The organism is Terriglobia bacterium (assembly GCA_020073085.1).
In the GTDB taxonomy this organism is placed as follows: domain Bacteria; phylum Acidobacteriota; class Terriglobia; order JAIQFV01; family JAIQFV01; genus JAIQFV01.
In genome coordinates this window covers 1-57003 of sequence record JAIQFV010000004.1, presented here as the reverse complement: position 1 = coordinate 57003, position 57003 = coordinate 1, and the positions used below count along the sequence as shown (strand labels likewise).

The 57003-nt window shown below is 55.0% G+C and carries 54 protein-coding genes; 13 read left to right on the top strand and 41 right to left on the bottom strand.

The window, feature by feature from the left end; all coding sequences use genetic code 11:
• Positions 1 to 212: 212 nt before the first annotated feature.
• From LAO21_06070 to polX, 3 genes are all read right to left on the bottom strand, one after another.
• The gene (locus LAO21_06070) at positions 213 to 632 is read right to left on the bottom strand and encodes a DNA-binding protein (protein ID MBZ5552267.1); all 420 of its coding nucleotides are present in this window, start codon (positions 630 to 632) and stop codon (positions 213 to 215) included.
• 250 nt (positions 633 to 882) lie between these two features.
• Entirely contained in the window at positions 883 to 1311 is a 429-nt protein-coding gene (locus tag LAO21_06065; GenBank protein ID MBZ5552266.1) for a tetratricopeptide repeat protein, read from the bottom strand.
• A 15-nt stretch (positions 1312 to 1326) separates the two neighbouring features.
• Positions 1327 to 3105 (bottom strand): DNA polymerase/3'-5' exonuclease PolX, encoded by a 1779-nt coding sequence (polX, locus tag LAO21_06060; protein ID MBZ5552265.1) that lies wholly within the window; start codon positions 3103 to 3105, stop codon positions 1327 to 1329.
• A gap of 73 nt (positions 3106 to 3178) precedes the next feature.
• Here polX and LAO21_06055 point away from each other — a divergent pair, with 73 nt between their 5' ends.
• Together LAO21_06055 and LAO21_06050 are read left to right on the top strand one after the other, a co-directional pair.
• Positions 3179 to 3961, top strand: a complete 783-nt coding sequence (locus tag LAO21_06055; protein ID MBZ5552264.1) for a 1-acyl-sn-glycerol-3-phosphate acyltransferase — start codon at positions 3179 to 3181, stop codon at positions 3959 to 3961.
• 125 nt (positions 3962 to 4086) lie between these two features.
• A complete protein-coding gene (locus tag LAO21_06050) occupies positions 4087 to 4851 on the top strand; it encodes a gamma-glutamyl-gamma-aminobutyrate hydrolase family protein (protein MBZ5552263.1) in 765 nt (254 codons plus the stop codon).
• A gap of 139 nt (positions 4852 to 4990) precedes the next feature.
• On the opposite strand, the gene dusB is transcribed toward LAO21_06050, so the two are convergent.
• From dusB to LAO21_05955, 19 genes are all read right to left on the bottom strand, one after another.
• Positions 4991 to 6022 carry a tRNA dihydrouridine synthase DusB gene (gene dusB / locus LAO21_06045; GenBank protein MBZ5552262.1) on the bottom strand — a complete coding sequence of 344 codons (1032 nt, stop codon included), beginning with the start codon at positions 6020 to 6022 and terminating at the stop codon, positions 4991 to 4993.
• 267 nt (positions 6023 to 6289) lie between these two features.
• Entirely contained in the window at positions 6290 to 6910 is a 621-nt protein-coding gene (locus LAO21_06040; GenBank protein ID MBZ5552261.1) for a hypothetical protein, read from the bottom strand.
• Positions 6907 to 7362 (bottom strand): beta-hydroxyacyl-ACP dehydratase, encoded by a 456-nt coding sequence (locus LAO21_06035; protein MBZ5552260.1) that lies wholly within the window; start codon positions 7360 to 7362, stop codon positions 6907 to 6909. Before LAO21_06035 ends, LAO21_06040 begins: the two co-directional genes overlap by 4 nt.
• Before the next feature lie 7 nt (positions 7363 to 7369).
• Entirely contained in the window at positions 7370 to 8740 is a 1371-nt protein-coding gene (locus LAO21_06030) for an aminotransferase class III-fold pyridoxal phosphate-dependent enzyme (protein MBZ5552259.1), read from the bottom strand.
• A gap of 36 nt (positions 8741 to 8776) precedes the next feature.
• Positions 8777 to 9508 carry an MtnX-like HAD-IB family phosphatase gene (locus LAO21_06025; protein ID MBZ5552258.1) on the bottom strand — a complete coding sequence of 244 codons (732 nt, stop codon included), beginning with the start codon at positions 9506 to 9508 and terminating at the stop codon, positions 8777 to 8779.
• 8 nt (positions 9509 to 9516) lie between these two features.
• Positions 9517 to 10743, bottom strand: a complete 1227-nt coding sequence (locus LAO21_06020; GenBank protein ID MBZ5552257.1) for a glycosyltransferase — start codon at positions 10741 to 10743, stop codon at positions 9517 to 9519.
• 73 nt (positions 10744 to 10816) lie between these two features.
• The gene (locus LAO21_06015; protein ID MBZ5552256.1) at positions 10817 to 11836 is read right to left on the bottom strand and encodes a DUF3808 domain-containing protein; all 1020 of its coding nucleotides are present in this window, start codon (positions 11834 to 11836) and stop codon (positions 10817 to 10819) included.
• Between the two features lie 61 nt (positions 11837 to 11897).
• Positions 11898 to 13238 carry a hypothetical protein gene (locus tag LAO21_06010; GenBank protein ID MBZ5552255.1) on the bottom strand — a complete coding sequence of 447 codons (1341 nt, stop codon included), beginning with the start codon at positions 13236 to 13238 and terminating at the stop codon, positions 11898 to 11900.
• An 82-nt stretch (positions 13239 to 13320) separates the two neighbouring features.
• A complete protein-coding gene (locus tag LAO21_06005) occupies positions 13321 to 14076 on the bottom strand; it encodes an MBL fold metallo-hydrolase (GenBank protein ID MBZ5552254.1) in 756 nt (251 codons plus the stop codon).
• 160 nt (positions 14077 to 14236) lie between these two features.
• The gene (gene fabF / locus LAO21_06000; GenBank protein MBZ5552253.1) at positions 14237 to 15484 is read right to left on the bottom strand and encodes a beta-ketoacyl-ACP synthase II; all 1248 of its coding nucleotides are present in this window, start codon (positions 15482 to 15484) and stop codon (positions 14237 to 14239) included.
• On the bottom strand, positions 15481 to 15795 hold the full coding sequence (locus LAO21_05995) for an acyl carrier protein (protein ID MBZ5552252.1): 315 nt from the start codon (positions 15793 to 15795) through the stop codon (positions 15481 to 15483). The genes fabF and LAO21_05995 overlap by 4 nt, the downstream gene beginning before the upstream one ends.
• A gap of 85 nt (positions 15796 to 15880) precedes the next feature.
• Positions 15881 to 16303 carry a response regulator gene (locus LAO21_05990; protein ID MBZ5552251.1) on the bottom strand — a complete coding sequence of 141 codons (423 nt, stop codon included), beginning with the start codon at positions 16301 to 16303 and terminating at the stop codon, positions 15881 to 15883.
• 468 nt (positions 16304 to 16771) lie between these two features.
• Positions 16772 to 17083: an ATP synthase F0 subunit C gene (locus LAO21_05985; GenBank protein MBZ5552250.1), complete on the bottom strand. Its 312-nt coding sequence runs from the start codon at positions 17081 to 17083 to the stop codon at positions 16772 to 16774.
• A gap of 269 nt (positions 17084 to 17352) precedes the next feature.
• Positions 17353 to 18096, bottom strand: coding sequence for a F0F1 ATP synthase subunit A (atpB, locus tag LAO21_05980; protein MBZ5552249.1), 744 nt, complete (start codon positions 18094 to 18096; stop codon positions 17353 to 17355).
• A 30-nt stretch (positions 18097 to 18126) separates the two neighbouring features.
• The gene (locus LAO21_05975; protein MBZ5552248.1) at positions 18127 to 18564 is read right to left on the bottom strand and encodes an ATP synthase subunit I; all 438 of its coding nucleotides are present in this window, start codon (positions 18562 to 18564) and stop codon (positions 18127 to 18129) included.
• On the bottom strand, positions 18527 to 18823 hold the full coding sequence (locus LAO21_05970) for an AtpZ/AtpI family protein (protein MBZ5552247.1): 297 nt from the start codon (positions 18821 to 18823) through the stop codon (positions 18527 to 18529). Before LAO21_05970 ends, LAO21_05975 begins: the two co-directional genes overlap by 38 nt.
• A gap of 148 nt (positions 18824 to 18971) precedes the next feature.
• The gene (locus LAO21_05965) at positions 18972 to 19367 is read right to left on the bottom strand and encodes a DUF3467 domain-containing protein (GenBank protein MBZ5552246.1); all 396 of its coding nucleotides are present in this window, start codon (positions 19365 to 19367) and stop codon (positions 18972 to 18974) included.
• Positions 19368 to 19407: 40 nt separating this feature from the next.
• A complete protein-coding gene (locus tag LAO21_05960) occupies positions 19408 to 20034 on the bottom strand; it encodes a putative addiction module antidote protein (GenBank protein MBZ5552245.1) in 627 nt (208 codons plus the stop codon).
• Positions 20027 to 20356: a type II toxin-antitoxin system RelE/ParE family toxin gene (locus LAO21_05955; protein MBZ5552244.1), complete on the bottom strand. Its 330-nt coding sequence runs from the start codon at positions 20354 to 20356 to the stop codon at positions 20027 to 20029. Before LAO21_05955 ends, LAO21_05960 begins: the two co-directional genes overlap by 8 nt.
• An 886-nt stretch (positions 20357 to 21242) precedes the next feature.
• Between LAO21_05955 and LAO21_05950 the strand changes: the two genes are divergently transcribed.
• The 4 genes from LAO21_05950 (at position 21243) to LAO21_05935 (ending at position 24180) form a co-directional block, all read left to right on the top strand.
• Complete coding sequence (locus LAO21_05950) at positions 21243 to 21551, top strand: Rieske 2Fe-2S domain-containing protein (GenBank protein ID MBZ5552243.1); 309 nt, start codon at positions 21243 to 21245, stop codon at positions 21549 to 21551.
• A 38-nt stretch (positions 21552 to 21589) separates the two neighbouring features.
• On the top strand, positions 21590 to 22528 hold the full coding sequence (gene trxB / locus LAO21_05945; GenBank protein ID MBZ5552242.1) for a thioredoxin-disulfide reductase: 939 nt from the start codon (positions 21590 to 21592) through the stop codon (positions 22526 to 22528).
• Between the two features lie 485 nt (positions 22529 to 23013).
• Positions 23014 to 23508, top strand: a complete 495-nt coding sequence (locus LAO21_05940; protein ID MBZ5552241.1) for a TlpA family protein disulfide reductase — start codon at positions 23014 to 23016, stop codon at positions 23506 to 23508.
• A 222-nt stretch (positions 23509 to 23730) separates the two neighbouring features.
• Entirely contained in the window at positions 23731 to 24180 is a 450-nt protein-coding gene (locus LAO21_05935) for a GAF domain-containing protein (GenBank protein ID MBZ5552240.1), read from the top strand.
• A 519-nt stretch (positions 24181 to 24699) separates the two neighbouring features.
• On the opposite strand, the gene LAO21_05930 is transcribed toward LAO21_05935, so the two are convergent.
• The 12 genes from LAO21_05930 to LAO21_05875 form a co-directional block, all read right to left on the bottom strand.
• On the bottom strand, positions 24700 to 24909 hold the full coding sequence (locus LAO21_05930) for a hypothetical protein (protein MBZ5552239.1): 210 nt from the start codon (positions 24907 to 24909) through the stop codon (positions 24700 to 24702).
• Complete coding sequence (locus LAO21_05925) at positions 24894 to 26786, bottom strand: hypothetical protein (GenBank protein MBZ5552238.1); 1893 nt, start codon at positions 26784 to 26786, stop codon at positions 24894 to 24896. Before LAO21_05925 ends, LAO21_05930 begins: the two co-directional genes overlap by 16 nt.
• Before the next feature lie 366 nt (positions 26787 to 27152).
• A complete protein-coding gene (locus LAO21_05920; GenBank protein ID MBZ5552237.1) occupies positions 27153 to 28610 on the bottom strand; it encodes an NADH-quinone oxidoreductase subunit N in 1458 nt (485 codons plus the stop codon).
• Between the two features lie 193 nt (positions 28611 to 28803).
• Positions 28804 to 30459 (bottom strand): NADH-quinone oxidoreductase subunit M, encoded by a 1656-nt coding sequence (locus tag LAO21_05915; GenBank protein ID MBZ5552236.1) that lies wholly within the window; start codon positions 30457 to 30459, stop codon positions 28804 to 28806.
• Positions 30460 to 30580: 121 nt separating this feature from the next.
• Entirely contained in the window at positions 30581 to 32647 is a 2067-nt protein-coding gene (gene nuoL / locus LAO21_05910; protein ID MBZ5552235.1) for an NADH-quinone oxidoreductase subunit L, read from the bottom strand.
• A 149-nt stretch (positions 32648 to 32796) separates the two neighbouring features.
• Positions 32797 to 33099 (bottom strand): NADH-quinone oxidoreductase subunit NuoK, encoded by a 303-nt coding sequence (gene nuoK / locus LAO21_05905; GenBank protein ID MBZ5552234.1) that lies wholly within the window; start codon positions 33097 to 33099, stop codon positions 32797 to 32799.
• A gap of 56 nt (positions 33100 to 33155) precedes the next feature.
• Complete coding sequence (locus tag LAO21_05900; protein MBZ5552233.1) at positions 33156 to 33680, bottom strand: NADH-quinone oxidoreductase subunit J; 525 nt, start codon at positions 33678 to 33680, stop codon at positions 33156 to 33158.
• A gap of 251 nt (positions 33681 to 33931) precedes the next feature.
• On the bottom strand, positions 33932 to 34414 hold the full coding sequence (locus tag LAO21_05895; GenBank protein ID MBZ5552232.1) for an NADH-quinone oxidoreductase subunit I: 483 nt from the start codon (positions 34412 to 34414) through the stop codon (positions 33932 to 33934).
• Positions 34415 to 34489: 75 nt separating this feature from the next.
• Positions 34490 to 35518 (bottom strand): NADH-quinone oxidoreductase subunit NuoH, encoded by a 1029-nt coding sequence (gene nuoH, locus LAO21_05890; GenBank protein MBZ5552231.1) that lies wholly within the window; start codon positions 35516 to 35518, stop codon positions 34490 to 34492.
• 106 nt (positions 35519 to 35624) lie between these two features.
• A complete protein-coding gene (locus LAO21_05885; protein MBZ5552230.1) occupies positions 35625 to 36773 on the bottom strand; it encodes an NADH-quinone oxidoreductase subunit D in 1149 nt (382 codons plus the stop codon).
• Between the two features lie 36 nt (positions 36774 to 36809).
• Positions 36810 to 37241 carry an NADH-quinone oxidoreductase subunit C gene (locus LAO21_05880; protein MBZ5552229.1) on the bottom strand — a complete coding sequence of 144 codons (432 nt, stop codon included), beginning with the start codon at positions 37239 to 37241 and terminating at the stop codon, positions 36810 to 36812.
• A 588-nt stretch (positions 37242 to 37829) separates the two neighbouring features.
• Entirely contained in the window at positions 37830 to 38939 is a 1110-nt protein-coding gene (locus tag LAO21_05875; protein ID MBZ5552228.1) for a Fic family protein, read from the bottom strand.
• A 546-nt stretch (positions 38940 to 39485) separates the two neighbouring features.
• On the opposite strand from LAO21_05875, the gene LAO21_05870 reads away from it, so the two are divergent.
• From LAO21_05870 to LAO21_05860, 3 genes are all read left to right on the top strand, one after another.
• Positions 39486 to 40145 carry a (2Fe-2S)-binding protein gene (locus LAO21_05870; GenBank protein ID MBZ5552227.1) on the top strand — a complete coding sequence of 220 codons (660 nt, stop codon included), beginning with the start codon at positions 39486 to 39488 and terminating at the stop codon, positions 40143 to 40145.
• 127 nt (positions 40146 to 40272) lie between these two features.
• Positions 40273 to 42654 (top strand): xanthine dehydrogenase family protein molybdopterin-binding subunit, encoded by a 2382-nt coding sequence (locus LAO21_05865; protein ID MBZ5552226.1) that lies wholly within the window; start codon positions 40273 to 40275, stop codon positions 42652 to 42654.
• A gap of 104 nt (positions 42655 to 42758) precedes the next feature.
• Positions 42759 to 43733: a xanthine dehydrogenase family protein subunit M gene (locus LAO21_05860; GenBank protein MBZ5552225.1), complete on the top strand. Its 975-nt coding sequence runs from the start codon at positions 42759 to 42761 to the stop codon at positions 43731 to 43733.
• A 576-nt stretch (positions 43734 to 44309) separates the two neighbouring features.
• Here LAO21_05860 and LAO21_05855 read toward each other — a convergent pair.
• Complete coding sequence (locus LAO21_05855) at positions 44310 to 44588, bottom strand: hypothetical protein (protein MBZ5552224.1); 279 nt, start codon at positions 44586 to 44588, stop codon at positions 44310 to 44312.
• 216 nt (positions 44589 to 44804) lie between these two features.
• Between LAO21_05855 and LAO21_05850 the strand changes: the two genes are divergently transcribed.
• The gene (locus tag LAO21_05850; GenBank protein MBZ5552223.1) at positions 44805 to 45509 is read left to right on the top strand and encodes an aquaporin; all 705 of its coding nucleotides are present in this window, start codon (positions 44805 to 44807) and stop codon (positions 45507 to 45509) included.
• A gap of 74 nt (positions 45510 to 45583) precedes the next feature.
• Positions 45584 to 45826, top strand: coding sequence for a GlsB/YeaQ/YmgE family stress response membrane protein (locus tag LAO21_05845; GenBank protein ID MBZ5552222.1), 243 nt, complete (start codon positions 45584 to 45586; stop codon positions 45824 to 45826).
• Between the two features lie 136 nt (positions 45827 to 45962).
• On the opposite strand, the gene LAO21_05840 is transcribed toward LAO21_05845, so the two are convergent.
• Together LAO21_05840 and LAO21_05835 are read right to left on the bottom strand one after the other, a co-directional pair.
• A complete protein-coding gene (locus LAO21_05840) occupies positions 45963 to 47153 on the bottom strand; it encodes an SAM-dependent methyltransferase (GenBank protein ID MBZ5552221.1) in 1191 nt (396 codons plus the stop codon).
• Between the two features lie 227 nt (positions 47154 to 47380).
• Entirely contained in the window at positions 47381 to 48628 is a 1248-nt protein-coding gene (locus tag LAO21_05835; GenBank protein ID MBZ5552220.1) for a VWA domain-containing protein, read from the bottom strand.
• Positions 48629 to 49674: 1046 nt separating this feature from the next.
• Between LAO21_05835 and queF the strand changes: the two genes are divergently transcribed.
• Complete coding sequence (gene queF, locus LAO21_05830; protein MBZ5552219.1) at positions 49675 to 50055, top strand: preQ(1) synthase; 381 nt, start codon at positions 49675 to 49677, stop codon at positions 50053 to 50055.
• Between the two features lie 330 nt (positions 50056 to 50385).
• Positions 50386 to 51174 carry a helix-turn-helix domain-containing protein gene (locus LAO21_05825; protein ID MBZ5552218.1) on the top strand — a complete coding sequence of 263 codons (789 nt, stop codon included), beginning with the start codon at positions 50386 to 50388 and terminating at the stop codon, positions 51172 to 51174.
• Between the two features lie 141 nt (positions 51175 to 51315).
• Here LAO21_05825 and LAO21_05820 read toward each other — a convergent pair whose 3' ends face one another.
• The 4 genes from LAO21_05820 to LAO21_05805 all read right to left on the bottom strand — a co-directional run bounded on the left by LAO21_05820 (position 51316) and on the right by LAO21_05805 (position 56258).
• A complete protein-coding gene (locus LAO21_05820) occupies positions 51316 to 51672 on the bottom strand; it encodes a histidine triad nucleotide-binding protein (GenBank protein MBZ5552217.1) in 357 nt (118 codons plus the stop codon).
• A 118-nt stretch (positions 51673 to 51790) separates the two neighbouring features.
• Positions 51791 to 52606, bottom strand: a complete 816-nt coding sequence (locus LAO21_05815; GenBank protein ID MBZ5552216.1) for a hypothetical protein — start codon at positions 52604 to 52606, stop codon at positions 51791 to 51793.
• Between the two features lie 118 nt (positions 52607 to 52724).
• Positions 52725 to 53942, bottom strand: a complete 1218-nt coding sequence (locus tag LAO21_05810) for an ABC transporter permease (protein MBZ5552215.1) — start codon at positions 53940 to 53942, stop codon at positions 52725 to 52727.
• Between the two features lie 549 nt (positions 53943 to 54491).
• Entirely contained in the window at positions 54492 to 56258 is a 1767-nt protein-coding gene (locus LAO21_05805) for a hypothetical protein (GenBank protein MBZ5552214.1), read from the bottom strand.
• Between the last annotated feature and the right edge of the window lie 745 nt (positions 56259 to 57003).

The window sequence follows — 57003 nt, the reverse complement described above, 5'->3', positions numbered from 1 at the left end:
ACCAAGTTCTTCTATATTGTTTATTCATGGTTCTCAGGTAATGGCGCCAGAAAGGCTGGTGAATGTTCAGGTTCATACTCCTGCCCGGAAGTTCGAGGAGGAGGATGCTCGGCACCACGATGGCTTGGATTCATGGTTTCAGAATTCGGAAGGCCGGGCCAGATCACTTCCGGCGACTGCAGGATCAGCCTCCGAGAATTCAACAATCCCCATCACAACTTTATCAAATTGAGGCCCGTGTATGCATCAGGCCCACGCAAAATCTCATTCGAAGTCACCGTAATGTAAATCTCCCCTGTCGCCGAGATGGTGGCCTTCATGAGATGGCCTGAGTAAGCCACAAAGTCACGCCCCGAGATCACGACGTGGCAATGCGCAAAAGGCTTGCCGTTCAGGTACGCATAGTTTCCCTGGAGGGAGACAAGTTCCAGACGATCAGGAAATTCCTTCGGAAGGTATTTCTTTAGGTCCAGATCATAGTAGGCAAGCGTGGTGTTCTCTACCGCTCCAATGCCCATGATCGAACCGGAACGAATGTTCTGTTGTTCAGCGAATCGCGTAAGCGAGGTGATCAACTCTTCGCCGGGAACGAGAACGACGATGTATCCGGACTGAGTGGGTTGAAATTTCATGTGTCATGCCTTACTGGAAAGGTGTCGGGTGTCGGGAAAAAAGTTGTCAGTCGCCAGTTGTCAGTTCTCCGTGAAGTGATCAGGCATGCAACCCCCGGAGATCGCAATTTCAACGTTCCAGTTCAATGATCAAAGCACTCTTAATTATGGATCTTCGAAATCATATCTCGGTATCTTACCCCCTGAATGTGCTGCTCTTCACTGGCAACTGAGAACTGGCAACTGACAACTTCCTTCCTGACGCCTCGCCTCAGCTTCCCTTTTCCTGCTTCAACTTCTCAATCTGCTTCTTCGCGAACGGAGCCTCGCTCCCCTTGGGGAGAATCTCGAGATATTTCTCATACGCCTCAATCGCTCCTTTTGGCTCGTGCTTCTTTTCGTACGCCTTGGCGATTCTCAAATACGGGATCGCAAAGCCTGGTCTGTGCCGGGCCGCATCCCTGTATCGAGCAATGGCGGCGTCGTAGCGCCCCTTCTTGAAATAGAAATCCCCGATCTTCATATCATTGTACGCCTGGACCGGGTCAGCCGTGTCGTCCTGTGCCTGTGTTTCCTGAGAGGCAGGCTCCTGGGCCTGTAAAAGCTTATCGCCACTAAAAACCAGAACACCGGCAACGACCAGGAGCGCGAGGAGTCGATAATGTTGGAAGTGCCAGTCTGTCACACCATGAGAACGCATACTTCTTTGATGCAATTACCGTGAGATCGTCTTGAGGAATTGTTTCACGGGCAGGGTGTTGGCGACATGGCGCGGTTCCAGCCAGCCGCGCCGGGCGGTCAACACGCCATATTTCATATGATCCAGTTGGGACGTGTCGTGTGAATCGGTGGAAATGACGATGGGCACCCCCTGGTCCCGGGCCATCCGCAAGTGGACATCGTTGAGATCCAGCCGCTCCGGTTGGGAGTTCAACTCCAGGCACACTTTATGTTTCTTGGCGAGGGCAAACAACTTTTCTATATCCACCGCATAGGGGGGCCTGTGAAACAACATGCGCCCGGTCGGATGGGCAAAAATCTTCACGTGCGGATTGGAAAAAGCGCGTTCCAACCGGTCCATGATTTCCTGGGGCGATTGATTAAAATGGGAGTGGATGGACACGACCACAAGATCAAGTTGTTCGAGAACGGTATCGGAAAGGTCAAGCGTTCCGTCGGCCAGGATGTCACACTCCGTCCCCTTGAGAAGGGTGATCCCGGTGGTTTTGCGTTTCAGCTTTTCAATCGTCTGGATCTGATTTTCCAGCCTTTTCTCATCCATTCCGTTGGCGACGCGGGTCGATTTCGTATGGTCGGTGATGGCGACATACTCCAGCCCGCGGGCCCGGGCCGCCTCCACCATCTCCGGAAGCGTGGCCTTGCCGTCGGTCTCGGTGGTGTGCATGTGCAGATCGCCCCGGATGTTTTTCTGTTCGACCAACGAAGGGATCGCGTGTTTCTCGGCTACTTCGATCTCCCCCCGGTTTTCCCGGAGTTCCGGAGGAATGAATTGTAACTTCAGCCGCTCGTAAATCTCTTCCTCAGTGCGCCCTGCCACCCATTTTTCCTTCTCCCCCTGCTTGTCGACCTTAAACAAGCCGTACTCATTGATGGTATAGCCCATCTTCAGGGCCCGCGACCGGAGCGCGACACTGTGCTCCTTGGAACCGGTGAAGTATTGCAGCGCCGCGCCGAATGACTTCTCCTCGACAACGCGCAAGTCGATCTGCAACCCACTCTTCAGCTGAATCGACCCCTTGGTGTCCCCATGCGCCAACACCGATTCCACCTCGGGGAATTGGGTAAACCGGTCGATGATAGCCTCGCAGTTCTTTCCGGCCACCAGGATGTCGACATCGCCGATCGTCTCGCGTCCACGGCGGAGAGAGCCCGCCGGGATCGCGACAAAGGAGGATGCCTTCTGGCGAGCTGTTTTCGCTCGTTTCGCCTTCTCAGGCGACCCGGCATGCAGATAATCAAGAATCTGATGGGCCGCTTGTTCTGCGTCTCCCAGCAGATGCCTCCCGGAAACTTTCTTTCGGTTTTGGATCGACTGCAGAATCTTTTGTTCACTCTTTTCACCCAGGCCCGCCAGATCTCGCAGCCTTCCCGCGGCAGCCAACTGCTCGACCCCCTCAACCGTCGTCACTCCCATCTTCTTCCACAGCATGGCAGTGGTCTTGGGACCAACTCCTTGCAGTTGCATGATCTCAAGCAGGGTCGGAGGAATCTCCTTCAATAAATCGCGGTGGGCCTTACAGTCACCCGTTTCGACGATTTCCTTGATTTTCCCGCTGATCGCCTCGCCGATGCCGGAGATGGACTGCAAATCCACAGTTCCTTCCCGGACCAGCTTTTCGAAGCTCTCGCCGAAAGTCTCGATGACGGTGGCAGCATTCCGGTAGGAACGGATACGGAACGGGTTATCCCCCTTGATTTCGAGGAGGTCGGCAATCTCGTTAAAAATCCGCCCAATGGACTTGTTGTCGATCATGGTATTTTTAGACTCTACCAAAACTCACATTCGACTGCAAATTGCCTTTCTCGCCGACCTCCGATAGAATCCAGTGGCTCCATCGGCCCCGCGCGCCACTTCGTCCTTGCCCATGTTCAAGAAGACCTACAATGCGCTCAGTTACGTCCGCTCCCTGCTCATCACCATTCCGCTCATTTATCTGAACACCATTCTCATGGGGACGCTGTCGCTCGTGGCGTCCTTGCTCGATCACACCGGCCGACTGCAGCACGGGTGTGCGCGGATATGGGCCCAACTCCTCCTGTGGTCCGTGCTGGCGCGTGTCCGGGTCCGAGGGCTTGAAAAGATCAACCGGTCGAGAACCTACCTCTACGTGGCCAATCACCAGAGCTATATTGATATTCCGACGCTGTTTGCACACCTGCCAGTGAATTTTCGCATCATGGCCAAGAAGTCGCTGTTTTCAGTTCCCTTTCTGGGCTGGCATTTGAAACGGTCGGGCCACATTCCGATTGATCGCTCCAGCTCGAAATCGGGGCTCAAGAGTCTCTACGAGGCGGCCGAGCGAGTCAAGTCGGGAACATCGTTGATTGTTTTTCCCGAAGGAACGCGTTCCATCGATGGGGCTATCCATGAGTTCAAGGGCGGGAGCTTTCTCCTGGCCACCCGTGCCGGCGTTCCCATCGTTCCCATCACCCTCAATGGCACGAGGGCCGTGCTGAAGAAAAACTCCTGGCATTTGCACCCCGGCCACGTGGAAATGATCATTCATGATCCCATCGACGTGTCACCTTACACGGCCAAGAATATTGAAGAGCTTGCCCAGCTCACGCGTGACATCATTGTACGAGACTTCGTAAAGCGTGAGGGATGATTTAGAATTCTCCATAGTTCTAAGAATTCCGGAAGCCCTTCCCGAGAGAGTGCTTGATAGAGGCAGGTCCGGGGGATTACTCTCAAGGGGGAGTATAGATGTATAGATTGGGTGGAATCGGACCAATGAATGAACTGAAGAAACTTCCGAAAATGCGTCCTCTCATCGGAATCTCCATGCGCCTGGACCCGGCACAGCAAAAATACTATCTGCAGACGAATTACAGCGAGGCGATTGAAGCGGCGGGCGGCGCCCCGTCGCTGGTTCCCCTGATTCCGGATAAAGGCTTCATTCAAAATTTGGTGAATACCTTCGACGCCGTCGTCTTATCGGGCAGCGGGAGCGACGTCGATCCCCGCCGCTACGGGGCGCGCAAACACCCGCAATGCGACGAGATCCACTCCGCCCGGGATGAAACCGATTTTCTCCTCCTTGAAGAGGCCTTCCGGCGACACATCCCGGTCCTCGCGATCTGCTTTGGAATCCAGTCTCTCAATGTCTTTCTCGGCGGGACCCTCGTTCAGGACATTCCCAGCGAGTGGCCCCATGCCATGGATCATTCGCTCTCGAAGGCGAAACCGACGAAAAAGAATCCTGAAAACTTCTGTGCTCACCTCATCTCCGTGGAACCCAATTCCCTCCTGTTCGAACTGAATGGAAAGAAGAAAAGCGTCCGCGTTAACAGTTCCCACCATCAAGCCATTGATAAGCTGGCGCGTGGCCTGACGATTACCGCGCGGGCCCCGGATGGAATTATTGAAGGGGTGGAACTCCAATCGGATCGGCACTTCGTGCTCGGCACGCAATGGCATCCTGAAAAGAACTTTGAGCGGGATCCCCTCTCCCAGGCAATCTTCAAGCGGTTTGTGGGCGAAGCCAAAAGAAGTTAAGGCGGGAAGGTCAGGACTCCCAGCCCGGAGGCCTTTGCCTGATTTGCGTCCAGCCAATTGGATCAGGGTAGCCCCGTACCCTGAGGCTGGATGGGTCGGGTGTCATCCACGGCATCCGCGTCTAAAATTTGCTGGAAGCTTACACCGGCCAGATTACGGAAGAGTCGGCCCCGAAATGGACCGTCTCGCGTTTCACGATTTCGGTATCCTTCTCAAAAAACCGGTCCACGCGCTCCAGGATTTCCTGCGTGGTCTGGGAATGATGAATGGTCTCGCGCAGTTCTTTCCCGTGGGGGATCGAGGTCGTAATGTGGCAGGCGAACTGTTTCATCTTGCCAATCGCGCCGTGGGGACGCTCTTCGACCAGCAATTGAAAATAGTCTTTGATCAACCGATGCCGGTCGCCCATGGTCACTTCCGGCACGGGCCGCCCCGCATCGAACTCGGCGATCTGGCGAAACAGCCACGGGTTCGACATGATCCCGCGTCCAATCATGACGGCATCACAACCGGTATGCTGCTTGAGCCGCATGGCATCTTCAACGGTGCGGACATCCCCATTGCCGATGACCGGAATCTTGACGGCCTGTTTCACGTCCCGAATGATGTCCCAATTGGCATTGCCACTGTAACCCTGCAAACGGGTCCGAGGATGAACGACCATCGCCTCGACGCCATTGGCCTCTGCCATCCGCGCCACGTCGCACGCCACGATTTCCTTTTCGTCCCACCCCGCACGAATCTTGATCGTGAAGGGTTTCTTCGTGGCCGCCCGCATGCGGCGGAGGATGGTATGCAGCAGAGGAAGGTCACGGAGCAAACCGGAGCCGCCGCACTTGATGACCTTCTTGGCTGGACAACCCAGGTTGAGGTCGACCACATCGTAGCCCAACTCGTCGACGATCTCGGTGGCTTCCGCCAGGCGGTCAGGATTCGCTCCGAAGATCTGGCCGACAATCGGATGTTCCTCGTGACTAAATTCCAGCTGTGCCAGGGACCTTTGGGCCTGGCGTGAAAGTCCCTCGCTGGAAGTGAATTCCGAGACGACCATCCCGCAGCCCCCCACTCTTCGGATGAGCCGGCGGAACACCGTGTCGGTCACGCCGGACATCGGCGCCAGGTAGAGGGCAGGCCGGATCACGAGATCACGGATGGTGACGGATTCGAACATAAGTGGAGATGCATTTTAGCACAGGTGCCGCAGCCCAGCGGAGAGGGAGTAGGGAATAGGTGGTAGGTGATAGGTAATAGCTGGTAGTGGTCAGGGGACAGTAGCCTTGAAGTGAGTTGCGGGACGAAACTTCTTTGCCTTCGTTCAAGTGACCGAGACGATACACGTGGTCATCGAACCTTAGCATCCCTGGCACCTCGGCTGTGGTTTCTAACTTCTGGCCCCTAGTCACCTATTACCTATCACCTACCACCTATTCCCTACCACCTACTTCTCCGGCTTGGGTCGAACCCGCGGCGGGGGAGGCACCCAAAACGAATCCAGCGCCCGTTCAAACAGTTTCAAGTTCTTCATCTTGATCTGCTCATACCAGGCGAGGATGTCGAATTCCGGACCGACAGCGATCTCGCGCCAATACCGGCCATTCAATTTCTTGCCGGTCACTTCCCTGAATTCGTTGGTGGTCTTGACATAGGTTCGCTCGCCCAGGACGGTGGAGTCGGTTTGCTTGGCGAGGTGCGGTTCTGCAATCCCTTTGGCAATGATGACGCGAATGTAAGGGATGTCGAATTGCTCCCCGCGTTTGCGCTTTGAAAACACCCACCAGGCATAGTTTACCCCATAGCCGCGGATGACGTGCCATCGCCTCGGGTAACAGATCTTGAAGAAGGGGGAGTCATAGAGCTTCAGGCCGGAGCCGCAGGAGGCAGGGGTAGGCGGATCCATTTGAGGAACGGTGCCCGCAGGTAACGATTGTGCCCCGCTGATGGGCGAGAGACCCCCTGCCAGGAGGACGGAGGCAAGCACCACGCAACAGGCGCCCCGAGAGAAGGCTCGGGCCGGCTTGTTTGATGGGTCCGCCTCAAAAAACATCGAAATGGGTTTCATATCGGGGAGCGGTCTGCTGCAGCTGAGGAACGATCGGCGAGCGCAACCCGCATGGTCCCCTCGGCCACATGCTCCTCACCGACCCATGCCTGCCCGCTCAAAATACCAAATGCACCTCGGATCCTTTCAATTGTTCCGACGACGCGAACGGTTTCACCCACCCGGATGCGGCGATGAAACGTCATCCCTTCGACCGACATGAAGTAAGGAATCTTGTCGCTGTAAGCCGGATCTTTCAAGATCAACAGCGCTCCGACTTGAGCGGCAGTTTCAATCAAGAGGGTCTCCGGAACAAATTCGAGGCCGGACTGCAGGAAAAAGTCATCCGCTGAAAATCTCTTCCGTCCAATAATCCGAATTCCCAACTCGTAGTCCTCAATTTCATCGACGAAAAGGAAAGGAGACCGATGCGGGAGTAACTGCTGAATTTCGGCGAGGGTCAGACGGGGCATAATGAATTTACATCTTCTTGCAGCGGTCGATCAACTGGTCGAAGAGCGCCAGGGCGAGATTGATCTCCTCATCCGTCATAGTAAAGCTCGGCGCGATCGTGAAAACATTTTTGTAATAGCCGCCCACGTCGAGCACAAGACCGTATTTCCTGCCGTTAAGCTCCAGGCGCCCCTGTATCCCTTCCGCAAAAATCTTATCGCACATGGCACGGTCGGGAGTAATTCCATCCGCCCGTGTGATTTCCATGCGGAGCGCCATACCCATGCCGTTGACCTCGCCGATGACCTCCTTATGCTTCCGCTGAAGGTCACGAAGCCCTTCCAGAAGGCGCGCGCCCTTCTCCAAGGTCAGCGCCTCATAGTCCGTTTCCTCCATCATCTTCAGGGCCTCGAGCGCCACCGCCGTGCCCAGGGTATTGGAGGAGAAGGTGGAGTGTGTTGACCCCGGAGGAAACAGCTCCGGAGTGATCAGCTCTTCCCGCGCCCAGATCCCCGAGAGCGGGTTTAACCCGTTCGTCAGCGCCTTTCCAAAAACAATGATGTCAGGCTTAATTCCCAGGTTCTCAATTGCCCAGAACTTCCCGGTCCGGTAGAAGCCCATCTGGATTTCGTCGTCCACAATGAGCAGCTTCCGCTCGCGGCAAACCCGTTCGAGCTGCTGGAAATATTCCTTCGGAGGAACGGCATAACCGCCGGTCCCCTGCATGGCCTCGATGTAGAAGGCCCCGTATTCGCATTCCTTCGCCTTGGCATCCCACACGCCGTAGTATTCGCTTTCAAACAGTTTTTCGAACTGGTTGAAGCAATACAGCTCGCAGCTCTCTCGTTTCAACCCGTAGAAACACCGATAGCAGTATGGAAAGGGGATGAACTGAGCCCGTTCGGAGAAATGACCATATCGACGCCGGTACCGGTAGCTGGAGGTGATGGCGGTTGCCCCCAGCGTTCGTCCGTGGTAGCCGCCCATGAAGGCGAACATCAAATTCTTCTTCGTGTAATTGCGAACGATCTTGAGAGAATCCTCGATCGCCTGGGCCCCCCCCACGTTGAAGTGAACACGGCCCTTGATCCCGAACGCCTGCTCGCACCGCTCCGCGATCTTCGCGGCCAGTTCCACCTTTTCCTCATGCAGGTATTGACAGGCCAATTGCGGGAGTTGATCCAGTTGCCGTTTGAGGGCAGCGTTCAGACGCGGGTTTCCGTATCCGAAACTCGCCGCTGAATACCACATCTGCAAATCCATATACGGGGTGGCTTCGGCATCGTATAGAAAACAACCCTCGCTCCGAACAAACACCTTGGGGGGCTCCAAATAATGAACGGTATCCCCGAAGGAGCAGTATTCGCGTTCGCGTTCCAGGAGTTCCTGCTCGTCGATACGGCGATTCTGAGAGGGAGATTCGATGGTCACAGATCACGACTCCGTTTCGTAAGAGAGAATGAGGGGGTTGGCCGCGCTGGTGTCTCCGGCGGCCAGGGCAGTCAATTGCTGCCACAGTTCCCGCTGCACTTCCCCGAAATCCTGAAAGGGGATATGAGGAATTTTCCGTTCCGTGCAGAATTGTGAGAGGGATTTGGATTTTCGCGCAAAGACCAAGTCGGCGCACGCTACCGCCCGCTGGTCGGAGACCCCATCGCCGATGAAGATGAGGGGTGAACAACCTTGGCCCTCGCTCTGCATGAGTTGCGGTTTGCAGGTCGCGCAGCCGTGGGTACATTGGACGGAGCCGTGGGGAAAGGTGGTCTTCATGCCTTGTTCACGAATCTCGAGTTGACTAGCAAAGATTCGAAACCTCTCGACGATTCCCTTCCCGTTCAATTCCGGCCGCGAGAGGGTGCGCCGGATGACCCAGTCGAACCCATCGCTGAGGATATAGAACGGGAACCCGCGGGCCACCCACTCCCCGGCGAATTCAAGGAAATGGGGATCCACCGGAACGGAGTCCACGAGTTCTCCAAGCTCCTTTTCACCGGCCCGGACCAGTGACATCTGCTCCTGCAAACACTCGCGCGATCCGATCTTCCCGGCCAGCCACCGCTCCTCCACCGCTCGCCAGGCGGGATCTGCAAACGATTCCAAGATCAAGTCGGTGGTATCTTCGAGCGTAATGGTACCGTCGAAATCGCAAAATACAATGGGCTTCATTGAGACCATTACTCCGTTTCCAATGGCTGGAGCAGCACGGGCGCTTTTTTGCCGGGAACAGCACCTGGGCCCGCAGGCGGCGCGTAGTAGACATTCCCTTCTTGAGTGCGGGGGGGCCAAACACCTTCGAGTGCGCTCCCTGCAATCTGCTTTGCCGCGTCGCGCTTCAACCATCCCGGAGAGGGCCGGCTCGCCCAGGGCTTGCCGCCATCGATGATCTCTTCCACCTTGGCACACACTTCATTGACGCTGCGGGCCACCACACCCAGATGTTCCTCTTCAATCAAGCGGCAATGAGTCTGCTCCGGCCCCGGAATAGGATTGACGCAGACCATGGGCACCCCCACCGAGCAAGCCTCCGTCAGCGTGATTCCGCCGGGCTTGGTCACCAGCACATCCGCCGCGCGCATCAATTCATCCACATTCTCGACCCATCCGTGGATTGTGAGGGATTTGTCCGGCGGCATTTGCGACTTCAACTGCCCCAGCCGCTTTTGCATTTTGGCGTTCAGTCCCGTGACCGCCACAAAAGAGAGGGCCCGGGGCAAAGTCGAAAGCTCACGGACGATCTGATCCATTCTGAGCGGCCCCATCCCGCCCCCCATGATGAGGACCAGGGGTCGATCGTTCGGAAATTTCAATTTATCCCGGATCTCGCCGTCGGCCGTCCCCCTGAAAAACTTGCTGTGAACCGGGATACCACTCACCGAAATTTTTTGTCGATCCACGCCCCACCGGTTCAGTTGCTCGGCAACTCCCGGCGTCGGCACAAAATACTGATCGACTTCCTCTTTCAACCACACAGGCTCGGATTCGTGGTCGGTGGCCACGGCTAAGAGCGGTATGGTTAACCCCTGATGACGCTTGGCGAGCGAAGCGATCTCACAAGCCCCCACTTCGGTCGCCACAAGGACATCAGGTTTCCATGCTCGTATTTGCTGGAACACACGGCGGCACCCCAGGCGGAAGATCCAGCCGGGCGCCGTCTGCTGATGCATCCGGGTTTGCCTTGCCCTGAACAAACGGATCCAAAGAGAGGGTGCAAACCGGATCATCATCCAGTATGTCCAGACGTAAGCCGCGCGAAACCACCAGGTGGCAAGCTGAATGCAGTCGATCGTGCGGACCTCGGCGGCCCGATCGAGCAGGCGGATGGCTTGAGCAATGGCCTCAGAGGCCACGACATGGCCGGTGCCGAACGAAAGTGTCAGGATCAGAATTCGCTTGCGTGCCATTTCACCTTCACCCTATTCTCTCAACCAAACTCGGAGCAGGAATTCCCTGTCTTCGCACCTTTATCCCGGCGCTTTACCGGGAACCGCCCGACTCCTCGCTCATGGCTGTGCCCAGACTGGAGCCTTTCGTGTTGAGCGACTCCAACTCCTTTTTCACCTGGATCGCCAGATCTCCCAACCCCGGTGTCTCGCGATGTGCAGCCACTTTCTTGAAATTCTCGCGCGCCGAGTCATACTGGTGTTGCATCATCTGCGCATGTCCGAGCGCAAACCGGAAGATCGGGTTGTTGGGATATTTCTCTGTCAGATCATGCAGCATCCGCTCCGCGTCTGCATACCGTTTCTGGGAATCCCGGAGGTAGATGGACACCAGGAAGAACTTGGCTTCGGTGGAGATGAACCCATCCTGCTGCGACGCCTCCTCGAGCTGCTGAATTCCCCGCTGCCGGTCACCCGCCGGAAGGCGAATCAGAAAGCGCAAGGGTTTGTAAAAGCCGCCATACTCTTCAACGTAATAGTTATATGCTCCCAGTCCCAGCAAGGCATCCTTGAAGTTCGGATCCAGCAACACGCAGCGGTCGAGATACTCGCGGGATTTTTTCACGTACTTGACCACCGCGAGGGTGTGGTCCCGACCCGCCTCCAAACGAGATCGCAGGGCATTCGCCATGCCCACATGAAAATAGGCCTCGGCATCCTGGGGATGGGTCTTGAGATAGGCATCGGCCTTGGTGAAAGTCTTTTCCATCGTGTTGATAAACTGACCATCGAAATCCGACTGTTTTGTTTTCAGGGAATCGATGTAGTCCAGGTTGTAAAAATCACCCGTGGTATTGAAGATCTTCCACCAGTAAAATTCCGATTCAAAAATTTCTCCCAACGGGGTGTCGGGCTTCAACTGCTTGACCTTCTGGAAATCATCCCACGCTTTCGCATAATCGAGGTTGAACAGGGCGTCCATCCCGCTTTTCAGCAGCTGCCGGACGGCGGGTTCCTGGATTACGATGGATCCCGCGTAATGATTCGCCCCAAAGGAGAAGAAACACACGAGGACAATTACCGCCCCCGCTCCACATCGTTTTTTGAAACTCATCGAGAACACTCAACTTTTCTATTATATTCTGGGTTCACTCGCACGGAACCGAGACAGATTTTCACCGGGAATCCACCAGTCCACGGCGTTGATCCACAAGGCGAAGCAACTTCCGGCCCTGTCGCAACGAACCCCGGGCCCCGAATTTGAAATCAAGCTCGTACAGGCCCATCTCGTAGTTCTTCCAAAAGTCGGAGAACTGCGACCGGAGACTCTGTCGGATCGATTCGGTCACCAGCCCCGGATCCTCTCCGTTAGTCAGCTCGAGTTGAAACTCGACATGGTCCTTATGGGCGGGCCGAGTCACGAGAATCTGCCAATCGGGACTGATGCCATTCACCCCCCGCAGTGTTGTCTCAAAGATCCATGGGGAAATATTTCCCATGCCACAGACAACCATCTCGTCCTTTCGCGACCGGATTTTGGCGATGCGACGCATGGGCAATCCGCAAGGGCACGGGGCATCGATCAGCCGGGTCATATCCGCGGCGCGATAACGAACAAGGGGCATCACCTTGCGAGTCAACGTCGTGTAAACCAGCTCCCCATACCCGTCGGGATCCGGCTGGTCGATCTCAAAAAGAAAATTCAGTTCATTCAGGTGATAACCGTCCTTCCGGTGGCACTCGACCCCGATGGCGCCGAACGATTCCGTCTGCCCGTATTCCATGATCAGGTCCACCTGCCAGACATCCTCGATGTAGCGGCGCGTCTGTTCGGTCATATTCTCACCGCCCACCAGCAACAACTTCATCGGCCAGGTCCCGCGGGCGCTGGCAATTTCGCTCACTCGCAACAGCCAGGAGGGCTCCGCGATGATGACATTGAATTTGTATTCCGCGGCCCGCCCGTAAAACTCCCCCGGCTCGATCTTGCCTGCTTCGACGTGAAGACAACCGATCAGCCGGGTGATTTCGCGGGCCAGGGGGCCGGAAACCCAGAAGGAATGATCGAACGCACTTACGACGCGATCCGACGCTGTCAGCCCGAGGTGGGTCAATGCAATCGCCCCGTAACGTGCCATCGACTCCATCTCCTGCACTCCAAAAAAGACCTTTTTGTTGCGGGCTGAGGTGGTGCCGGTCGTTTCAAAGGCGATCTGCGGTGCTCCGCAAATAAACTCTTCGACCGGATGAGAGCGAAGGTCTTCGGAGGTGGTGAAGAAGTCTTTCAAATCGGAAGGCGTTTTGACGTGCCGCGGGTCGACCCCCAACTCCCGGAATTTGCGCCGATAAAAAGGTGATTTCTCGGCGGCATAACGGATGATGGACTGAAAGCGGGACGACTTGACCTGGTCGATGAACCACATGGGCAGATGGGTGCCAATCTGCAAAGCCACGGAAGGCCTGCGGTTCACAATGCGCTCTTCAACAAACTCACTGACCGCGGTCAAGATCGCCATTGTTTCTTTTCTCTTCCCCCATCAACCCCTCAAAACATCCCCAGGGATTGGGTCCAGCAAGGCAGGGCAGCCGAAGGCGTTTTCATGTGGTACTCTCCTGTGCTGTGGATTCCCCAGGATTCAACGCCGTCAAAGTAAACAACGAGTCATGGCCGGGAACGATCGTCCCCTCAAATTCCAGAAGTTTCCTTTTGGTCTCTTCGTACTCGGCACGGCGCGTGGGCGGAAATGTCATCGAATTCTGATCGGCATCGCTTCGGGTCACCATCGCGTCTCCGGCCACGAGCACTGCTCCCTCTCGGGTCTCAAAGGAAAAGGAGTGATGAAACGGGACATGCCCCGGCGTGTGAATCGCCTTCATGCCATCAGGGGGAGCCCATTCTTCCAGCCAGAGGAATTGCTCACGGCGCCCCAGGCGCTCCACCGACCAGAACCGCTGTACTAACTTCACCATCCCCCATACCACCCTGGGGTCATCTTCGAAGGATTTCAGCTCCGGATAGTATTTGTAGAGCTGTTCCAGGGTCAACGAATCGCTGGTCACATGTTCACACAAATCGGTCATCCATTCAAACTCCCGCCGCGAAAACACGATCCTGGCCCGGGAAAAAAGGCAGTTGTTGTGGGAATGATCAAAATGCAAATGCGTATTCACCACATGGGTGACGGACCGGGCCGTCAGGCCGCGCTGTGCCAGCGCATCCAGCAACTGTCTTTCCTGCCGGGGATAGCCGCTGTCGATCAGCAGGACCTCCTCAGCATTTCGAACCAGTGCGACACTCGCCTGGAGCGCCCCTCCCTCAACCAGAGTCTCGACTGTCCAAGGATGATCTAGCATAACTCAAGCAACGAACCTCGACCTTGCTCCTCCAAAACGGGTGAATCGTCGAACCGGAATCAGGACCTTTTGACGGGAGAGTCCCGACCGAACAGGCGAGACTCTTCTCCAGGGTGTGCGGGTCTTCGTTAGGGCCGATGGTGAATGATCGCGTGAAACCCTACGAAATCCGATCGGCGGCAAAATCAACCTTCTTCGCGAGCAGGACGGCATTAAGTCCGCCAAAGGCGAACGAATTGGAGATGGCTGCCCTCACGGTCCTCTCGCGGGCCTGGTTGGGAGAGTAATCCAGATCACATTCAGGATCCGGGACAGAGTAATTTGCCGTGGGCGGGATCAGACCCCGATGGATTGCCAGCACCGTGACGATCATCTCGATCGCGCCGGTCGCCCCCATGGCATGGCCATGCATCGACTTCGTCGAGGTCACCACCAGGTTCGGCTTGCTCCCGAAAACCACTTTGATCGCCCGTGTTTCATTGACGTCATTGGTCGGGGTGGCGGTACCGTGGGCGTTAATATAATCGATCTCCTCCGGGTTCAACCGTGCTTCCTCCAGGGCCAACTGCATCGCCCGGGACGGGCCTTCGCTGGTGGGGTGGGTGAGATGATCGGCATCCGAAGTCATCCCATAACCGGAAATCTCGGCGTAGATTTTGGCTCCACGAGTCCTGGCATGCTCCAATTCCTCCAGCAAGAGGATTCCTGCCCCTTCACCCAGGACGAGCCCTTCCCGGTCCCGGCTAAATGGCCGGCAAGCCCGTTTTGGATCGCCATTTCCCAATGCCATGACGCGCATCGCTTCCCAGGCACGGAGGATTCCGTAGGCGATTGGAGCCTCTGCACCGCCGGCCAGAATGGTGTCCGCCTGGCCATACTTGATCAGACGGAATCCCTCACCGATGGCATTGGCGGCCGAGGAACACGCCGTTGTAAAACTCAACGAGGGTCCCTTGCAGCCGAACTCCATCGAAATATGGCTGGCGGCCGCATTGTGCATGAGTTTGGGAATCGTGAACGGATGCATCCGCTGGGCATTGTTTTTGTATAGCTGTCGAAAACCATTGTCCAGCGTTTCGGCCCCCCCCATGCCGGTCCCGACGCACGCCCCGAGGCGCAACTTCTCCGCCTCACTCGGGGTGAACCCGGAATCCTCAAGCGCCTGGGTGGCCGCAATAATGGCGAATTGCGCGAAGCGATCGAGGTAATCCTGGCGTTTGAGGGAAAAATAGCGATTGGGGTCGTAGTGCTTCACTTCGGCCGCAATCTTTACGGTCAGGGGGGAGTTGTCGATCTGAGTGATGTAGCCGACTCCGGATTCCCCCGCCACGAGGGCGTGAAAAAAATCCTCCACCGAGTGTCCGACGGCTGAAATCACTCCCAGCCCGGTCACGACCACTCTTCTCACTGGACGCCTCCCGCGGGCTTTCCGGGAACGGTTTCGAGCGGCATGGCGCTCGTCACCAGCTGGGCCTTGAAGGTCTCGGGATCCTCCATGAAGCGGGTCAAATCGTCAACCACCTGCCGCACGCCCTTCATCTGCCGGGCAATGGAGTCGGGGATTGAGATGTTGAATTCCTCTTCCAAAGCAAACATGATGTTCACCCCATCGAGCGAGTCAATGCCCAATTCCTGAAAGGTGGAATCCATCGTGCATTTCCCCGCATCGAGGTGCTGCTCTCTCGTGATCACATTGATCACTCTTTCTTCGATCGTCATTGGTTTCTCCTCCTGCCATCTGGCTGAGCTTGGCCGCGTTTGTCTGGATCTATCAGTGATCCATTTCAGGGTCCCGCGTGACACTTCATGGCGGTGGGACGGGATTTGTATTCACAGAAGTTGGCTGCGGCCGAGTCGCGACCAACCCCTCCACACAATCCAGCAGCTGCTGGACTTTCACCGGTTTCTCAAAGACCTGCGCGATTCCAGCGGCTTCGGCCTGCGCGAGCAATTCGCTGTCAATACAAGTCGTAATCAGCACACAACGGACCTGAGGATGGGTCTTCTTGACTCCCTGGATCAGTTGCAGGCCACTCACGTAAGGCATTCGCAAGTCAGCCAGGAGCACATGGCATGGGATCTCCCGTTCCAACCATTCCGCAGCCTGACGGCCGTCGTTCACCGTAAAAACCACGTAACGCTGCTCCTCAAACACCTCGCGCAGCAAATCACGAGTCGTGCTGTCGTCATCCGCGATTAAGATCGTCTTGGGATTGTTGACATCCATTGCCATACTCCTGACTACCCTCGTGCGTTCCCCCAAGCACTCCAGGATTTGATGAACTCAGATGACTTGCTGTTGCAAACTGGTCATGATCCGCTCGGCTGGAAACGACCGAAGTGCTCCGGGATTAGCCACACTCTTTGATTGAAAATCAAATACAAGTTAATGCACACAAACACCCGCAAAAGCCTAACTTATTGAAAAGCATCTGCGCTTCCAAACCCCGACAGCAAGTCTCAATAATATATAAGCTATTTATTTACAATAATATAAATATAATAAATAAGGGTTATCAGACTGCAATATCTAAATAATTAGGTAAAAATGGGACAGCGATGGACAAAATGGGACAGGTGGGGGTGGGTATTGATTCAGAAGTCCTTGGACTTCTCAACTCGGATAAAAAAAGGAAGCTCGTTTCCGGGCTTCCTTTAATCAAACTTTCGCCTAGGTCTACATCGACTGACGCGACTACTTGCCGAGCGCTTGAAATGCAATCAACAGTACATAAAGTACCAGCGATTCAATAAACGCGAGACCAAGAATCAGGAACAGCTGGATGGTCTTGGCGGCGCCGGGGTTGCGAGCCACCCCCTCACACGCCGAGGTCACAGCCTTGCCTTGAGCCAATCCACACGCCGCCGCCGCAATGGCCAATGCAAATCCGCCCGTGATCACACCCCCGTATTCCCCGAACGTCGTTTTTGTCTTGGCAGGCTCCTGGGCGAACATTACCGTGGTGGCGAGCAACAACAGCAATGCAATCAGAATAGCTTTCTTCATTCGTTGACTCTCCTTTTTCTGTGAGGGGGGAACCGCCTTGCGGAGTCTCCCCGGATTATGAACATTTACCAGTGGGTGGTTGCGGAACACCCCTCTTGCCGTCCGCCTCACGCTGGTAAAACTTGACCTTCAAAACTCTTGATTAGGAAGCCAGGAAACCAAGAGGCTGGTCTTGCAGTCAACTTATTGGTCCCGGCAGGTTTTCCCAAGCCGCTTCAGCGTTTACTCCTCCCGGTTTCCTGGCCTCCTAATGGATTCATCCAATGCTCTTAGTGCTCGTGCTCCTCGCTTTCGACTGCTCCGGCCAGGTACATGGTCGTGAGAAGAACAAACACAAGGGTCTGGACGATCGCGGTGACGATTTGAAGCGCCATGATGGGGAGAGGAACGAACAATGGCGCCAGGGCGAAGAAGACCAGCACGATCATGTCCTCGCCAAAGATATTGCCGAACAAGCGGACACTGAGTGAGAGCGGGCGGGCGAGATGGCTCACGATTTCGACGGGAAACATCAACGGCGCCAGCCACCAGACCGGGCCGCAAAAGTGTTTCAAGTAATTCAAGACTCCATGCTCTCTCAGTCCCTGGAAATTGTAATAGAGGAAGACGATCAGCGCGCAGGCGACCGTGACGTTTAAGTTGGACGTGGGGGATTTCAGGCCGGGGATCAGGCCGGCCATGTTACTGGTGAAGATGAACAGGGCGAGCGTGACAATGAGCGGAAGAAACTTCACCCCTTTGTGTCCAATGTTTTCCTCCAACAGGTTCTTCAAGTACTCGTACAACATCTCGAGGACCTGTTGCGTCTTTCCGGGAACCATGGTGTAGGTGCGTCGAACCACGGCCAGAAGCAGCACGATGAACAGGACAATCAACACGCTCATCACAACGTGGTCCGGGATGATCGGGGCCGGACCGGTATGGTGAATTCCAAAAAGGGCCAGCAACTGGGCTACGGCCGGGCCCAGCATCTTGTTCACCCACATCGTAATCAGGAGCGGTTTCTCTTCCATGACTGAGACTCAATCTCCGGGAAGTTTGATTCAGGCCGACTTCACGTGCTCAAGGGAGAACAGCATGCGAATCCCCTGGACCATGATGGCAAAGATGGGCAAAGACAGGCCCCACGCGAACCCCATTAAGTCCACCGAGTGACTTCGAACGGCGAGATAGGCGACCCCACCCAGGATCACATATCGGGCGACAAACTCGATCAACGCGCGCCGCGCGACGCGGCTTGTCTGCACTGGGAGCCCCTCGGCAGTCCCCGGGCGCAATAGTTTGGGGATACTGCGGCTGAGCAGCCAGAAATTGGCTGCGGAGACAGCCGCACCGATCAACAGGCTCCATATCGCGGCACCGTTGTATTTCAGGGCCAGGACAGCCATCGAAGCCGCCAGCAATGCCACGAAATTCTGACCCAACTGGATGAAGAATTCCGGATCAGGCAGATGGACCTGATGATTTGTCGCTGGAGGCATGGGTTTCCTTGTCAGCTGTTTCGTCCTTCCGGTCCGACTCATTGGTCCGGTTATACCGCTTCACTTCTTTAAAAAGATTAAGGAATGCGCCAATTATCCCAAAGACGACAAACAGCATCATCATCTTGGTGCCGGTGTGAAACCATTTGTCGAGGGTACTCCCGATGTAATACCCGATGGCAATCGAGATGGGGAACATTAACCCCACCGACGAAAGGGAGAGAAGCTGGTTGCGGGGCTTGCGGTCGCTGCCTCCCATCGGATTGCCCTGCCTAACGAGTTTTCAACCCATCAAATCGAAAAATCATACCCGAACTTCTTTTCCCCGACAAGCGGATTTCAGAAATTGTACTGTCTTAATTAGGATTCACTGGGGCAAGTGAGGGTGCAATAGCAGAACTGTCGGATTAGGACTGCAAAGAGGAAAGGAACTCTTCTCTCACCTTGAGGACAGCCTCCAAGCCTGCTTGCGCTTGCGGATTATTCTCCAGTTCTGAAGGAAGCGGGGGAGGCAACGGCGGCAGAAGGTCCTTCGTTATATTGATTTTTCCGTTTAGTATTTCATAAAAAGCGAGGTTAACGCGAAGAGAGTAACTTAACAGCTTAACCTGCATCCAGGAAAGAGTTACAGCAGCTTGTTGCTCAACGATCGCCTTCTTGGTATGCTGATCGAACTGACCGAAAATAATCTTCAGGTCTGTTGAAGTTACCTCAAACTGGACGTTGTTGGAATATGTTGACTTAAAATTCTCCAAACGCACGAATTCTAACGGTGGTCTGGCGGGAGATTTCTCTTCACTCATAAATTTTCTCCTGAGAGGACTTCCTTTCCTGGTAAGTCCATCACATTGGGAGATAAGACCGATAATCCATCGGCTCTTCTGCGGTGGGATTAATCCAATCAGCGATATTCAATGGGGCTGGCTCTTGAGGCGGTGGCGTAAAGACGTCCTCTCTGGTCGTTGGAATCTGACGCCAAGCCGAAATCAGTTGGAAAACATTGCTCGATTTGAACCAGTCAGGCGAAAAGACAAGGCTGTTCGAAGATAAGACAAGGGGGAGAACCATTGTGCTAAATTGCGCCTCGACATCTGTCCTTTCCGGAAAGCCCTCTTCGGATAAGATTGCATTTAGAACTTCAGAGTCAGTCGTTTGTCCGACCGGAATGGGTTGTTCAACTAGTGGAGTGGCCACAAATTGGAATCGTAATTTTAGTGCCCTTAGAATTCCCGAAAAACTGTGATATGTCGGATTCCCGGTTTCGGAGAGCATTCGATAAAGACTTTCTCTCTGAACCCCTGCTTCCTCGGCAACTTTTGCCATTTGGTTTGCTTCCGCCACGTTGCGGAGAGCTTTTAAGAACATTTCCTCCGAATCTTCAAGAGCGGCATTCAGATATTGGACAGCCATTCGAGGGTCTCTTAATTCTTCTAATAAGCCTGCGTGATAGTCACCGGTCCGCTTAGGCATTGTAGTCCCTCCAATATTCCCTGGCCTTCTTGATGTCACTTACCTGGCTGGATTTATCTCCTCCCAGTAACAGGACGACAGTATAACCGTCTTCCCCAAAATAGACCCTGTAACCTGGTCCAAAATCAATCCTGAGGGCGCTAACGCCTTCGCCCTCTGGCCCACAATCTCCGAAATTACCGTCCTCAACACGATCAAGCCGAACTTGAATTTTGGCACGCCCCCTCTCGTCCTTCAGCTTGCGAATCCATCTTCGGAACGGTTCAATTCCGTCCGCTGTCTGATAGTACCTTAGCGTCCTCGGGTTGGCTTCCGCTGTAATTATCGGCACGCCAAGATGTGATCTCTAAATCACACCCGTAAGCGTAACACCGCCTCCAACGATTTGCAACAATGATATGTACCTTGAATGATGGGAATGTACAATATTTTATTGTAACGTATAAGTTACACAATGATATATTACATTCAAGTCATTGCAACAAAATGACAATTCAATTATCAATGCTGGCGTACACTTCAGCAAGTGAAACCTGAGAGGACATTCTCTGCGATCGCTCCCATGCTTGGAAGGTGTCCCGATTCACTGTGATCAAAAGTGGTCTACACCCCAACGGCTCGCTGCTCAAACGGCGTTGGGGTTCAACTTCCACGCCCTCCTCACAACGATTCAATTGTGCTCCCTCTCGTCCTCGCAAAGCAATACGTTTCTGGCCCAGCGAGACCTGCCTTGGCATACTCCTTCTGCGTACTTTCCGGGGGCATCAGAAAATATTAAAATATGGCCAAAGGAAGCGGAACAGCTATCAGCGACGAAGACAACAAGAAACCCCACTTCACAAATTGCAAATTAGGACACGACGTAAAGATTGGTAGAACCCGGAGAAATCGCGCAATGCGTGAGATGGCTTTGAACCTGGATTGAACCGAGTCCTGGTGGGGGTGCTATCCACGTGGCTCGATTGAGGTCCGGGCTGCTGCCCGCCGGCGTGATGTCCTTGAAGTTTCATTTGACACTTTTCGCTGATTTACGTTAATTTTTCTGATTCGACCGACGAAGATGAAGATGAAGTGGATATCCACCATAACGGGTGAGCGCCAAATTTTCTGAATCCTCCCGTTCGCCCGGTCGTGAAGGACTGGTTCAAGGACGTATCCACTCGTGCTTTAATTCTTAGACTTTAACTGAGAAAGCGAGGTCCGCTCCAATGGCAACCTTTGTCAAGGTGGCATCCACCGGGGAGATCCGAGAGGGCACGGGTAAACCCATCGAGGTGGAGGGAAAGGTCATTGCTCTGTTCAACGTCCACGGAAAATATTATGCCCTCGACAATGTATGCAAACATCGCGGCGGCCCCCTGGGAGAAGGAATGTTGGACGACAACATCGTGACCTGCCCGTGGCACGGCTGGCAATACGACGTCACCACGGGACGGTCCCTTTTTAACCCCAATGTCATGATGGACACCTATCCCGTGGAAGTCGACGGCTCCGACATCAAGGTGGCGCTCGGATGAGGGTTTGGTAAATAAATTACGCACGCCAGGGAGCGTTCATGGACGTAAGGAAGGTATTCATAATGGGATCAGGTCCGGCGGGACTCACCGCTGCCGTGTATGCGGCACGGGGGAATCTCAACCCCCTGGTGGTGGAAGGCCATGAGGCCGGCGGACAGTTGATGCTGACCACGATGGTGGAGAACTTTCCCGGGTTTCGCGATGGAATCATGGGGCCGCAATTAATGGACGACATGCGCGAGCAGGCCAAACGGTTCGGCGCCGAGATCATCCAGGGGGCCGTCACGAAGGTCGACCTCTCGCGCCGGCCATTCGCCATCCACATGGATGAAGACCGCGTCATTCAAACAGAGACGCTCATCATTGCCACGGGCGCATCGGCACGACTTCTCGGTTTGGAATCCGAGCGGCAGTTGATGGGACACGGGGTTTCCACCTGCGCCACCTGTGACGGTTTCTTCTATCGCGGCAAGGAAGTCGTGGTGGTCGGAGGGGGCGATTCCGCCCTTGAAGAGGGAATGTTTCTCACAAAATATGCCACCCGTGTCACCCTCATCCATCGGCGTGACTCCCTTCGCGCCTCAAAGGTCATGCAGGATCGCGCCTTCAAGAATGAGAAAATCAAATTTATTTGGAATTCCACCGTGTCGGAAGTGCAGGATGTCAAAGACGGCGAAGTCAAGGCGGTCAAGCTGAAGAATTTGAAAACGGGCGAAGAATCGGTGCTGAATTGCCACGGTTTATTTGTCGCCATCGGCCACGACCCGAATACCACGCTCTTCAAAGGACAACTGGAAATGGACCCGGCCGGCTATATCGTCACCCGCGACGGCGGCACACGGACCAGCGTCGAAGGCGTCTTTGCGGCGGGTGACGTGCAGGATCATGTGTACCGTCAGGCGATCACCGCGGCCGGCTCGGGCTGCATGGCCGCGATCGATGCCGAGCATTTTTTGAGCGCGCATGGCGGGTCGTGAGGAATGCGATTTACTCGCTTCAGGAAGATGAAGTCAGACGTCAGAAGTCGGAGGTCAGAGTAGAGGTGCCGGGTGTCAGGTGTCGGGTGTCAGAGGATCGAAAGTGGGCATTTTTTGAGCACACCCGCAGCTAGCCGGGAATGAAATTAGATCGCAAGAGGATACAGAAGTCGGAGGTCGGAAATCAAAATCTGGAAGCCAGAGACCGGAAGTCAGAAATCAGAGGTCGGAAGTCGGGAACAAGAGTGATTAGGCGAAAATCCTGGTTTGTGTACTTGACTTTGACCCTTGAGCCTCGAATATTGAACTGTTTCCAGACTTTGGACCTTGAACTTTGGACTTTGGACCTTGGACTTAACCCCCTGACACCTGGCACCTCTTCTCTGACCTCTGACTTCCGACGTCTGACTTCGTTCACCCTCAAATGAGAATCGAGGGATTACCAAACGGTTCCTACAATCCAAGTCGCACGAGGTCTCTACAAGATGCCTGCACTAACTCCAGGTAAAACGGCACCAAATTTCTCGCTCGAGGGAATCGACGGGAAAAATTACACCCTCGATGACGAGCGAAAATCAAAACTCGTTCTCGCGGCGTTTTACAAGAAGAGTTGTCCGGTGTGCCAGCTCACCTTTCCCTTTCTGGAACGGATCGGGAAAGCTTACGCCGGCTCTTCGTTCGAAGTTCTGGGAATCGCCCAGGACGAGCCCCACGAGGCGGAACAGTTCGCCGAAGAGTATCAACTCTCCTTTCCAGTCCTCATCGACGAAGAACCGTTCAAGGTTTCGAGCGCGTACGGGCTCACCAATGTTCCATCGATCTTCCTGATTGACCACGATGGAAAGATCCTTCATACCCTGGTGGGTTTCGACAAGGCCGGATTGATTGAGACTTCAAAGTCCATTGCGGGGAAGCTCCATCAGCCGGCAGCCCCGGTGTTCACCAAGGCCGACAACGTCCCCGATTTCAAACCCGGCTGAGGGGCAAAAAATGCCTAAGCGCGCCGGCGGCGCGTTTCAATTTCGGATTGTGGATTAACTCATTGCGAATTCTGGATCGGGGAATGTGGAAATTTGACAAAGACCTTCCAGGGATCCAATCTTGATAAGTCACTTCCATTATGGATCTGAAATTTCAAGTCTCAGATATTAATGATTCCATAATCCGAACTCCGCATTCCGCAACCCGAAATCTAAAATACGATGACGTCTTCTACTCCCGTTCTCGAAGCTATTGAAGCGCTGGTTTCCTCCCACGCCAGTGACGATCGTGTCCTGGATGAAACAGTTCGATTGTTGAAGGAGAATTTTGCCCACTACACCTGGGTGGGGATCTACTGGGTGGAAGGGAACGAGCTTGTCCTAAAAACCTATCTGGGCAAGCCCTCCCCGCACACTCGCATTCCGATCGGCAAGGGCATCTGTGGAGCCGCCGTGGCGGAAAAAAGAACGGTCAACGTTGCTGACGTAAATGCCGACCCCCGCTATCTTGCCTGCTCGCTCGAAACCCGGTCCGAAATCGTCGTCCCCATCCAGCGCGACGGGAAGATTTTTGGTGAAATCGATATCGACAGCGATGCGCCCAATGCCTTTCTAGGCTCCGACCAGCAGTTTCTTGAAGCCGTTGCCGGCTTGCTTTCCTCAAGATTGTGAATACGGACCATCCTTCTTAAATAAATCTCAACAGAGTCCCGAATGGAAACTGGGTTCACGCAGGGCTTTCTTACGTCTTTGTCATTTTGAGGGACAAATTAAGGCCGCGGCTATCCCCAATGAAAACATGGGCTACAGGGACACTATACTTGAGTAGCCAGCGTCTGTGGGATTGGCTTCGGCGCACTATATGATCACCAAAATGCTGCCTAGCTTATAAAGTCATGACCGCATGATGATAAGAACGAATTCGTGGAACACTGCGAGTAAACCCAAGACAAACCGGATGAGCCGATTAAGAGCGGGCCAATGTCCTGTACTCACAAGAGGGACTCACCCTTCCGTTTCTTCACAGTCAAGTTGAAAGGCTTTGAGGTGTAAGTCCCTTTTTCGTCTGACTATGAGGCGAGGCTATTTTACACCATGGTTTGGCAACATGCCCCCTCTTCCCTTCATGCTGCCGTAAAGAGAGTGCCATCGGTCGTCAGTACATCCGGCACAGACCTGATGGAAAGTGATTCAATGGACCAGGAAAACGTCATAGATCCATCGGCCGACACGGGAGTGGGTGGCGTCGTCCACTTTTGCCCGGTACCGAAAAAGGTTTCCGTGATCATCGACATATTTGGAGAACTTGTAATGAAGCGATATCGACTCCACTCCCAAAGTCGGGAGCGTGAATAACTCCTCAGGCTCAGAAATACCATTGTGGTTTACATCCTTCCACAAGCGGAGTTGCGCAAAGATCGCATCGTTGGAGTCGATCGTCTCGTCATCATTGCCCCCTTTTCTCGTTTATCGTATTCCGCAAGGGCTCGGAATCCATTTGGATGCTGCGTCGGTGATTGCGGAGTAAAGTTGCCAAAGAGCTCGGTGCCGTCATCGATGGTTCCATTGTGATTGCGATCCAAAACAACCCATGCATCATCGTTTTCGATCCAAGCAATTTGAACCGGAAGTCCCCTACCGGTCATATCAAAAAGTACTCCATTAGCCACACTAGAAAGAGTGAATCCATGACCTAATGTGTCAATGACAAGAGGACACATGCATATACAACCTGGGTCATTCGCGTCAAGGAGGCCATCCCCATCGTTGTCGATACCATCACTACAGGAGGGAGGAACGTCAATTTCACAGAGGGACGGCGAGGCGTATCCCTCATATCCGCTCTGGCTTATTATTTCACGATACGAACCCACTTGACCTTGTTGTCTCGGGTCTCCTGGATCTCCAAACCCACGTATTGCCCCCCATGCACCGTCTCCACGCGGCATCCCATCTCTGCCGTTATATTGGCAATTATCCAAGTGACCACCTTTCCCTGCCTCTCCACCTGTGCCAGCGGGTCCTGGATCCCCTCCAACTCCCCCGTCGCCCCTTAGTCCTGCGAGGCCTGCGGAGATATCGTAGCTAATAACGCCAGTGAAGTTGGCGGGCTTGGTTATTGAAATGGCGCCCCCATTTCCTCCGGTTCCACCGGTCCCGCCTTTACCCCCAAAGCCTGCATCACCACCGGTTCCACCTTTGCCGCCATCCCCACCGTTGCCGACCGGGGGATTGCAACCACAGAATGCACCGTCTCCGCCCCTGCCACCTGTTGCTCCCTGGGACCCGGTTCCTCCGCGACCTCCAGTGCCACCCTTTCCACCCTGTCCCCCATGAGTGGAGAAGATATAATTCCCGTTCTGTGTGATTTCAACGATTATAGCTTGTCCATTTCCACCGGTCGGCCCTTGACCACCAACATCCCCATCACCGCCATTATTCCCAAAAGCACCGTTGTCGCCATTCCTGCCATCGATGTTCCCACCACATTGTCCATTCGGCCCTCTTGGAGCCGGGTTAGGGGAGGCTAGGGGCCCAGTTAGACCGGGTCGACCTGGCTCCCCTACCCAGTATGACCTGTCTTCGCCGTTATAATCTTGATCGAGCGCATTTAGCGCAATAGGCAATATCCTTGTACCCTCAGGCCGTCTCGGCTTCATCCAATCGGAGTAACCAATTCCACTCGTGTCGATAGTGATGTGTTGTTTCAGGGAATTGGGTGTAAGAGCAACTGATCGATTATTTTTCAACAAGCCGGCTGATGCAAGGACCGGCAGGGCAGAATCCGTTCCATGGGAGAATTTTCTTGTAGAATCTTGGCTAGCATCCGAACTCTCAATTGGGAAGATGGCGATACTGAAATTGCCTTTAATTACAACCTCGGAACCCTCAAAGCGCAGTTTTCTCACCAAGATCACTGTATCGCTGGAAAGCGCAATACGTTCGGGCAGCACCAGCGTGTCCGCCAGATAAACGCCCTCCAAGCGGTCTCGCTCATATCGATATAACTTCATTTCCGGCATTCTCTCAAAGAACGGGGCTAACTTCTCCCGCCAATTCGAATCCAGTAATTCATCTGGATCAAATGGAAGATTCTCTTTGAGAAGTAGCTGACGCGCCGCACTAAATGCTTCGCGCCTCTGCTGCTTAAACTCCTTTTCAGCATCTTTTCCTTCAAATGGTCTGGAATCCTTTTGATTCATGGCGGCGCCACTCAACGAACCCGAGTACAGGATCACTGAGGGAGTAAGACAGAGGACGGTGAAATATCTCCTCATAGGAACCTCCTATGAAAGGAATCTTCTGTTTACTATGTGGTGCGAGGTCGAAGCTCCCAAGTTATTACTCCTTCTTCCTAGCGCAATGTCAAAATCAGTGGCTCAGAAAAAACGAGCGTGTGGATTCTTTCGATCTCTGCTTTCTGTGACCATGTTGAATTGTGAATTAGGGGGCGCTAACAAATCCTTTCACTAATGGTCAAAAGGAGTTGTTCAGGGGTGGTTTTCAATTAAAATGCGTCAATAGAATATTACTTTCAAAGCCTTCTGTCAAACGCGACGAAAAGTGATCCCGCCCTCTAGAGCATGGGAGCCATGGCATATCGCGACTGCATCAGGTCAGCAAGAAATTTCACTGTAGAGTTCTTACTGGAAAAGCGCGAGGGAATTCTGGGCGAAGCGAATGAAGGGGTCGGGATAGATGCCGATGATGAGGGTGAAGGCCAGGGTCACGGCCAGGGTTGTCAGCACGCCGGGGGAAAGCACCATCTTTTCCTCATCGACCTTGTCGTTCATGAACATGACGACGACCACGCGGAAGTAGTAATAGAGGGAGACCGCCGCATTGAGGACAGCGATGATGGCCAGCGCATAGTGTTTGGTTTGAATGACAGAGGCAAACAGATAGTACTTTCCGATAAAGCCCGCGGTCGGTGGGATCCCTGCGAGTGACAGCATGAAGATCAGCATCAGCACGGCCGCCGCCGGGTTCTTCTGAAACATCCCCGACATATCCTGAATCTGGTCGCCGATCAGGTCCTTGCGCCGCATGGCCACCACCAGCGTCCACGCCCCGATATTCATGAACATGTACACGAGGAAGTAGATGGCAATCCCCGTGATCCCGTAATCATTTCCCGCGATTATACCCAGCATCAGGTACCCGGCGTGGGCGATGGAGGAATACGCAAGCAGCCGCTTGATGTTCGACTGCGAAATCGCGGTGATATTGCCCACCGTCATCGTCAACACACAAATGACGGAAAGCATGGGGATCCAGTTGACCTGGAGAGGCTTGAGAGCGATAAAGAGAAAGCGAAGGGTGAGGGCAAACGCGGCCGCCTTGGGCGCAACGGAAATGAAGGCTGTGATGGGGGACGGAGCCCCTTCGTAAGCGTCAGGCAGCCACTGATGGAAAGGAACACCCGCCACTTTGAAAAGCAGTCCCGCCGTCAGCGTGACCAGGGCGATCAGTGTCAGTGGATCGTTGGCAGGGCGCTCGGCCAGTTTCTGCCCGATGACGCGCAGGTCGGTCGATCCGCTGATTCCATAAAGCAGCGAGATCCCATAGAGGAGGATGCCCGAAGAAAAGGCGCCCAGCAGGAAAAACTTCAGGGAGGCTTCGTTCGACTGACGATTGGTACGCAGGTATCCCACCAGGATGTATTCCGAAACGGCCATCAGCTCCAGGGCGATGTACAGGGTGATGATGTCCATTCCCATCACCATGAAATTCATGCCGATCAGAGAGAAAAGGATCAAGGCATAATAATCGCCGCGGTGTTCGCCTTCGATGGTGAGATAGCGCGCTGAAATGAAGATCACCAGGGCCGTGGTGATCAGGAAGACAAACTGGAAATAGACCGCAAACGAGTCGTTCACGATGGCGCCGTTGTAGGCACTCACGTTGAACTTTCGGATCTGGATCAGGGCGTACGTGGCGTAAGCGATGCCCAACAACGCCGTGAAGGCGTTCAAGACCTTCCAGGCACGGTCGAGGAAGAGATCGACAATGAGGACGCCCAGCCCAAACAGGGCCAGCAGCAACTGGGGATAAATCGCAATGACGTCGGTGACTTGAAAGAATTGGTTATACATGAGCAGTGGTTAAGATAACATCATGATGAAATCTGGAACTCAAATCATCCCGGACCTTCTCCGGTCTGCGGCTTTGCCGCATCCGCCGCGGCGGACGGAAGGGCTCCGCCTTTTCGGGGGCCGCCTAATTCTCCCCCTCTTCATCCGCTGGGGCCCGCCCCGATTCATCGGGGCGGGCCCCAGCGACTCTCTGCAAACCTCATTTCTTCTCCACCGGGGGTGTCACCGACCTCGCCGTAGGGACGCTATTCTCAATGACTTTCGCTTCCTCGGTTGCTCCGGGCATCGCGGCTGGTAAGGGACCAGCCTTGGCTTTCCCTGGGATAATTAGATTCCCCATCGAGTCGACCGTGAACTTGTCGGGTTGAACGGTCGCCACCACCTTGTTGACAGGACGTTCCAGAATCTCGAAAAAGGGTTTGGGGTAGATCCCGATCCACAACGCCAGCACCACCAGCGGGAATAACGTGGCCACTTCCCGGAAGTTGAGGTCCTTCAGTGTCTTGTTCTTTTCGTTGGTGATCTCGCCGAACATGGTGCGCTGATAGAGCCACAAGAGGTACGCCGCACCCAGGATAATGCCCGACACGGCGAAGGCCGCCCAGACGTAACTCACCTGAAACGCGCCCTGGAGGATGGTGAATTCTCCGATGAAACCGTTCAGCAGGGGCAGACCCAGCGACGAGAGCATGATGATCATAAAATAGGTGGCATACACCGGCATCACATGGGAGAGGCCGCTGTACTCACTGATCATCCGCGTGTGGCGGCGTTCGTAGACCAACCCCACGATCAAGAAGAGACCGCCGGTGGATATGCCGTGATTGATCATCTGCAGCACGCTGCCGTTCACCCCATTGGGGTTGAAGCAGAACATTCCCAGCATGACAAACCCGAGGTGGCTGACCGAGGAATAGGCGACGAGCCGTTTCCAGTCCTTTTGCATCATCGCGACCAGCGCCCCGTACACAATGCCGATGATGGCCAGCACCGCCATCATTCCTTTGAAATACTGGGATTCATTGGGAAGAAGCGGCAGAGAGAAGCGGATGAAACCGTATGTTCCCATCTTCAGCAGAACGCCGGCCAGGATGACGGACCCCGCGGTGGGCGCATCCGTATGCGCATCGGGCAGCCAGGTGTGGAACGGGAACATGGGCACCTTGATGGCAAATCCCAGGAAGAAGGCCAGCCACACAAAGCGAGCAATGTTGGACGCCAGCGGACTCGCATGCAGGTAGCTCATGATCTGAACATAATCAAAAGTCCGCTGCCCCTCCGGCATGTGGAAATAAAGCACCAGGATGCCCAACAACATCACGACCGAACCGACCAAGGTGTACAGGAAGAACTTGATCGCGGAGTACAGCCGCCGGTCGCTCCCCCACACACCGATCAGGAAGTACATCGGCACCAACATCACTTCCCAAAAGACATAAAAGAGGAAGAAATCGAGTGAACAGAAGACCCCGATCATCCCCACCTGGAGCAAGAGGAGGAAGATGTAGTATTCCTTAACGCGGAGTTCGATGGCCGTCCATGAGGAGAGTATTGCGATCGCTCCGAGGACCGTAGTGAGCAGGATCAGCAAGAGAGAGATGCCATCGGCCCCCAGGCTGTAGTTGGCGCCAATGGTCTTGATCCATTCGTGCCGCTCGATAAACTGAAATCCCCCGTCGGCGCGGTTGTACCAAAACCACAGCGGCAGGGAAACGAGCATGCCGAGAAATCCGAAAAGGTTGGCAATCCAACGGATCGCATTCTTGTTCTCTTTGCCGACAAACAGCAGGAGAAATGCCCCCACGAGTGGCGTAAAGGTCGTGATCGATAGAATGTGCTGGCGAAAGAAATCCATGTCCGAATGACTCCTCATGAAACCGCATCAATGAACGGGCTGGATTGAACAGTTGATCTGCATCCAACCTGAACCCGAGCTTCCTGCCGGGCGAGCGGCCGCGGCGGATCCCCCTGCTTAGCTATCTCAAGACGTAAAGCCAAATAAATGCGATGATCCCGAGCACCATGAAAAAGGCGTAGGACTGCACGAAGCCGGTCTGCAGAATCCGGAGGGGGTAGCTCAGGATCTTGACTGTAAAGCCCACGACGTTGACCAGGCCGTCGACGATCCACTTGTCCCACCAACAGGACACATTGGCCGCGAACCGCGTAAACCAGCCGCTGCCATTGACACCGCCGTCGATCACTCCGCGGTCGAAGGCCCACAAGGCATTCCCCAGATCCTTCGTGCGGTTCACAAACAGGGCATCGTAGATTTTATCCATGTAGTACTTGTTGAACAGGACCGTATATACCGGCCGCGCCGATGCCATCGCCCGATCCGGGGCGGACGAGGGACGATAATAAAACCGGTAGGCCAGATAGATGCCGATCGAGGCCACCACCACCGAGAACAGTGCCAGACTGGCTTCGGCGCCCAGTGAGGCGTGCTCGACGGCAGCGGCTCCGGCTTCGGCCGCAGGATGCTTGAATACCGGCTCAAGCCAGCGCTCAAAACCATCAAAGCCTCCGAATAGAAACTTCGGAATCTGGACAAAACCTCCGATCACCGAAAGCACGGCAAGAATCTGCAGAGGAACGATCATGTTCGAGGGCGATTCGTGAATGTGATGTTCCACTTCCGGATCGACCCGCGATTCATTGTAAAACGTCAGGAAAATCAGCCGGAACATGTAGAACGCCGTCATGAGCGCGGCGGCCACGCCGATCAGCCAGAGCCACCACCGGCCATATTCGCTGGAGAAGGCCTGCCACAAGATCTCGTCTTTGCTGAAGAATCCGGCAAACGGGGGAATGCCCGAAATCGCGAGCGTGGCCGCCAGCATGGTCACATAGGTTTTGGGGATCTTGTTCTTGAGCGCCCCCATCCGCCGCAAATCCTGTTCGCCACTCAAGGAATGGATTACGGAACCGGCGCCCAGGAAGAGCAGGGCCTTGAAAAACGCGTGTGTCATGAGATGGAAGATGCCGACGAAATAGGCGCCGACTCCGCACGCGAGAAACATGTAACCCAGTTGGCTGACGGTGGAATAGGCCAGTACGCGCTTGATATCGTTCTGGACCAGGCCGATCGAAGCCGCAAAAATTGCCGTCAACCCTCCCACCACCGCCACCACCATCATCGCGGTCGGGGCTTGCTGGTAAATCGCGCTGGTGCGAGACACCATGTACACGCCCGCCGTGACCATCGTCGCCGCGTGGATGAGCGCGCTCACCGGGGTGGGGCCCTCCATCGCGTCCGGCAACCACGTGTACAAGGGGAGCTGGGCCGATTTGCCAGTGGCCCCAAGGAATAACAGGATTCCAATGGCTGTCATCACTCCGACCGTACCGAACGCTTCACGTGGGGCCTCAGCAGCCCTCGCCATGACCGTCCCGAAGTCCAGCGAGCCAAACGTCTGAAAGATCAGAAACATGCCGAGCATGAACCCGGCGTCCCCGATCCGGTTGACGATGAAGGCCTTTTTGCCGGCATCCCCCGCGCTCTTCTTATGAAAGTAGAAACCGATGAGCAGGTATGAACACAACCCCACGCCCTCCCAACCCACGAACATCAAAGCAAAGTTGTTCGCCAGGACCAGCGTCAGCATGGAGAACATGAACAGGTTGAGATAGGAGAAGAAGCGGTAATAGCCTCCGAGACGCGGCCCATGCTCATGGGCCATGTATCCGGTAGAATAGACGTGGATGAGGAATCCCACGCCGGTCACGACCAGGATCATGACGGCGGAGAGTGGATCCAGGCGATATCCCCATTGGACCGAGAAATTCGAGAGGCCGTGCGAGGTAAGCGCGGCCCCCGCGGGAATCCATTCGAAGAGATTGAGGTTGAACACCCGCTCTTCCGGGGCGAGCCGGGACAATTGCCACACCACACCCACCGACCACAGGAACGATAACAAGGTCGAACTCAAAGCAAAAAAGTCCACGGTGGCTTTGGAGAATCGTTTTCCAAACACTCCATTGAAGAAGCTACCCACCAGCGGAAGCAGGGGAATCAGCCAGATGTACTTGAGAAAATTCATAAGAATTCAAGGGTGCATGGAAAAGCAAAGACGAACTTACCGCAGAGCCGCCAAAAACGCAGAACTTCAATGGTAAAAAGCGGTTTTGATCCTTATCTATAATCTATCTATACTCCGCGGTCTCCGCGACTCGGCGGTCAAGTCTCTCTTTACCATTTCAGCAGATCGATTTCGTCGGCATTCACCGTCTCCTTGTTCCGGAACAACGCGATGATGATGCCGAGTCCGACGGCGGCTTCAGCGGCGGCGACCGTGATTACGAAGATGGCATAAATCTGACCCGTAAACTGCTGCCAATAGCTTGAAAAAGCGACCAGATTGATGTTGACGGCGTTCAGTATCAACTCAATCGACATAAAGATGATAATGATGTTGCGGCGGGTCAGCACTCCGATGACACCGATCGTGAACAGCGCCGCCGCAAGAATCAAATATTCTGATGTCGTCACCATGGTTCTGTTTCCTCGCCTGAACTGGCTCGAATCCCGGGATGTCCGCCGGCGCCCGTCTATTTGTCCGAAGTCAAGCGCCGTTTCGCGAGGATGACGGCGCCAATAATCGCCACCAGCAGAAGCAGCGAAGCGATTTCAAAAGGGAGCATATAGTTCTGATACAGCATCAAACCGATTTGTTCGGAATTCTTCCGGGTCAGGTCCTGGGCCGGTCCCGTCGCCGGCGGGAGAAGGGTCGTCTTCCCCCGCACAATCACATAGGCAAACTCAACCAATAACGCCGCACTCGCAATCAAAGCGATAATCCACTGCTTGTTGAAGCGTCGCTCGGTGCTGACGACTTCAAGATTGACCAGCATGATGACGAACAGGAACAGCACCATGATCCCGCCCACGTAAACAATCACTTGCACGGCGGCCAGGAATTCCGCGTGCAGTTGGAGATAAATCCCTGCCACCGAGAAGAGGGTGGTGATCAAAAACATGGCGCTGTGAACGGGATTGCGGCGGGTGATGACCATGAGCGCGGAGGCAATGGCGATCACCGCTAAACAGTAAAACAGGATTTGGTCAAAAGTCATCGCTCAACCTGACGTCCCTGCCGGCTATTGCTTGGCGCACGAGGCGTCCACTTGACTTTAAAGATTTCAGACAGCCTCAAACAAAATCGCGGGAAACGGAATACTGCAGGAAAGATCACCAATCCTGGACAACAATCCGTGGATTGTGTCACTGGCTCTTTTGACCGGCCCCCCATCCGCTCACAGCCACTCAAGTTCTCCCCTCGGATGACGGCGCCGGGTTCTTCAACGCGGCATGCGAAGCCCGCACATTACCTCTTGTACTTTGTGATGACGGGCCCGTCCTCAAGTCGTTTCCGGTCCCAGATGAAGTCCCGCTGATAGGTGGCCAGTTCGAAATCCTGGGTCAGTTCCAGTGCGGGGGTGGGACAGGCATCCTCACACAGCCCGCAGTACATGCAGTGGCCAATATCATAGGTGAACGTCGTCAGGATGTTCTTCTTTTCGATCTTTTCCGAACCTACCTCAATACAATCGATGGGACAGGCGAGCTGGCAAAGCTTGCAGGCGATGCACAACGTCTCGCCGTTTTCCGGATCCTTGTTTAATCGCGGCGCGCCCCGAAAGCGCTCCGCCACGCTGGGCCGTTCCTTGGGATACTGTTCCGTGATGTTTTCACTGGGCTTCTGATAGTAAAAGGTGACGACCAGGCCCTTGATAAAGTCGATCAGGAAAATCGATTTGAAAAACTCCGAGATGAAGCTCTTGGGTTTGAAAGTTGTCACACGATACATGGTTCGGAATTCACCAGCTTTCCGTGCTCAGGAGGGGCGTCCGCCGCGGCGGACAGTGCGCCCCTACAATGGGAACTAAGTGCGAAAGTATAACCTAAGAACCGCTGTCAGGATGACATTTCCGATCGAAATCGGGATCAGGTATTTCCATCCCACCCTCATCAACTGGTCATAACGAAAACGCGGCAGCGTGGCCCGCAACCAGATATACAAATAGATGAAGAAATATACCTTCAAAAAGAACCAGACCACCCCCGGAACCACCTGCAGGAAGGAGAGGGCCTTAACGTTCGGGAAGGGCGACAACCATCCTCCCCAGAAGAGTGTTACAGCAATCGAAGAGATCAAGATCATGTTGGCGTATTCCGCCAGGAAATAGATGGCGAACCGGAACCCGCTGTACTCGGTGTGAAACCCGGCCACCAGTTCCGACTCAGCTTCGGGGAGATCAAAAGGGGCCCGGTTGGTTTCAGCCACCCCGCAAATCAGATAAATAAGAAACCCGACGGGCTGAATGATCGCGAACCACCATCCCATGTCCTTCTGGGCATTCACGATGTCGATCATGGAGAGCGAGCGCGAGTAAATCAGGACGCTGACGATGGCAAAACCCATGGCCACTTCATAGCTCACCATCTGGGCAGCGGAGCGCAGTGAGCCGAGCAAGGGATATTTGGAGTTCGATGCCCATCCCCCCAGGATGATCCCGAACACCCCAATCGAGGACAAGGCGAGAACAAACAGGATTCCCACGTTGACATCCGTGATGTAGAGATGAACCGGATATCCAAACACCGTGGTATGGCTGTCGCTGAAGGGGATCACGGAGAAGACCGCAAAGGCCGGAATCATCGTGATCACCGGGGCAAACATGAAGAGCCACTTGTCGGCCCCCGCCGGAATGATATCTTCCTTGAACATCAGCTTCACGGCATCGGCGATGGGCTGTAGCAGCCCGTATGGACCGACGCGCATGGGGCCGAGGCGGACCTGCATGAACGCCACCACCTTCCGCTCGAGATATGTGGTGTATGCCACAAAGAGCACGAGGACCAGGAAGATGATGAGGATTTGCGCCGCAGGAATCAGGAAAAATTCAACCATGAGATTTTTAGTCAGAACCTGGAGAGTGGAATCATCAGGAATGGCAAGCGTTGAACCCCTGCGATCGAAACAAGGTCGTCCGTTTTGCCCGGGAGTCGGCTTTCGATCACCGGTCAATCTCCCCTAAAACGATATCGATCGTGCCGATAATGGCCACCACATCGGCCACCAGCTGCCCGCGCACCATGGACGGCAAAGCCTGGAGGTTCACAAACGAGGGCGGCCGGATGCGCGTGCGGTACGGCGTGGTCGTCCCGTCACTCACGACGAAGAAACCCAGCTCTCCCTTGGGCGCCTCGATGGCGTGATAGACCTCTCCCGCCGGGGGGCGAATGACCTTGGTGACCTTTCCCATGACGGGACCGTCCGGCAGCTTTTCGATGGCCTGCATCACGATGCGCCGCGACTGCCGCATTTCCTCGTTTCGCACCAGGTACCGGTCGTAAGTATCGCCCATCTCCCCGATCGGGATATCAAAATCCAAATCGGCGTAACACTCGTACGGGAAAGCCTTCCGAATATCGAACTTCACTCCGGAGCCGCGCAGCACCGGCCCGGTCACTCCGAGGGCAATCGCATCCTCGGCCTTCAGGATGCCAATGCCACGGGTCCGCCCGATCCAGATTCGATTGTCGCTAAGGATCTGCTCATACTCGGCAATGCGCCGGGGAAAATCGTTGCAGAAATCGAGGCATTCGGCCTCGAATCCTTCATAGGTGTCAAATTGCAGTCCCCCAATACGAAATGAATTCGTCGTGAGGCGCGCCCCGAAGTATTTTTCGAATATATTGAGGATTTTCTCGCGCTCGCGAAAGCAATACAGGAAGATGGTCATCGCCCCGATGTCCATGGCGTGCGTTCCCAGCCACACCAGGTGACTGGCAATCCGCTGAAGTTCTGTCAGGATCACCCGGAGGTACTGGGCCCGCGGCGGAACCTGGACGCCGAGTAGTTTCTCGACCGCTTCGCAATAGCCGAGGTTGTTCGACACCGAGGCCACATAATCCATGCGGTCGAGGATCGGCCCGTAGTGGCGGTAATCGCCGTGCTCGCCGAGTTTTTCAACGCCGCGATGCAAGTACCCGATGTAGGACTCCGCCCCCAGGACCTTCTCGCCGTCCAGGTGAAGCCGCACGCGGTACACGCCGTGCGTCGCCGGATGCTGCGGGCCCATGTTGATGACCAGTTCACTGGAATCCAGGAACGTGTCATGGTCGTGGGGCGCCGTGATGACCTTTTCTTCAACGTCTGCCATAAACTCCGCGCTCTCTGTGCCTCAGCGGTGATTCTTCTACTGCCCGGTCTCGATATTCAAATTCGCTTTCACCCACTCGTCATCCATCTGCTGAATGTGATAATCCTTGCGAAGGGGATGCCCTTTCCATCCTTCCGGCAGGAGGATCCGTTTCAGGTCGGGATGACCCGTGAACTTGATCCCGAACATGTCGAACACCTCCCGTTCCAGCCAGTTGGCGGTTGGCCAAAGAGAGGTCACGCTGGGGATGGTTTCGTTTTCGGCCACATAGACCTTCAAGCGCACGCGCTCATTCGTCTTGAACGAGTGGAGGACATAGACCACATCGAAGCGTTTCTCGCGGGATGGATAATCGACGGCCGTGACGTCTACCAGGTAGTCGCAGGGCATGACTTCGTTTTCGCGCACGAACTTACATATATCGATGAGCGATGGGGTGGCTAATATGATGACGTTTTGACCGACCATGGTGTGCGCTTCGATCACTGAACCTTGAAACCGTTTATTGATCTCCTCGACCAAAGGTGAGGTCCACGGGGTCGAGACGGCGGCGGCCGCCTTGGTGGCCAGTTTCTTTTCGCTAACTGAAGGATGTCCCGGCATTTGTCCCGCCGGCGGCGGAGGGGCCGCAGGTTTGGCGGAATCCGGCGCGGGCGGTTTTGGTTCGGGTTGGTCTTTCTTGATTTCGTCAGGCATGTTCACTCATAAAGTGCGGCATTCTGAGGTGTGTTTCAGTGGCAGGTCAGCCCGTCATCAAACAAAGGCGCGATGATAATATAGCGGCATTCAAATGTCAATTTGCCCGCTCATTATCCCCTCTCGCAAAATCGGTGATTCCGTGGTTGAACACCATTGCGTGTTCGAGGCGAAAGGTCAATGAGCGGACCTACTTGGACACTTTCTTTGAGGAATTAAAAGAGGCGAGTTTCTCCCAGTCAATTGAACCGTCGGATCGGCAGAAGTCTGCCATGAAATCTCGCGTGAATTCGAATCAGACCCTCACTTCTCTCCGCTCCCGATCTTTTCCACCACACCGCATCATTAAAATAGCGTCCTTTACAGAACTTCCTTGCCTTCGCAGAGATTGATGAGCAGTGCCAAAGCAAGCACCTGTGGTCGACGCCCGCTCCCTTCTCGAACCACCTTAAGAATACCGGCTTGCTTCAGACTCCTCAACATGGACATGACCATGGGGGTGCTCGGCATATCCTCGCGCGAGGTCAGATCGCTACTGCGGAAAATGGGACGCTCGAAAAGTCGATCGAGCATCGGGATCGCGAATTGGGAACGAGTGAGACCAATTACCCGAGCCTTGAGCCCATCGTACAGGTCTTGAATGGCTCTGGCTTTCGCAGAGTTGACTTCGGCTTGTGCGATGAGAGCAGTAAGGAAAAAAGAGACCCATCGAGTCCAACTCCCAGGGGACCCGAGTTCTCGCATTCCCTGTACATACTCATCGCGGTGGGCTTCAAAGTAGGCCGAGAGGTAATAACTGGGGCGGCTTAAGAGTTTTTTCTCGGAGAGAAACAGTGGTATCAACATGCGACCAATCCGGCCGTTTCCATCGATAAACGGATGGATGATTTCGAACTGGGCATGAACTACAGCTAATTGAACCAGGGGATCGCGTTCCTCTGCGTGATAATACTTCTCCCAATTACTAAGATGGTTCATGAGAAACATGGGGGATGGCGGAATGAAGTCGGCCTGCTCGATTGGAGTGCCGTGCTTGCCAATCCAATTCTGAGTTGTTCGGAATCTTCCACGTCCTTTGTTATATCCCCGGACGCTGTCAAGCAATATATTATGGAGTTCGAGTAGCGTATTCAAACCAAGGGGTTTCTCCTTTAACATTTCCTCAGCTCGGAAAAGGGCACGGCGGTAATTGATTATTTCCTGGATATCCAAGCGACGAGACTCATCTGCCACTTCCTCGCCAGCTTCGAACTTGAACACTTCTTCTAGATTCGCTTGGGTCCCTTCAATCCGGGAGGAAATGACCGCCTCTTGTGTGGTGAGCGGGGATAGCAAGACATCGGGATTGGGAACACTGTAAAGAACACCTTCAAAACCAGCAATCGCTCGGTTTGCTTTCCCAATCTGTGGAATAAGCGACTTCCATTCAATGGTTTCGATGGGTAATTGTTCCGGCTGAAAAGGTTTCATGGTTGTAGTTTTGCGTAAAGTATACTACAGCGCAACGCTTTTGTGTAAAGCATGTTTGATTTTGATTAACACAAAAAGACTTATGCACATTCTACTTCACACAAACCTGTTCGTTTGACAAACACCAACTGTCTTCAGTTATCTAAAATCACCAGCCAGAGTTTCCGAATTTATTCAGACTGCTATTACGACTTTGTGACAGGCCACCGCAGTTTCTCCGCAAGGACTGCGAACCACAATTCGGTTTCTACACGACCATACCAAAAAGGTATGAATAAAAGGAAAACACATCCCGACATTCATACTTTTTCAAACTCCCCATTTGTATTTTTCTTGCACTCTTTGCCCTGCATTTGGGTTATCATTACGGTTCATCAATTTTCCCTAATCACGGATCCGTCGTAACACGGGGTCCGGTGAGGAAATTCCGATTTTCCCGGGGCGTTCGGCTTTATCGGCGGACCTCGAAAAATCCCATGTGTTTTAACAAGTGTACTTTCATCTCCATTTCAGCCTTCAATCCCTAACCATGAAAGAGCCTTAACGATGAAGGAGCTCTCCATGCCTGAAGAAGTAGCAAATCAATCCAAGTCTGGTGAATTCTCTCTCACGCGGCGCGAATTTGTGGCGACGGTCGGCACCGCGGCGGCGACCACGGCAGTGTTGTCGACCGTGGATCTTGGCGTCATCGATACTCCCTTGCTGGCGGCGGAGACCCCGCAGGTCGACAAGTTCCATTCGATGATTATGCTGAAGGTCAACGGCGAGACGCACCGTCTGGTGGTCGACAACCGGGCCGTGCTGGCGGATGTGCTGCGCAACGATCTGGGCCTGACCGGCACCAAGATCGGCTGTTCACGCGGTGAGTGTGGGGCCTGCACCGTCGTCATGGACGGCCGCGCGCATTATTCCTGCTCGGTGCTGGCCCTCGACGCCCAACACAGCGAGATTGAAACCATCGAGGGTCTGGCAAAAGGCGACCAGTTGCATCCCCTCCAGGCGGCTTTCATCAAGCACGATGCCATGCAGTGCGGGTTTTGCATTCCCGGCCAGTTGATGGCCCTGAAGGCCGCCATCGGGCGTAATCCCGATTTGTCGCGGGAGCAGCTGCGTTACGCCATCTCCGGGAACGTCTGCCGGTGCGGCTGCTATTCCAACATCCTCGACGCCGCCGTGGAGGCGCAGACCGCGATGAAGAAGGCTTGAGGGCATCTCACAAGAGCCCGGGAGGGATTCAAAGGGCGAATCCATCCCGGCTACCAAGGCTTTATAGAGGGATGATCTGAGATTTCAGATCGGAGATTTCAAACGAACTGCAAGAAAGGCGACTGTCATGATCGACGACGAAAAGACGCAGAAACCGATCCCGCCCGGGCAGGATCAGGAATACGAAGAGAGCGAAGTCAATATTGAAGGCCGGCGGGTCATCGTGCGGACGCGCAAGGTGCCGCCCTTGCCCGACTGGACGAAGACCGAGATCGTGGGCCAGCCGGTCCCGCGTGTCGATGGCGTCGACAAGGTGACGGGCCGCGCCAAGTACACCTCCGACATCCAGTTGCCGCACATGCTTTACGCGATCGCCGTCAGGAGCGAGTTGCCGCACGCCCGTGTGAAGAGCATCTCAGCTGAGAAGGCGCTGGCTCATCCCGGAGTTCACGCCGTTCTGCTTCCGAAGGACGTGGAGCGATATATCATGGGCAATCCCTTCGCCGGGACTCTCCCCCTGCTGACCCTGGAACCGAAATACACCGGAGAGGAGATCGCCGTGGTGGCCGCCGAGACCGAGTTCCAGGCCGAGGACGCCGCGCGCCTGGTTCAGGTCGAATACGAGCCCCTCCCATTTGTCCTCGATCCGGAAGTCTCCATGAGTGATAAATCGCCGGTCAAGTTCTTTCCCGAAGGCAATTTCACCGGAGGCGGATTCGGCCAAAGAAAAATCGGCCAACCATCGGTTCATACCCGTGGGGATTTGGAGGCCGGCTTTAAAGAGGCCGACCACATCTTCGAAGAAACGTTTCGCACTGAACCCCAACAACATGCCTGCATGGAAGTCCATGGAACCGTGGCCTTCTGGGATGGAGATCACCTGACGGTGTGGGAGTCGACGCAGGGCGTATTTGGAGTGCAGGAAGAGATCTCGCGCGTTTTCAAGCTACCCATGAATGATGTCCGGGTCATCGGCACTCACATGGGTGGCGGATTTGGCAGCAAAGGGGGCGCCGGCAAACAGACGATGCTCGCTGTCCTCATGGCCCGGCGCACAGGGCGTCCCGTGAAGATGGTGCTTTCACGGAATGAGGATTTCATGGGGGTGTACCGGCCCGCCTCCATCCAGCATTACAAGGTCGGAGTGAAGAACGATGGCCGGCTCACCGCCATCGACATGAAATCCATCAACGCCGTGGGAGCCTACCTGAGCGGTTCGATGTGGGGCAATTCGAGTCCCATGACGCAGCAAATGTACGCCTGTGCGAATGTCCGGGCTGAAGACAACGCCGTGTTCACGAACACTCCACCTCCGGGGGCGATGCGCGGCCCCAGCAACGTACAGAACGCCTGGGGGCTGGAGCAGTTGATGGATCTGATCGCTCATAAGTTGAACATGGATCCCGTCGAGTTGCGAATTCGCAACGACGTCAAGACCGACCAGGTCACTCACCAGCCTTACCATAGCAAAGGCCTGACGGAGTGCTTCCAGCTCGGCGCCGAGAAATTTCATTGGGATGAGAAACGGAGGCGGCCCAACGATCCCGCCGGCACCAAGAAATACGGCGTCGGCATGGCCTCGCAGATCTGGGGCGGAGGCGGGGGTCCACCGGCGACCGCGATCGTCAAGATCAATCAGGACGGCTCCATTAACCTGTTGACCGGGGCCGCCGATATCGGCACCGGCACGCGCACCGTCATGTCTCAAATCTGCGCGGAGGAGTTGGGCGTGCCCGTCGACCGGATTCATGTCACCAATGCCGACACGGAAACCACGCCGTATACGTTGCCGAGCTACGGGTCCATCACTCTCGCTTCGAGCGGTCCGGCGGTGCGCTCGGCCGCCAATGATGCCAAGCGTCAATTGCTCGATCTGGCGGCAGGCTCCCTGGGAGTGAAGCCGGAGGAGCTGAGTTCCAAGGACGGGTTTATTTTCGTCACTGCTCAGCCCGACAAACGGATGAAATTCGACGCGGCGGCCGGGGCGATGCCCGAACGCACGCTGGTGGGACGAGGCTATCGCGGACCGAACCCCAAGGGTCAATCCCTGAACGCCTTCGGTGCACAGTTCTGCGAAGTGGAAGTCGACACGCACAGCGGCGAGGTCAAGGTGTTGAAATTTGTTGCGGCCCACGATTCGGGGCGCGTCATCAATCCTCACACCTTCGCGAGCCAGGTCAAAGGCGGGATTACGATGGGGACGGGATACGCGCTTTCAGAACGGCGCTTGATCGACAAGAATACCGGTGTTCCGGTGACCGCCTCGCTGCTGGAGTACCGGCCTCCCACCTCGCTGGACGCTCCCGTGGACATCGAGGTGTACAGCGTCGATGTTCCATACACGGCGAATAACATCGGCGCCAAGGGCGTCGGCGAGCCTCCACTGATCGCCACGGCGCCCGCCATCGCCAATGCCGTTTTCCACGCCACCGGCGTGCGCGTGAAGTCAAATCCCATCACGCCCGAGAAGATTGTCGAGGGGTTGAAGAGTTTGGGAAGCAGGACGTAGTGCGGACGTCATTGAGGATATCACCCATTCGTGCATGCTTCGAAGTAGGGGCGTACGGCTGTACGCCCCTACCGGAGATCATTTGAACTTTTAAGGAGTCCCTCATGAGAGCTTTTGAATACTTTGCGCCACAACAAATTGCGGATGTCATTCATACCTTGAGCAAGGCTGGAGGGAATGCTCAGGTATGCGCCGGCGGCACCGACATCCTCGGACGATTAAAGGACGGGGTGGACACACCGGACATGCTGGTTTGCCTGAAGACGTTGCCGGAAATGCGTTATGTCCGAGAGACCGCCGATGGCGTCCGGATCGGGGCGCTGACAACACTCTCGACGATTGAGGAGGACCCGATCATTCGGAAGTCATTCCCGTTGCTCGTCGAGGCCCTCTATGTCACCGCCGCGCCGCAGATCCGCAACCAGGCCACGCTGGGCGGTTCGATCTGCCAGCGTCCTCGATGCTGGTATCTGCGCGGACCCTTTGATTGCCTGAGAAAGGGAGGGGCGAAATGTTTTGCGGTGGACGGCGAAAATAAGTATCACGCCATCCTGGGCGGCCATTTGTGTTACATCGTGCACCCTTCAGACAGCGCGACCGCGCTGATGGCTTTGAATGCTTCGGCGAAAGTTCAGGGCTCCAAGGGTGAAAAGACTGTTCCTTTGGAAAAATTCTTCGTCGGTCCTGAGGTCAACATCATGAAGGAGAACATCCTCGAAGACGACGAGATTCTCACCGAGGTCTTTGTCCCTGCGCCACCGGCAGGCGCCCGCGGCGCGTTCAGCAAATCCCGCGAGCGGCAGTCGTATGACTTCGCCCTGGCTTCGGCGGCGGTTCAATGCACGATGAAGAACGGCGTGTGTGCCGACGCGCGCATCGTGCTGGGCGGGGTTGCTCCAATTCCCTGGCGCGCTCTCGAAGCCGAAGAGGAATTGCGAGGAAAGAAGCTGGATCCGAAAACTATTGAGCGAGCCGCTGCAGCCGCGGTGCGGAAGGCCAAGCCCATGGCCCAAAACGCCTACAAGGTGGATCTGACACGGCAATTACTGGCCAAATCGCTCTCCCAAATAATGGCGTAGAACCTTTGGAGTGCGGAACCACAGTTCCGCTTTGTGCATCCTCCCTCTATACGAAGCTTTGTAATAACTTCTGGCTTTCACATAGCAGCGTTTTAAGCGGCGCACTCCACATGCTCGAGTTTCTTCCTCCTCGTCGCCTATGACCTCCAAAGGAGTTTCCATTTCTTACTTCCGCCCTTTCCGGGGTGTTGCCCAAACAATTTCTTGAAAAAGCTACTTGCTGCAGGGTTGGCCAAATGACAGGCCCGTAAGGGCCGGCATACCTTTAGCCCAGGGTGGAGCGCTCCCGGTCCAAGGGAGCGCGAAACCCTGGGTCAGTCCGTTCCGTCTTGAATGAGCCCCGCTAGCGAGGCGGCAGAAGAGAAGCAGATGTTGGATTGAGCAGCCGTACGTGTGGGTCAGCGCGTCATCGTTGTAGGTGGAGCAGAAACAGGTCGCTTCGTCATCAAAAAACAGGAGAGGTTTTTCGAGTCTGGCAGTTTTCTGCGCCTCCCAAAGGCAGCCGGGACAACGGATCGTTCAGCAGTCCACCAGCTCAGGCATGTGCCACTTTTTTGGAATGGCGCCTGACGGAGTTCAAATTTCCAGGTTGTGCTGTCCAACTCGCTGTCGTTTATGAGTGTATTCGACAAGGATGAATTCTGGTTTCTGAGCCCGAGGCCAATGGTCCACACGCACCATCCAGACCTCCACTAGGTCACCGACCGAATCCGGGTCGATCATCCTCACCTCGTGCTTGCCTTTCTGAATCGCAACCACCGTGCCATCTGTCGAGGAACTCTCGTCGTTGGCAGACGCTCCGGTGCCTAACATAAACAAGAAAACAAGAATGACAATCGCAGTTGCATATTTCATTCTGGCTTCACCAGAGGTAGCAAATTCACTTTCGTCACATCTCGCCGTAGAGTAAAGACTCCACCTCCTGCCTGAATTCTCCTCCACACTTAGGACGGCCACCAATTTCAGAGTCCCTAGGACTATCCCTAATTTTTATGATAGTTTATGCGCAGAATGGGGCGGCAATCAAGCAGAACGAAGCATTGTGTGCTCACCAAAGGTTAAGGAGGCCTCATGAAGAAATATCTGGCTGAGTTCATTGGAACGTTCACGCTTGTTTTTTTCGGATGTGGAACTGCCGTGGTGGCTGGTAAAAATGTTGGATTCCTGGGGATTGCGTTTGCATTCGGCTTCGCCCTGATCGCCATGGCCTATGGAATCGGACCGATCTCCGGGTGCCACATCAATCCGGCCGTCAGCCTCGGTGTCTTTACCGCCGGACGCATGGACGGCAAAGACCTGGTTGGTTACATCGTCGGCCAGATTCTCGGGGCCCTTGCGGCGGCCGGAGTGCTGGCGACGATCGCGAATGGCCTTCTTGCCGGATACAGTGTTACTGGGAGCGGCCTGGGGCAGAACGGCTGGGGCGAAGGGTACCTGGGAGGATACAGTCTGACCGCGGCGATTGTTTTTGAGTTTGTCGCCACCCTGCTTTTTCTCATTGTGATCCTGGGTTCAACCCAAACGGGCGCGCCGACTCAAATGGCAGGTCTTGCCATCGGTATCACGCTGGTGGTGATCCATATCCTCGGGATCAATATTACCGGTGTATCCGTCAACCCGGCCCGCAGCCTGGGACCCGCCGTGTGGGTGGGGGGACGAGCCCTTTCGCAGGTGTGGATGTTCCTCCTGGTTCCCAGCCTGGCAGGCATCGTCGGAGGAGTGCTCTACCGGTCCGGGGTCTTGGCTGCTTTCCCCTCAGGCAGTGGAGCGAAGTAGTCCCTTTGAAGTGGCGGTTGCAGTGCCCAGGAACGGTCGATCAATAGAATTATTAGCCCGAGGAGGGAATCATTATGCATCTCTTATGGTGGATTATTGTCGGTTTAGTTGCTGGGTGGGCCACAGGCAAGATCATGAAAGGTTCCGGCTACGGGGCTCTGATGGACATCGTCATCGGCATCGTCGGAGCGATCGTCGGGGGCTTCATCATGCGCTTCCTGGGATTCGCCGGTCAGGGTGGGTTGATTTACACTATCCTCGTCGCCATCCTGGGTGCGGTGATCCTCACGGCCGTTATTCGACATCTTAAAAAGTGATCATGACCCAAACCAGATTTTAAGAATGTTCGTATCTGGCCCGAAAATCGTGTTAAGGATCTCGCGATTGATAGCACCCCGATGAATCGGGGTGCTTTCAAAGGAAAGAGGGGGGGGAGTTGCCCTCATTCCCTCTCTAAATCCCACGCCGCAACGTCAACACCTTGAACCGCGTGCCCATCATCTCGGGCAGGGTCAAATTCAAAATCTGGCGGCGCGCATTACGGGCCTCCTCCTGAGGAAGGTGGAGTGCTCCCTCGCGATCCTCAACGACTTTCAGTATCTCATTTTCGAGCAAGAACTCGGCTTGCGTGGAGAGTTCAGGTTCTTCAAAGCCATGTCCAACGGCGGCCTTGAGGAGCAAGGAAAAATTCACATCCGCTGTGAGGTCCTGTTCGCCGACGTGTTCGTAATATCGATTGCTGACCCGGTGTTGATAAAAGGCCCGCACCGTCCCCTGTGACGGGGGGTAGCTATACAACTTCCCAGCCTTATCTCCATAATCGATGATGACGACTCGTCCTCGCTCCATCCTTTCCGACAAAGAACCAATCCAGTCCGCTGCATCGATGGAAATCTCCGCCTGTTGACCCACCGGCCAGGGGCTATCCCAGCTTTCTTCAAATTCCACTTCCACCTCGTGAATCAAGGCGTCGACGCGCGGAGACGAGATCATCCCTAACTTCTCAACAAAACCTCCTTCTCTCAAATCAACGAAAATCTCTCGATACCCGTCGTCAGTCAGAACCACGCGGTGGAAGGGCAAGGCGTCGGCAAACTCGTTGGCCAGTACCACGCCTGAGAACGGTTCCAGTTCATCGGCAGTACACCAGCGGACACGCTTTTGAAGATCCGGATTCTGATCAAAGAGCCGGGTCTGAGCGCGGCGTAACGCAGGGCTTTGTTCTACGATGACATATTGCACTCGCTCAAAGAGCGACGGGCTCAGATGCTGAAAATATTCGAGAACATCTTTTGCCAGAAACCCCTCGCCTGCACCGAACTCGACGATAAGCAAGGGCTTCCGGGGACGCTTCGACCCACGCGGTCCCCCCGCCGCAGAGTTTTCCCCCGCTGCGAGAAGCTTTTCAATCGCCCGGCCGATGGTCCAACCGAAGAGCGGGCCAACGTGGGAACTGGTATAGAAGTCACCCGCCTTGCCGAGTCGGGTGTGGGAACGATTGTAATAACCTAGTTCCGGATGATAGAGCGCCAGTTCCATAAAATCCCGAAAACTAATGGGGCCGGCCTCCTGGATCTGTTCAGCGATCAGGCGGGCGAGGGGGGTGTTCAGGGATTTTTGTGGGAGGGGAAGGTCAGAAGTCATGGAAAAAGGTTTCAGGTGATAGGGAATAGGTGGTAGGGGAGTGAAGTCAGAAGTCGGAAATCAGATGTCAGAAAAAAAACAAGCGCATATCTGAATTTGAAAATAAGATGCGCTACAAGGGAAAAGGCCCAGTAAGGATTGGATACCTTATCTGACCTCCGACTTCCGACCTCTGACTTCTCTTCTCTACTAGCTACCACCTATTACCTATGACCTATCACCTCCCCCTATGCTTTCGGTGCATAATAGCCCGGCCGGTATCGCAGGTCGACCTTCAAGGTCTTGCCGTGTTGATCCACCACCTTGAGCGGGCCGCCATCGGGCGCGACCAGGTCCACCTTGACCTTATGAAATTTCCCGTCGCGTGCCGGATTGGAGGGGGCATAGCCGATGGAGTACTGGCTGCGCAGGTTTGCCATGATATCCTGCAGAATGCCCGGCCATTCCCCTTCGAAGCGGGGGAAATAGGCCTTCCCGCCAGTGTCCCGTGCAAACGTGGTCAGTTGATTGTCGGCCTGCAGAAAATTGAGCCGGTTGATGGGACCCATCCGGTCGTCATTCATGATGCGTTGTGAGGCTCCGAAACTGACTGGGTAAATGCTGACATCGGTGTTCTGGACTCTCTTCAGAATCTTGTCGTAGGTCAATTTACTGAAGGTGTCGAGGCCGGTCGTAAACAGGACGACCGACTTCTTGCCGTCAACCTCATCCAACCGGCCGAGCGTGTCGGAAAGGGCGTCAAAGAGATTCGCCTCACTCCACGCGGGGACCTGCATGCGGCGCAAGGCGTCGTAGAGATTGCGCTTTTCCTGCGTAAAGTCCGCCAGAATCTCAGGCTTGATATCGTAGGCCACCACCGCGATCCAGTCTTCCGGGCGCAATCCCTGGAACAGCATGTTCGCCAGTTGGCGGGCATCCGAGGTGAGGGTGTAATAGCCGAAGTCGCACATGCTGTACATCAGGGGGCACGTCGCGCGGCTGAATTCCATCATGAGCACGGTTGTCAGCGGGGCCTCCGTGGGCTGGAAGTTCTGAATCTTCTGTTCGACCTTGTCTTCGTACACGCGGAAGTTTTTCTCCGTCAGCCCGGGGATGGGCGTCCCGTGCCCGTCGGTCGCAACAATGTCCAGCCGCACAAGCTCCACGTTCACGGTGATCCGGGCCACGTCGCCGGCCTTCTCGCTGATCTTCTCCTTCGGCTTCTCCTCCTCGGCCTTCTTCTTCTTTTTGGGTCCCTTGATGGGGGCTTCGCCGGCAGGCTGCTGGGGCCCCTCCGGGCGCTCCCCTTCCGGCTTGGGTTTTTCCTGGCCCTGTGGATCGGACGAGGGAGGATTGGCGGGAGGAGGATTCTGCGGGGAAGCGGCCGGTCCCGAATTGGATGCCGACGATCCGGACGAGTATTCCACGCCGAGCGCAAGGCAGAGCAGGAATATCCCCAGAATGGAAATCCAGATTTTTCTCACATGGCGAGTCATTTGATTCTTCTAACCTCAATTTTCAAGTTCGATTTATTAGACCTCAATAAATCAAATTTCGTTGTATGTGGTTGAATTTAAATTCAAACCTGATTGTAGGTTGTCCGCAGGATGAAGTCAAACGAACAATGACGCGCATTCGAAGGTTGCCAGTTGTCAGTTGCCAGAGGATCGAAACAGAAGCCGGAACCAAAGGTCGGAAGTCAGAAGTCGAAGGTCAGAAGTCGTAAGAGAAAGTTGACAGTTCTCAGTGCCAGAGGAAATAAACGGAAGCCAGAGGCCGGAATTCTCCTGTAGGGGCGCACAGAGGTGCGCCCCCGGATGAAGTCGGAGGCCGGACGTCAGAAGTCGGAAGTCCGATGTCAGAATTCTGAGGCCGGAAGGCAGACATCAGAAGTGGACGAAAAGTGAGAACCCTATTTGATGTTCAATTTGGGGTTCTTGACTTTGAACCTTGAACTTTGAACTGTTTTTTAGACTTTGGACCTTGGACTTGGGACCGTGGAATTTCAACTTGGAACTTTGAACTTTTTAGAGAAGTTACAGCCCGGCGCCTTCTCCGAGGAGGAAGGATGGCGCCGGGCTCTTTCTCACCTCGACTAGACAGGGCAGGAGAGAAAAGACACGGAGGGGAAGCTGGATGCTTGAAAACTGGGCTTCCCGTTTAGAACCGGAGCGGCCGAAAAAGCACTCCTGCGGCTCCGTCATAAGTCTGTGCCTCGCCCGGCAGGAGGATTCTTTAAGAAGATATGAGTACGAGGGGATCCGCCAGGGTGAATGGGATCCCCTCAACCCCCGGGACAGGTTAACCGGACGACCCCCCCATTAGTCGACGAGTCACCCACCCCAAGCTTTTTCCTGCTCAAGCGAACTTAAATAAACTCTTCACTCACGATCGGGGATGCTGGGGGAATACCCGTCGTCTTTTTTGATGGTACCCAAATGACGACGGAGCGAGTCAAAACAAAATCAATGGACAACCGACAAAAGTTGGACTAGAATTTAAGAAGAATCAGGCAGTCCCAAAAGAATCATTCGACATTTCCATGGGATACACCAAAGAGCACGCCAAGTCGGGAATTGATACCAAGCTGCCGAAGATCGACGTGTGGCCCAATCAATTTCCCCGTTATGAAATCACCATTGTGAATACCGAATATACCTCCGTGTGCCCCAAGACCGGCCTGCCTGATTTCGGAACGATTACGATCCACTATTTGCCGAACCAGCACTGCGTCGAACTGAAGTCCCTGCGACAGTACTTCCTGGCGTATCGAAATCTCGGAATCTTTTACGAGAACGCCGTCAACAAGATCCTGAAGGATTTTGTTGCCGCGTGCCGGCCGCGATGGGCCCGCGTCAAGGGCGAATTCACCAGTCGTGGCGGCATGCACAGCATTGTTGAAGCCCGCTTCCCCCGTCACTGAGCGCTATAAGAGAACGGCGTGATTGGTCCCCTGGAGTTCTTACTTTCAGGGTGTCCATGATCTCCGCGGTCGACAATATCGTTTGCCTGTACCGGCCCGACCCGGCTCCGGAGGTCCTGAAGTGTCATCGCTTGATCGACCTTAAAGACTCCTTCTTGAGCCGCTCTGGAACCTGATTGGATCTGAAAAGTTGCGTGAGCCAATCTTCTTCTGGGGGTCGTACGCTGATACTGTCGACATTATTTCATGAAATCAGCGAACAGGGTGAAGTGATCTCATTTTGTCAAGATCTTGACAAGGCTTCTGAGCACTCCCCGGGAAAGGGATTCCATGCGCTCTCACGATGCCGGCTATCAGCTTAAAAAAATCCGCGAGAAATTGGGACTGACGCAGGAGGCCATCCAGGCGGCAAGCCTCGAGATCGCGCGGATTGAAGGAAACCCTCAATACGCCATCCGCCACAGTCATCTCTCGGTCATTGAGAATGCCAATTCAGTGCCCAACATCTACAAACTTTTTTCACTGTGCGCCATTTACCGACTCGACCTCGCAGACGTGCTCGAGTGGTACGGACTGGAGCACGAGATGACGGCGAAGTTTCGCAAACTGGCGCGGGTGAACAAAACACACCGCCTTACGTTGAACCATGCCCTATCGCGAAACGGCAAGACCCGGCCGGTCCCGGCCCAGTTGGATCCTGGGTTCGATCCCCGAACCACCAGTTTTCTAAGCCGGATGGTGAAGACCTGGAAGGAGGTGCCGGTCGGGCTCCTCACACAACTGGACTTGAAGAGGCACGCCTATTTTTCGCTCGGGCTGGACGACTTCATGATGTTTCCGATGATCAAGCCGGGAAGCCTCGTCCAGGTGGATGTCAAGCGAAACACGATTTCACGGGAAGGGTGGAGGAGTGAATTTGACCGGCCCGTTTACCTGCTCGAACTCCGTGATCGCTATGCCTGCTGCTGGTGCAGTCTCGTGAAAGACCGGCTGCATCTTGTCCCGCATCCGCTCTCTCCCTGCAAGCCGGAAACCGTGCCCTATCCGCAGGGCGTCGACGTGGTGGGGCAAGTTGTCGGGGTCACGATGCGGTTATCGAAGAATGAGAGGAAAAGATAAGAATTGTGAAAAGAATCAACCGCAAAGAACGTTGAGAAGGCGCAATGAGCGCAACGTTAGAGCCATTGCTACAACCTTAAGTGTCTTGGCGTCCTTTGCGCCTACCTGGCGTTCTTTGCGGTTGATTCTTCGCTTTTCGAATTATCCTGGCGGCCACATCATGGGACGGCCGCCCAGCAGATGCAGGTGCACGTGGAAGACGGATTGGCCGGCATTGCGGCCGGTGTTGATGACCACGCGGTAGCCGGTTTGATCGAGGCCACGTTCCCGGGCCAAGCCCGCCGCCACCCGGTTCAAGTGACCGATGACCGGCTCATCCTCTGCCGTCAACGCGTTGAGCGATTCAATGTGTTTGCGCGGAATCACGACGAGATGCGTGGGGGCACGCGGCCGGATGTCCTCAAACGCCACCGTCGAATCATCTTCGTGGACAAACTTGGCCGGCGCTTCACGCCGAGCAATCCTGCAAAAAAGGCAGTTCACGGTGGAGTTGCTCATGTCCAAAGTGTACACGGAGTGGTCATCTCAAGCTACGGCACAGATCCCAAGACACCTCGTTCGGGTCCGACAAGGAGCCTATGTTTCGCCGACCAGAAGTTTCCAAAGCGAAGAGACCTTAGCTGCTTTGAGGGGGCTTATCAGCCCCTGCCGGTGAATGGGCACGTTCTGAAAGAAATTTGATCTGGGCCTGCAACGTTAACCACTTGTCCGTGATTCGACGAAATTCCCAATTCATCTTCCATACAAAAATGACAAGCCACAGGCAGGCTGGAAAAAGGCACCACCAGTGCCGGAGGCTTGGAACAAAGGTGGCGCTAACCACAACGTACAGTGAGGTTGTTTCCAAATTGAAATACAACCCCTCTCTCATTTTGTATTCAAAATCCTGGTTTTCCTGTTGGAGAACAACCTGATGGTAATGTTCATACCATCGCTCCCAAGCGGTGTCGTCTATATCCGCGTTGATGCGCTCGCGTTCGAGCTCAGCGCGCTTTGCAGGCCGTTCATCTTCGGGCAGGAGATCGATCACACCAGTCCGTTGTTTGAAGCTATATTCGGAAATCACGCCGCTGTCGCTCGGCGCGTGCGGTCCGAGGTGATCTTTCAAAACTGCCCGCCACCGGGGATCCTGCCAGGGAGGGATGCCGCGGGAACGCGCTGATCCGTACCCTCGCCCGATTAAGAAGCTGCCGAACACGCTCCAGATGAATCCCAGAAAGAGGTTTAGGAATGCAGTGAGGCTGTTTCCGATAATGAACGCCACAATGAAAACGAGGAGGAGTTTTGTGTTGTATCCCAGGGATCCGAGGGTGAAGAACCATCTGAGTGTCCCCGGAGTGGCTGCTTCGTAAATCAAGAGGGCCACGAAGCCCGGAATGATTCCAGCGACAAAATGGAAAAGTTTATCCAGCGGGTAACTTTCTAAATTCATAATGCAAGCAGCCCAGGACTCTTATGTGGGAGGCAGGATACCACCGAAAGGCTTTTATAGCTAAGAGGGTTCCCGGCGTCAGCGGTCACACGTTTCACCGTCCGCAATTTGACTTGTTTTACTCGTACCGCAGGGCGTCGATGGGATCCAGTTGCGCGGCTTTCCAGGCGGGATAAAAACCGAAGACGATGCCGACGGTGGCGGACACCGTGAAGGCCAGTATGACTGACAAGACCGAGATCGTGGTCGGCCACTGAAGGAAGTTTGTGATCAGCGAAGAAGCGAGGGTCCCCAGGCCGATCCCAACCAAACCGCCAAACAAGGACAGGGTGCTGGCTTCAAGCAGGAACTGACGCAGGAGATCCCGGGATTTCGCGCCGACCGCCATGCGGATGCCAATCTCGCGCGTCCGTTCGGTGACGGAGACGAGCATGATGTTCATGACACCGATCCCCCCGACAAGCAGGGACACGGAAGCGATCACCAGAAGCAGGTAGGTCATCACCTGGTTCGACTCGTTGCGCATCTTGGCCATGTCAGAAAGGGTTCGAATAAAAAAGTCGGCGTCCTGGCCCGGCTGGATGCCATGCCGCTGGCGCAATAAAGAATCAATTTGCTCTTGCGCGAGCGGGATGGCCTCCGTGGTTGAGGCCGAGGCGATAATGAAGTGCAGATAGGTGATGCCCAGCAGTTTCTTTTGAAGGGTGGTGTAAGGAATAACGACTGTGTCGTCCTGATCGTGTCCCATGGCGTCCTGGCCCTTGGAGATCAGGGTCCCCACCACCTTGAACGGCTGGCCCTTAATGCGGATCATTTGCCCGATGGGATCCTGGTTTCCAAAGAGATTCTCGCCGACGGTCTTGCCGATCACGGCAACGCGCGCCACCGAAGCCACGTCCTGTTCCGAGAAGAAAGCGCCCGATTCGACCGGCCAGTTGCGGATCGTGGGAAAGAGCTGGTTGTGCCCCGTAATTCCGGTCGACCAGTTTTGCCCCCCCGCCACCACCTGGGACTGGGTCCGCATGCCCGGAGTGACCTCCGAGACCGCCGTGCACTCGCGCTCGATGGCCTTCGCATCGTCATCCACCATCGTGGTGATGGATCCCATGCCCCAGTGAATCCCGCCCGCCGTCTGCGTCCCGGGACTGATGAAAATCAGGTTGGTGCCGGCCTGCGCGATCTGGTCGTCGATCATCTTCTTCGCGCCGCTTCCGATGGCGAACACGCCAATGACCGCCCCCACCCCGATGATGATGCCCAGCATCGTCAACACGGAGCGCAGCTTGTGGCGCTTTAACGCCATCACCGCCACTTTAATAATCGCCAGGAAACTCATTTTATCCCCGAGAACCGACGCCTTTGAGGTATGAAAACTTTTCTTTCAACGAGAGCCGCAAGCCACGCACACTTCACCTCTTTTGACCCTCGCTCAAGAATGAAATGACGAAGATCCGGCCCTCCTCGTTACAGATTGCGAGACGGTTTCTCGAGGCAGGATTGAAGGGCGCGCCAACACTCATCATTTTTGAAATTCATGCAACCCGACTCGCTCCCTCTGCTTCTTATCTGCATCGTTGATTGAGACGATGCGGAATTCAATTCAAAGTGAACCAGCGGGTATCAAAATGGAACAGTTACTCCTTCTCATCAAGTCGAATAACCAGGCACTGAGGATTCTCCTCCTGGAACTTGCGCGCAAGCTCGCCGTGTTTCGCAAGTGAGGATTTGGCTCTTCCCCCTCGACACGACAAAACAATACAGCACAAACCACACGAAGTGGGGCTGGTTTTGAATCCGTCCCGACGGATTGGTCCTCAGTCCGCGCCCCGATTCATCAGCGGTGAGAATACACGCCCCGTGGCCTGACGGGACGGAATTTATGTCCTCAGGGGAGCCTTGGATCTTTGCCAAGAAACTGAATGCGCGGAATCCGACTGTTTGGAGCGAGGACTCGCGTCGCCAGGCGAATCAGCGTAGGCAACTTCTCCTCTTCATTCTTAATCTGCCGGGCACGCTCCACCGCCCCGTCAAAATCAACGTTCGAGTAGTCGGCCACAGCCATCGAATAGCGCTGTGAGAGTTGCTCGATCTTCTCCTCGTTCGCCGTCTGCTCCTTTTCTGTGGCGGCCGGTTGTTTGAGCTCTTCCAGGGTCTGATCGAAGTTTTCGAACGAAGTGAGGTAATACCGTTTGGCCAGCTCGCGATCGATCCGGACAGCACCTTCGCCGAGCATCGCAAAGAGAACGGCACGGTCCTCCTTCACCTTCACTTTTTCTGCAAGCGAGGCAGCCTCGCTGAGCACGCTGCGTGCTTTCTCCTTGTCGCTCGCGGCAAAACCACCGGCGATGGCTGCCAGAGCCCAGGCCCTATTTCTGTCCTCGGTGATGTATTTCGAGACATCCTGGGCCTTGGCCGGATTCGACTGGGCAAGGCTTAAGGCAGTGGAAATGCTGAACCGGTCGCGCTGCGCCTCCGGCATTTTATCGAGATCGGCTTTTTCCAACATCTTCTCCTGCTGCCTCTGCCCGGAACTTGTGGGGTCGACCTCTGGATTCATCCGGGCGGCGCTGAACATGCCGCCTGTTTCCTTGTCCCTCTTTTCAACGTACGGTTGAACCTCCTTTTCGAGCGCTGCGGCACGTTGGGGATCCAGCATCCGCAAGGTAGGCAGCAGCAAGGATTTTGTCAGTGCGCCAAAATCAGGGCTGGGTTGACCTGGTCGTGCCGGATGTTTTTCAGTCTCCTTCTTAACCGCTTCTTCCATCTGAGGGATCTTTTGAAGCGTGGTGTCAACGGCCTGCAACGCAAGGTTGCGATTCAAGTCAGCAAAGGCTCGAATCACCGTTGGGAACGCCAGCACCTCGCTGACTGTCGGCGGCGAGGCGGCAAAGTGCCGCAAGAGTTCACTGAAGAGAAGTTCGGCCTTGTCGGGCGCCTCCTTTTTCAATCGGCCTGCCAGGGGAAGAATGGCACTATAAGGGAATTCATTATCCTTCAGGGTCGGCAGAATCAGGATCATTGCCTTGGAAAGGTCTTTGTCCGCCAGTTTCATGACGACCTGCTGGATGGCTCGCGCACGATAGTTGTTTCCTCCACCCCGCCGGAAGACCGACATGGATTCGTCGGTATAAAGGGGCGGATCGACGCGGTTGGCCAATTCCATGGCCGCTTCGGGATCGATGTCCGCCAACCCCACAGCAAGGTAGCTCTGAATTTGAGCGCGAACCTCTATCCTGCCGTTCTTCTGCTCTTCCTCGATTGGCATGTCTTGGGTGGCTTCAAAGGCAGTCCGGTAAATCACCGCGGCCCTCGGTTTATCGACCTGAGCCAGCGCATCTGCAATTTCAGCTAAAGCCTCCGCTCTTGCCGCCGGCTTCGCATTCAGGGCCAACTGGTAGGCTTGATCCAGAATGAGCCTCGCTTTTTCAGTGCTGGTCTTTGCCGGGGCACTTTTCTTTTCTTTCGAGGCGACCCCACTCTGCTTCATTTGATCGGGTGTTGAAGGGGCACCCGACTTTCCAACCTGCGGGGGGTTCTGGCCGGTGGGGGTTTTGGGTGAAGCGGGTGGTTGCTGTCGGGACGCCAGGGTCCCGACGCTTGCGACCAAGGCAATGCAGAAAATGATCCCCAATCGAGATCGTATCAGTTTCATATCGAAGCCTCCTCAGCTCCCGGCCGGATCAGTTCATATTTCAGCCTGAGCCCGCTCGTTCGTCCGCAAACAGTGTGGTCAGTCTACGCCTCTCCGGTGTTCGAATCAATCTGGGTTCCAAAGTTGGAGGGTATGAAAGGAGCCGGTCGAAGATTGGAATCCCGTTTTTGACAGAGATCCGCAGGGCGGGCAGAAGCGGCCTCCGGTCACGTGGCTGGAAGGGCGAGATAGAGTCAGGAATGAAAGTAGTTTCAAATTAGGCCCGGAGGGCCACTGCGCCGCGGCGCATAGCCCCACCTGTCGAAGATCCGCCGTGGCGGGAAGCTCCGTCCTGCGCCCCTTGCGGGGCGGAGCGAGGGTGGGGTAAGCAATGAGAGGAGATTTGAGAGCCCCGCTCGCGGGGTGAAAGATGCAGTGGCGGTATATGGAGCGTAAGTAGAGTCGTGAATCAGCCTCATCTTAAGAGGAGATTGAATTCATCAGAATTTATTGAATCCACGAAAAATGGAAAGATGCGAATCCAGTTTTCTGTCGGCCCTACGGGCCTTATTGCACTCATTTCACCTCTCCCCCACCCTTGCTCCACAAAGAACGTGGAGCTTCAGGTGGGGCTTCCATGAGAAGGCATTCAATGTCAAGGCCAACGTGGTGGCCTGGCGCCGATTGCTAAGGCGGCCGGCTGGGGACGCTCCGCATCCGAATCTCCTTTCGTGTTCCTTTTCTCGTCGTGGGCTGAGGCAGTCGC

What these genes read in the sequence shown, in the direction of transcription:
- LAO21_05845 (MBZ5552222.1), top strand. Translation starts at nt 45,584, where the DNA reads ATGCATCTCTTATGGTGGATTATTGTCGGTTTAGTTGCTGGGTGGGCC.
- LAO21_05915 (MBZ5552236.1), bottom strand. Translation starts at nt 30,459, where the DNA reads ATGGATTTCTTTCGCCAGCACATTCTATCGATCACGACCTTTACGCCA.
- LAO21_05880 (MBZ5552229.1), bottom strand. Translation starts at nt 37,241, where the DNA reads ATGGTCGGTCAAAACGTCATCATATTAGCCACCCCATCGCTCATCGAT.
- nuoL (MBZ5552235.1), bottom strand. Translation starts at nt 32,647, where the DNA reads ATGAATTTTCTCAAGTACATCTGGCTGATTCCCCTGCTTCCGCTGGTG.
- LAO21_06020 (MBZ5552257.1), bottom strand. Translation starts at nt 10,743, where the DNA reads ATGGCACGCAAGCGAATTCTGATCCTGACACTTTCGTTCGGCACCGGC.
- LAO21_05985 (MBZ5552250.1), bottom strand. Translation starts at nt 17,083, where the DNA reads ATGAAGAAAGCTATTCTGATTGCATTGCTGTTGTTGCTCGCCACCACG.
- LAO21_05855 (MBZ5552224.1), bottom strand. Translation starts at nt 44,588, where the DNA reads ATGAAATATGCAACTGCGATTGTCATTCTTGTTTTCTTGTTTATGTTA.
- LAO21_05935 (MBZ5552240.1), top strand. Translation starts at nt 23,731, where the DNA reads ATGACGTCTTCTACTCCCGTTCTCGAAGCTATTGAAGCGCTGGTTTCC.
- LAO21_05965 (MBZ5552246.1), bottom strand. Translation starts at nt 19,367, where the DNA reads ATGAGTGAAGAGAAATCTCCCGCCAGACCACCGTTAGAATTCGTGCGT.
- LAO21_05825 (MBZ5552218.1), top strand. Translation starts at nt 50,386, where the DNA reads ATGCGCTCTCACGATGCCGGCTATCAGCTTAAAAAAATCCGCGAGAAA.
- LAO21_05875 (MBZ5552228.1), bottom strand. Translation starts at nt 38,939, where the DNA reads ATGAAACCTTTTCAGCCGGAACAATTACCCATCGAAACCATTGAATGG.
- LAO21_05820 (MBZ5552217.1), bottom strand. Translation starts at nt 51,672, where the DNA reads ATGAGCAACTCCACCGTGAACTGCCTTTTTTGCAGGATTGCTCGGCGT.
- LAO21_05960 (MBZ5552245.1), bottom strand. Translation starts at nt 20,034, where the DNA reads ATGCCTAAGCGGACCGGTGACTATCACGCAGGCTTATTAGAAGAATTA.
- queF (MBZ5552219.1), top strand. Translation starts at nt 49,675, where the DNA reads ATGGGATACACCAAAGAGCACGCCAAGTCGGGAATTGATACCAAGCTG.
- polX (MBZ5552265.1), bottom strand. Translation starts at nt 3,105, where the DNA reads ATGATCGACAACAAGTCCATTGGGCGGATTTTTAACGAGATTGCCGAC.
- nuoH (MBZ5552231.1), bottom strand. Translation starts at nt 35,518, where the DNA reads ATGGTTGAATTTTTCCTGATTCCTGCGGCGCAAATCCTCATCATCTTC.
- LAO21_05995 (MBZ5552252.1), bottom strand. Translation starts at nt 15,795, where the DNA reads ATGACGATCGAAGAAAGAGTGATCAATGTGATCACGAGAGAGCAGCAC.
- LAO21_06035 (MBZ5552260.1), bottom strand. Translation starts at nt 7,362, where the DNA reads ATGCCCCGTCTGACCCTCGCCGAAATTCAGCAGTTACTCCCGCATCGG.
- LAO21_06005 (MBZ5552254.1), bottom strand. Translation starts at nt 14,076, where the DNA reads ATGCTAGATCATCCTTGGACAGTCGAGACTCTGGTTGAGGGAGGGGCG.
- atpB (MBZ5552249.1), bottom strand. Translation starts at nt 18,096, where the DNA reads ATGGAAGAGAAACCGCTCCTGATTACGATGTGGGTGAACAAGATGCTG.
- LAO21_05940 (MBZ5552241.1), top strand. Translation starts at nt 23,014, where the DNA reads ATGCCTGCACTAACTCCAGGTAAAACGGCACCAAATTTCTCGCTCGAG.
- dusB (MBZ5552262.1), bottom strand. Translation starts at nt 6,022, where the DNA reads ATGTTCGAATCCGTCACCATCCGTGATCTCGTGATCCGGCCTGCCCTC.
- LAO21_05925 (MBZ5552238.1), bottom strand. Translation starts at nt 26,786, where the DNA reads ATGAGGAGATATTTCACCGTCCTCTGTCTTACTCCCTCAGTGATCCTG.
- LAO21_05860 (MBZ5552225.1), top strand. Translation starts at nt 42,759, where the DNA reads ATGAGAGCTTTTGAATACTTTGCGCCACAACAAATTGCGGATGTCATT.
- LAO21_06025 (MBZ5552258.1), bottom strand. Translation starts at nt 9,508, where the DNA reads ATGAAGCCCATTGTATTTTGCGATTTCGACGGTACCATTACGCTCGAA.
- nuoK (MBZ5552234.1), bottom strand. Translation starts at nt 33,099, where the DNA reads ATGGTGACGACATCAGAATATTTGATTCTTGCGGCGGCGCTGTTCACG.
- LAO21_05870 (MBZ5552227.1), top strand. Translation starts at nt 39,486, where the DNA reads ATGAAGGAGCTCTCCATGCCTGAAGAAGTAGCAAATCAATCCAAGTCT.
- trxB (MBZ5552242.1), top strand. Translation starts at nt 21,590, where the DNA reads ATGGACGTAAGGAAGGTATTCATAATGGGATCAGGTCCGGCGGGACTC.
- LAO21_05885 (MBZ5552230.1), bottom strand. Translation starts at nt 36,773, where the DNA reads ATGGCAGACGTTGAAGAAAAGGTCATCACGGCGCCCCACGACCATGAC.
- LAO21_05840 (MBZ5552221.1), bottom strand. Translation starts at nt 47,153, where the DNA reads ATGACTTCTGACCTTCCCCTCCCACAAAAATCCCTGAACACCCCCCTC.
- LAO21_06040 (MBZ5552261.1), bottom strand. Translation starts at nt 6,910, where the DNA reads ATGAAACCCATTTCGATGTTTTTTGAGGCGGACCCATCAAACAAGCCG.
- LAO21_05990 (MBZ5552251.1), bottom strand. Translation starts at nt 16,303, where the DNA reads ATGGATGTCAACAATCCCAAGACGATCTTAATCGCGGATGACGACAGC.
- LAO21_05975 (MBZ5552248.1), bottom strand. Translation starts at nt 18,564, where the DNA reads ATGCCTCCAGCGACAAATCATCAGGTCCATCTGCCTGATCCGGAATTC.
- LAO21_06070 (MBZ5552267.1), bottom strand. Translation starts at nt 632, where the DNA reads ATGAAATTTCAACCCACTCAGTCCGGATACATCGTCGTTCTCGTTCCC.
- LAO21_06065 (MBZ5552266.1), bottom strand. Translation starts at nt 1,311, where the DNA reads ATGCGTTCTCATGGTGTGACAGACTGGCACTTCCAACATTATCGACTC.
- LAO21_05900 (MBZ5552233.1), bottom strand. Translation starts at nt 33,680, where the DNA reads ATGACTTTTGACCAAATCCTGTTTTACTGTTTAGCGGTGATCGCCATT.
- LAO21_05805 (MBZ5552214.1), bottom strand. Translation starts at nt 56,258, where the DNA reads ATGAAACTGATACGATCTCGATTGGGGATCATTTTCTGCATTGCCTTG.
- LAO21_05815 (MBZ5552216.1), bottom strand. Translation starts at nt 52,606, where the DNA reads ATGAATTTAGAAAGTTACCCGCTGGATAAACTTTTCCATTTTGTCGCT.
- LAO21_05850 (MBZ5552223.1), top strand. Translation starts at nt 44,805, where the DNA reads ATGAAGAAATATCTGGCTGAGTTCATTGGAACGTTCACGCTTGTTTTT.
- LAO21_05835 (MBZ5552220.1), bottom strand. Translation starts at nt 48,628, where the DNA reads ATGACTCGCCATGTGAGAAAAATCTGGATTTCCATTCTGGGGATATTC.
- LAO21_05810 (MBZ5552215.1), bottom strand. Translation starts at nt 53,942, where the DNA reads ATGAGTTTCCTGGCGATTATTAAAGTGGCGGTGATGGCGTTAAAGCGC.
- LAO21_05970 (MBZ5552247.1), bottom strand. Translation starts at nt 18,823, where the DNA reads ATGGGAGGCAGCGACCGCAAGCCCCGCAACCAGCTTCTCTCCCTTTCG.
- LAO21_05950 (MBZ5552243.1), top strand. Translation starts at nt 21,243, where the DNA reads ATGGCAACCTTTGTCAAGGTGGCATCCACCGGGGAGATCCGAGAGGGC.
- LAO21_06050 (MBZ5552263.1), top strand. Translation starts at nt 4,087, where the DNA reads ATGAATGAACTGAAGAAACTTCCGAAAATGCGTCCTCTCATCGGAATC.
- LAO21_05895 (MBZ5552232.1), bottom strand. Translation starts at nt 34,414, where the DNA reads ATGTATCGTGTGACAACTTTCAAACCCAAGAGCTTCATCTCGGAGTTT.
- LAO21_06010 (MBZ5552255.1), bottom strand. Translation starts at nt 13,238, where the DNA reads ATGGCGATCTTGACCGCGGTCAGTGAGTTTGTTGAAGAGCGCATTGTG.
- LAO21_05865 (MBZ5552226.1), top strand. Translation starts at nt 40,273, where the DNA reads ATGATCGACGACGAAAAGACGCAGAAACCGATCCCGCCCGGGCAGGAT.
- LAO21_06015 (MBZ5552256.1), bottom strand. Translation starts at nt 11,836, where the DNA reads ATGAGTTTCAAAAAACGATGTGGAGCGGGGGCGGTAATTGTCCTCGTG.